The sequence below is a fragment of the Enterobacter cloacae complex sp. ECL414 genome (genome assembly GCF_021869685.1).
Taxonomy (GTDB): domain Bacteria; phylum Pseudomonadota; class Gammaproteobacteria; order Enterobacterales; family Enterobacteriaceae; genus Enterobacter; species Enterobacter kobei.
The window spans coordinates 2404014-2461684 of record NZ_CP091481.1 but is presented as its reverse complement, the minus strand read 5'-3'; the positions used below and the strand labels follow the sequence as shown (position 1 = coordinate 2461684).

Below are 57671 nucleotides of genomic sequence, written 5' to 3'. Positions count from 1 at the left end.
CTGACCACGGAAGACAGCCGCAACGTCATTTTCCTGCATCCGCGTGATGAGCACGGCAATACGCCGCTGTTTACCGCTGAGTGGAATGATGATTTCCACAACGCGGCTCACGTGTTTGCCACCGGTGAGACGCACGCGTACTACCAGGATTTTGCGTTTGAACCAGAGAAAAAATTCGCCCGGGCGCTGGCAGAAGGGTTTGTCTACCAGGGCGAGGTTTCGCTGCAAACCGGCCAGTCCCGCGGGGTGGAGTGTCACACGCAGCCACCGCAGTTCTTCGTTGATTTTATTCAGAACCACGATCAGACCGGGAATCGCGCCCATGGTGAGCGGCTTATCACCCTCGCAGGTGCCAATAAAACCCGTGTGCTGCTTGCTGCACTACTGCTTTCCCCCCATATCCCGCTGCTGTTTATGGGCGAGGAGTTTGGTGAATCACATCCGTTCCTGTTCTTCACCGATTTTCACGGCGATCTGGCCGACGCGGTGCGGGAAGGGCGCGCAAAAGAGTTTACTGGCCATGCCGGGCACGATGACGCTGTCCCGGACCCGAATGACGTGAACACCTTTGTCCGCTCAAAGCTTGACTGGAATAAAATTGCCACCGACGACGGCAAAACGTGGCTCCGCTTCACGCGCCATCTGCTTACGCTGCGTCATCGTTATATCGTTCCGCTTCTGCATGAGGGAAGTCGCGTCGAGGGCAAGGTGATCGGGACGGCACCCGGTATGGTGGCCGTAAGCTGGCGCTTCCCGTCCGGAACGCTTTCGCTGGCGCTCAATATCGGCAATAAATCTGTCAAACCGCCCGCTCTCCCGGGGGAGACGCGCTTCGCCTGGCCGGAGGTAACCGACATTTTGCCGCCGAACAGTATTGTCGTTCGCTTTGCTGATGGAGAAGCATCGTTATGATCCCTTCCGCCACGTACCGTATACAGTTCCGTAATGGCATGACCTTCGATCGCGTTGTCGCGCTGGTACCCTATCTGAAAGACCTCGGCATCAGCCACCTTTATGCCTCCCCGGTGTTTACTGCCACAACGGATTCCACGCACGGCTATGACGTCACCAACCCGAATGAAATAGACCCTGCGATCGGCGGACGCGAAGGTTTCGACCGCATGTCCGCGGGGCTTAAGCAGGCCGGCATGGGGCTGATACTGGATATTGTCCCTAACCATATGTCGACTTCTCTGGAAAACACCTGGTGGCGGGACGTGATTGAGTACGGACAGCAGAGCCGCTATTTCCGCTATTTCGATATCGACGGGTCTCGCCCGCTGACGCTGCCGTTTCTCGGGGACACCTTTGAGGCGGAGCTGGAGAAGGGGGCCATTACTTTAAAACGTGACCCGGTCACAAACAAAGCCGCTCTGATCTATTATGACACCGCATATCCGCTCAACCCGGGCACGTTCAGCGAGGATAAGAGCCTTGCAGAACTGCACGAAGCACAAAGCTGGCGATTGATGTCCTGGCGGGAAGCGCCGAAACAGCTTTCGTGGCGACGTTTCTTTGAGATTACCGGTCTGGTGGGCGTGCGGGTTGAAGATGACGCGGTATTCGACGATACGCATCGCCTCATCCTTGAACTGGTTCACGCGGGTGTGGTGGACGGTCTGCGGATCGACCATATCGACGGTCTGGCCGATCCGCTGGGCTATCTGCAGCGCCTGCGGCAGGCAACCGGACCGGACTGTTATATCACGGTCGAGAAAATTCTCGCTAAAGGAGAACAGCTTCCCGCCGAGTGGCCCGTCTCCGGTACTACCGGGTACGAATTTATCGCTTCGCTGGCGGAAGTGCTGGTCGACGACGATAACCTGTCGCGTCTGGAAAAAATTCACGACGAGACGCTGGGGGTAACGGTCGATCGCCACGCGGAACTGCGCGATGCGAAAGGCCTGATGACCGACCGTAATTTTGAGGGCGAGTTCACCACGCTGCTTAATCTTGCAGACGATCTGGCCCGCCGCAATGACGTTGCGCTGCAGCGCGATGATATTCGCCACGCGTTACGCGAGCTGCTTATCGCCTTTCCGGTGTACCGCACCTACGGCACCCGGGAGGGGTTAACCCCGCCAGATGTCGCGCTGCTTAACCGCGTGGTCGCCAGCGTAGAGACATCCGAAGCCGCCCTGAGCCTGATAGTCCGCATTCTTACCGGCGACTTGCCGGAAGAGTGCCGCGAGTCCGCCGCGCTTTTCAGAACCCGCTTTCAGCAGTTGACCGGGCCGCTGATGGCGAAGTCCGTTGAAGACACGCTGTTCTTTCGTCATAACCTGGAGCTGGCGCTTAATGAAGTGGGCGCCGACCCGACGCCGCGCGCGTTCTCGCTATCCCGCTTTCATCAGGAGATGCGCATTCGTCTGGCCCGTCAGCCCGATGCGCTGCTGGGCACCTCCACGCACGATACCAAGCGCGGGGAAGATGCCCGGGCCCGGCTTTACACCCTGACGGAGGCCCCGGAACAGTGGGGCGAAAATCTGGCCCGCTGGCGCCAGATGAACCAGACCCAGGTGCGGTTTCTCAATGACGGTACCGCGCCAAACGCCGCCGACACCTGGATGATCTATCAGGCGCTGGCAGGCGTCTGGCCCGCCACGCTGTCGCCGGACGACGCCGACGGGCTTGCCTCGCTGGAGGCGCGTTTTATCGCTTTCCTCGAAAAAGCGCTGCGCGAGGCGAAACAGCGCACCGACTGGATCGACAGCAACGAGAGCTATGAGAGCGTGGTGCTGCGCTATGCCCGGCACCTGCTTTCACCGGACAACACACTGTTTCTGCATGATTTCAGCGAGTCCATGCGGCCCTTTATCCGCGCCGGACTGATGAACAGCCTCAGCCAGACGGTGATTAAGCTGACGGCGTCCGGCGTGCCGGATATCTATCAGGGCAGCGAGGCGCTTAACGTTAGCCTTGTCGATCCGGATAACCGCCGCGAGCCGGACTTTCCGACGCTGGTGCAAAACCTCAGCGTGGCGAATGCCGGTATGTTTGAAAACCCGGCGTGCTGGCAGGACGGAAGGGTGAAGCAGTTTGTCACCGCTACGCTCCTGCGTCTGCGGCCACACTATCCCGGGCTGTTTCGCTATGGCGACTGGCTGCCGCTTAAAGTGTCCGGCGAGCGGGAGGAGCATCTGATTGTCTATGCGCGAGTGAAAGACGGCGAGGTGCTGATTGTTGCCGTGCCGCGACTGGTTTTTGGCGTCACCGATAACCGCACGCTGTGGGGCAATACCACGGTGGCGATACCCGAGGCGCTGGCAGGAAAACGCTATCGGGATCTGTTCAGCGGTGAAAGCCGCATGCTGCAAGAGACGCTGGATTTAACGTCAGAAAAGGGATGTGTACTGGTTCTGCTTACCTGCGAATAATCGTGGAGAACGAAAATGGCAAAGGATACAACGTTTGAAATTCGGGCCGGTCATGGCCAGCAGTTGGGTGCAAATTATGATGGGAAGGGGGTCAACTTCGCGCTGTTCTCCGCTCACGCTGAGCGGGTGGAGCTCTGTCTGTTTGACCCCTCCGGGAAAATGGAAATCGCCCGGCTCGAGCTTCCTGAATATACCCACGAAGTCTGGCACGGCTATGTGCCGGATCTGAAGCCCGGTGCGCTTTACGGCTATCGCGTCTACGGCCCCTATGACCCGGAAAACGGTCATCGCTTCAACCCGCATAAACTGCTTATCGACCCCTATGCCCGCGAACTGGTGGGTGATATCGACTGGAACGAGGCCCATTTCGGCTATGCGCTGGGGCATGACGAATTAGACTTGAGCTTTGATACCCGTGACAGCGCCCCGTTCACGCCAAAATGTAAGGTTATCGACCCGAACGCCTGTGACTGGCAGGACACTAACCGACCCACTATCCCCTGGCCGAACACCGTGGTGTATGAAAGCCACGTAAAAGGGTTTACCCAGATGAACCCGGCAATTCCTCCCGAACTGCGCGGCACCTTTGAGGGGATGGGGCATAAAGCCTCCGTGGACTACATCAAAAGTCTCGGCATCACCTCGGTTGAGCTGCTCCCGGTTCACTGGTTCCCGGACGATCAACATCTTCTCGACCGCGGTCTGAAAAACTTCTGGGGCTATAACACGCTGGGCTTTTTTGCGCCGGCGTCGCGCTACTTCGGCCCGGCGGGGATACAGGGCTTTCGCGATATGGTGCGCGCTTATCATGATGCGGGCATCGAAGTGATTCTCGACGTGGTGTATAACCACACGGCGGAAGGCAATGAGCTTGGCCCCACGCTCTCGTTTAAAGGCATTGATAACTACAGTTATTACCGCACGCTGCCTGACCAGCACCGGTATTACATCAACGACACCGGAACGGGGAACACGGTCAATACCTCTCACCCGCGTGTGCTGCAGATGGTGATGGATTCGCTGCGCTACTGGGCGGAGTCGATGCATATTGACGGTTTCCGTTTCGACCTGGGAACGATACTGGGCCGCGAACCGGAAGGGTTTGATCCGCGCGGCGGCTTTTTCGACGCCATGACCCAGGATCCGGTTTTATCCCGACTGAAGCTGATTGGTGAACCCTGGGATATCGGCCCCGGCGGCTATCAGGTGGGCGGTTTTCCGCCAGGCTGGGGTGAATGGAACGACAAATACCGCGACACCGTACGCGAGTACTGGAAGGGGGATAACGTCTCTAACGACTTTGCCGCCCGTCTGCTGGGATCCGGTGACTTGTACGATCTGCGCGGGCGTCGCCCCTGGGCCAGCGTTAATTTCATCACCGCCCATGACGGCTTTACGCTGAATGACCTGGTGTCGTACAACGAGAAGCATAACGCCGACAACGGGGAAGACAATAATGATGGCCATAACGATAACCGTTCATACAACTATGGCGAAGAAGGGCCGACGGAGAACCCGGATATTATTGCTACCCGCGAAAGGCAGAAGCGTAATTTCCTGACCACGCTGCTGTTTTCCCATGGTACGCCAATGCTGCTGGCCGGCGATGAGTTTGGCCGCACGCAGAAGGGCAACAACAACGGCTACTGCCAGGACAGTGAGATCTCGTGGATCGACTGGAAAGGACTCTCCGAGAACGACGCCGCGCTGCGCGAGTTTACCCGACGTTTGATTGCGCTTCGTGCCGCGCAACCGTTATTGCGTCGTGAAAGCTGGCGCGACGGGCTGGAGATCCGCTGGTTTAACGCCGGCGGCGGTCCGCAGCAGGCAGAGCAGTGGGATGAGGGCTCGACGCTCGGGGTGTCCATCAGCAGGCCCGATCTCAAACAGGAAGAGGGGATCTGGCACGATGTGCTCATGCTGTTCAACCCGTTTGAAGGCAGCGTGGCATTCCAGATCCCACAGTTTGGTGAAGGAGGATGGGTGCTGGAGCTGTCTACAGCCGATGACGCCGTGACCGGGAAGGCGATCACCGAAGCGGTAGAATTCGAGCTGGCCGGACGCAGCATTACTCTTTTCCGACGGCCCTGAGTTTACAGTGATGCCGCCGCCCTGGCGGCGGTGTCGTACAGGGAGGAAATCGTGCGTAACAGCTGCGCGGTTTCGCCAATGGATTTTCCGGCAATGCCGCTCTCCGCATGTATCGCGATCAGACACGCCTCCCGCACGTCGCGGTATTTCATACATAACGCTTTCCCTTCCTCCGTGGTGGAGAAAAAGAGCTCTTTACCCGCTTTCTCACTTGTCACGTAGCCTGCTTTAACCAGCTTTTTCAGGGCATAAGTCACCACATGCGTATCTTCCACGTTGAGAACAAAACAGATATCAGCCAGCTTTTTCTTGCGATCGCGGTGGTTCACATGGTGCAGAAGTGAGACATCAAAGGCGCCCATATCGGGCTCGCCGGCAGCCGTCATGCAGCGCACCATCCATTTGTTGAACGCGTTGCTGGTCATGATCAGCGCGTATTCCAGCTCTGACAGTTCCGCGCAGCGCTCGGACACCAGATGGCGGGACGAGACGATCCGGCCATCGTTGATGTCGTCGTGATGGGGTGAAGCATGCTTTTCTGAGGTCATAACGTTCCTTAGTCAGAAATGTAAACTCATCGATAAAATAAGAACATTTTATTGATAAATTGTTTACATGTTTTTGAGGTTCAGATATAGCTTTTTAGCGCAGGTTTTGCAAAGCCTGACGAAAACACAACATCGCTCGCCGCAAATTAAAAAAATAGCCGTCGGCGCGCAACGCTCACTTTCGATAGGGTAAACGTTATGGACGGTTCTACGCTGTTGCCGCTGATCGGGATACCGATCGTGGTTATTGGTTTTGCTTTGCGCTTCAACCCGCTACTGGTGGTCGTGGTCGCGGGGCTGGCGACGGGTCTGCTGGTCGGTATGGATCTCGGCATGCTGCTTGAGACCTTTGGCGAGAAGTTCGTCAATAGCCGATCGCTCGCGACCTTCATTCTGATCCTGCCGGTCATTGGTCTGCTGGAATATTACGGGCTAAAAGAGCGCGCCCAGGCCTGGGTCGCGAAGATCGCCAGCGCTACCTCGGCGCGCATTTTGATGCTCTACTTTGTCGCCCGTGAAGGCACGGCCGCGTTAGGGTTGATGTCGCTGGGCGGGCATGCCCAGACGGTACGCCCGCTGCTGGCGCCGATGGCGGAAGGGGCCGCTCTGAACGAGTATGGTGAACTGCCGCAGCATATCCGCGACAAAATCAAAGCCCATGCCGCCGCGTGTGACAATATCGCGGTCTTCTTTGGGGAAGACATTTTTATCGCCTTTGGTGCAGTGCTGCTGATTGACGCGTTCCTGAAAGAGAACGGCATTCAGGGGATTGAACCGCTGCATATCGGCCTGTGGGCCATTCCGACGGCCATTGCGGCATTGATTATTCATATGACACGCCTGCTGCGCCTGGATGCCAGTATCCGTCGTGACGTGATGGCCTGGCGTGCAGAGCAGGCAACGCAGGGGGCCGCGCAATGATGACGCTTATCACCATTAACCGCGTGTACTACCTGATTGGCTTCGTCGTAATGTTGCTGGTGGTCATGACCCTGCGCGATCGTGCGAATCCGAAGCGTTTCACCACCGCGCTTTTCTGGTTTTTATTTGGTGGGATTTTCCTGTTCGGTGATCTGATGGTTCAGGAGCTCGGCAAATCGCTGGCGTACCGGATCATCGGCGGCAGCGTTATTGTTATCGCGCTGCTGGCGGGCTTTGGTCTCGTCGGAAAGGGGCACTACAAAATGGCCTCTGACGAGGAACGGGTTGCCTCGTCAAACCGGCTCAAAAACTGGCTGTTCCTGCCCGCGCTGATGATCCCCGTGGTGACGGTTATCGGGACGCTGTTCCTGAAGGGCGTGTCGATTGGCGGCGTTTATCTTCTCGACCAGAAACAGCTCACCCTTGCGGCGCTGTGCGTGGCCTGCGTCGCGGCGATCCTCACCGGCTGGTGGCTGACGAAGGGCACGCCGCTGCACGCGATTCGCCAGTCTCGCCGTCTTGTCGATACCATCGGCTGGGCGGTGATCCTGCCGCAGATGCTGGCCATGCTGGGTGGGGTATTCGTGGCGGCCAATACCGGTGACTCCGTGCAAAAGGTAGTGAGCCTGTTTGTGAACCCGGATAACCGCTTCATGCTGGTGGTGATTTACTGCGTGGGGATGGCGCTGTTTACCATGATCATGGGTAACGCCTTTGCCGCTTTCCCGGTATTGAGTGCCGGTATCGCCTTACCGTTCCTGATTAACGTGCATCACGGTAACCCGGCGCCGCTGCTGGCGATTGGCATGTACGCAGGGTATTGCGGCACGCTGATGACGCCGATGGCCGCGAACTTCAATATCGTGCCCGCCGCGCTGCTGGAGCTGAAAGACAAATATCAGGTGATCAAGATCCAGATCCCGACCGCGTTAACCTTGCTGGTGGTGAACGTGTTCTTAATGTATTTCCTCGTTTTTCGCTAAGGAGTGGTTATGGAATTAACGCAACAACAGGCTGACGCGTTTGCCCGAATGCCTTTAACCTATTTGCGCCAGGAATACCCGAACCACATCATGCATCTGCTGAATGATGATGGTGATGTTCTGCCGCCTCGCGAACTGCACCCGATTTTCTACGGCTGTTTTGACTGGCACTCGGCCGTGCACGGCTACTGGTTGCTGCTGCGCTGCGTGCGTCTCTATCCCGAATTGCCGTGCCGGGATGAAATCGTCGCGCTATTCGACGAGCATCTGACCGAAGAGAACGTGGCTAAGGAACTGGCCTATTTTACTGCGCCGTTCCGCGCCTCGTTTGAGCGCCCGTATGGCTACGGCTGGCTGCTGGCGCTGGCCCAGGAACTGAAACAGTCTTCACTGCCGCAGGCCGCAGGCTGGTATCAGACGCTTGAACCGTTAACGCAGGATATTCGCAATCGTCTGGTGGATTACCTCGGCAAGCTCACCTATCCGATCCGCGTCGGGACGCATTACAACACGGCGTTTGCTCTGGCGCTGGCGCTCGACTATGCGCGTACAGTGGGGGACAGCGGGCTTGAGCAGGCTATTCTGGCATCAGCGGAACGGTTTTATCTCGCCGACACGCGCTACCCGGCGCACTACGAGCCCGGCGGTGATGAGTATATTTCCGGTGCGCTGACAGAAGCGTTGCTGATGAGCAAGGTGGCAGAGGACTTCCCGGCCTGGTTCGACGCGTTTCTGCCGGAGGTAGGCGCCGTTGCAGCCCTGATTAACCCGGCGCAAGTGAGTGACCGTACCGACCCGAAAATTGCCCATCTGGACGGGTTAAACCTGAGCCGCGCCTGGTGTATGAAGCATATCGCAAAAGCGCTTCCCGCAAACCATCCGGCGCAGCAGGCGCTGCGTGATTCGGTGGCGAAACACCTGATGGCAAGCGTAGAGCATGTTGTCGGCAGCCACTACAGCGGCGGGCACTGGCTGGCGAGCTTTGCGCTGCTGGCGCTGGAGTAAATAAACGAGACGCCTTTCTTGCCGGGTGGCGCTGCGCTTACCCGGCCTACATTGTTCATTAAAATCAATATATTGCATATTATCTTGTAGGCCCGTGCAAGCGTAGCGCCGCCGGGCGCAGCCTGCTCGCGCTAAACAACACGGCGCCCGTCGAGGCTATGACGGCGATCCACAGCGCAACATGCACGATCCGATCATCAAGGGTTTGGCCGGGTGTTGCCGCCAGCAGCACGCCCACCGTAGCGGCGCCGAGACACTGGCCGAATGTCCTGACGATAGACAACACGCCGGAGGCATAGCTGGCATAGTCTCGCGCCACGTTAGCGAGCATTTCCCGGTTATTGGGGCTCTGGAAGCAGCCAAACCCTATCCCGCAAACCAGGCTGCGCAGGCAGATGTTCCATACGGATGGGCTTTCAGGCAGGGTCGCCAGCAGAACCAACCCACCGACAAATATCATCAGCCCAAGGGTCGAAATCAGCGGCGCGGAAATCGTATCAGCCCAACGCCCCGCGTGCGGCGCAATCAGCACAATACCTATCGGCCACGGGGTAAAGAGCAGCGCAGAAACCACCGGACTGTAGCCATACACGCTCTGAAACAGGAACGGCAGCGCGACAAAGGTGATGCCCTGGCTCACAAACGAGGCCAGCGAGGTTAGCGCAGCGAGGGTAAAGCGTCCGTTTTTGAATATGACGGGCGGCAATAAAGGGTGACTTGCCCGCCGAATCCGCCAGATAAAGGCGAGGGCGCTCATCAGCGCGAGAAGTCCCCAGCCGATGGCTTCGTGATGAATGTGCTGCGTGACGCGCTGAAGACTGTTGGCCGTCATGATCGTGGCTCCCAGAAATGTTGCGGAGAGCACTGCGCCTGGCGCATCAAAGGAGGATTTATCACCCGCTGATTCCTTCGGTAAAGCGCGCCATGCCAGCAACAGGGCGATGCAGCCTGGAATAAGGTTAATGGCGAACAGCCACTGCCAGCTCAGCGCGTTCAGAATCGTTCCGCCCAGCACCGGGGCTATGGCCGTGCTGGAGGCGATAAGTAGGGCGTGCAGCCCCAGAACGCGGCCAAGCAGTCTGCCGGGGAAAACGGATCGCAGGATTGCCGGGGCGATGCTCAGGGTGGCCGCGCCGCCGATGCCCTGCAGAATACGCATTCCGATCAGCACATCCGGGGTCTTCGCCAGCGCGCAGCCGAGAGAGGTAAGCGTAAAGGTGGCAAGCCCGGCCAGAAACACCGGGCGATAGCCCACGCGCGCCGCCAGCGCGGCAAAGATGGCGAGGGTCATGGCCGCTGACAGCTGATAACCGTTGGCGAACCAGACAGCAACATTGGCAGGAACCTGCATTGCGCTTGCCATGGAGGGGAGCGCGATGTTGATCATCGTTCCGTCAAAGACCCCCATCAGCGTGGTGGTCATCACGGCGGCCAGGACCCGGGCGCGCTCATGCCCGGATAAACCTTCATCGCCGGGCAGGTTTGAAAATAGCGTCATCGTCGTTACTCCAGAAAAAGAATAGTAATGACGAAACTATAATCATCAGGTATACAGGGCGGAAGACGCAGCATTTGCACTTAATCGTTGCATATAACGCCTTATCTGAGGATTCCTCGTGACCGATCCTGACTTTAATCTGCTTGTCGCGCTCGATGTCCTGCTGGCCGAAGCCAGCGTGGCGGGCGCGGCGCGACGCTTAAACCTGAGCACCTCCGCCATGAGCCGAACCCTGAGCAGGCTGCGGGAGGTCACCGGCGATCCTATTCTGGTTCGGGCGGGTCGTCAGATGGTGCTGACCCCCTGGGCGGAAGCCACACGGGATCGCGCCCGCAACGCCGTACACGAGGCGAGGGCGGTGCTCCAGCCCTCCAGCGATACGCTGAAGGTCGAGAATCTGGCGCGCCTGTTCACCATCAGAGCCAACGACGGTTTTGTGGTGGCGTTTGGGCCACTGCTTATTGCCGCAGTCGCGAGTGTTGCCCCCGACGTTTGTATCCGTTTCTCCCCGAAACCTGAAAAAACATCGCGCTATCTGCGAGAGGGGCTTGTCGATCTGGAAATCGGCGTGCAGAGCAATATGGGGCCTGAAATACGTCTGCAACGGCTGTTTCAGGACAGGTTTGTTGGCGCAGTGCGCCAGGGGCATCCACTGGCTTCGCGACCGTCAGTTAGCCTGCAGGATTATATCTCCTGGGGGCATGTGGTGGCCTCGCCCGACGGATCGTTGCACGGGTTTGTCGATGACGCGCTGGCGGAACGCGGGATGAAACGTAACGTCGCCAGCGTTGTGCCCGGTTTCCCGACGGCGTTATCCGTGGCGTTGGCCTCCGATCTGATTGCCATGGTCCCGGCGCTGTATTTGCTCAATCAGCCCATGTCAGAACGCGTACACGTCTTTGAACTGCCGTTTAAAACCCGGAGCATTACCGTCTCACAGATGTGGCATCCGCGCATGGAAAAGGATCCCGCGCACCGGTGGCTCAGGGAGAAGGTGCTTGAAGTATGTCGGTCGGTTCGCTGACCGCTTAAACGGTTTTCTTCGGCACGGAAAGTATAAAGCGCGTCGATACCGCATCGGATTCCACACGGATTTTTCCGTGATGGGCGCTGACGATGGATTTCACGATGGCAAGGCCGATGCCTCTGCCTTCGCCTTTACGCTGTCTTGATGGATCCACCCGGTAAAAGCGGTCAAACAGCCTTGGCAGATGTTCTTCCGGGATCGGCGCGCCGGGGTTGGCAACCACCAGTTCAACATTGTTTTCCTGCTCTCTGAGTGAGACGGTCACAGCTTTTCCTTCCGGCGTATAGCGCAGGGCATTGGATAACAGATTGTTAATCGCCCTTCTGAACATCTGCGGATCGCCTTCTGTCAGGCAGGGCATTCCGTTAAATTTCAGCGTGACGTTACGTTCTTCCGCCCAGGCTTCGAAGAAATCGAACACTTTCATGACTTCAGCGCGCAAATCAAAGATCGCCCGGTCCGGGATGAGCTGATTATTATCCGCCTGCGCCAGGAACAGCATGTCGCTGACCATCCGGGTCATTCGGTTGTACTCTTCAAGGCTGGAATACAGCACATCTTCCAGCTCCTTCTGAGAACGGTTCTGGCTCAGCGCAATTTCCGTTTGCGTCACCAGATTGGTAACAGGCGTTCTGATCTCATGCGCGATATCGGCGGAAAAATTGGCCTGGCGGGTAAAGACATCTTCTATTTTTTCAATCATATGGTTGAAAGAGATCACCAGCTGTTCCAGCTCAACGGGCACGCGGGACGGTTCAAGTCGCGCGTCGAGGTTCTCTGAGGTGATATTTTTAATGGCGGTGCTGACGTTACGCAGAGGCAGATGGCCCTGGCGTACCGCAATACGAATGACAACAATAATCAGCAGACTGATTGCCGCGGCAATCGCGAAGAGATTCTTCTTCAGGGCATCCAGGTAGTGCAGATGAAAATTAATGGAGAGGCCAATCAGCATCACGTAGTCCTGCGATTTGCCCTGCAATGTCGCCGTGCCTGACGAGGCAATAATCCGGTACGTGTCCATTTTCATGTCGGGCCCCGCGTGCATGGAAGCAGAAGAGTCCTCCACCGTCCACAGAAAGACATCCTGGGTGCGACGGTGCACGTTAAAATCCGGTGTATTCATCGCAGGGCGTAATGCTGCCCCGTGTGCCGAGCTGAACAGGGTATTTCCCTGCGGATCCACAAGCAGAACGGCAACGTTGCGGTAACTGGCGATCGACTCGTTGAGTTTACTGATTTTCTTCCGCTCGGGTTCGGCAGGTGACTGTAGGATACGGTGCATCGCGGTGCTGATTTGCTGCAGATCGCTGATGTCCTGCTCAGCAAAATGCTTTTCAACGGAATGCACCATAAACCACGTGAAGGCGAAAAACGCCAGGATCGTGGAGAGACTGATAAAAAAGGTCAGCCGAAGAGCCAGCGAAAAAGGGCGCCTGAAAGGCTTAATGCGCATCCGGCGCCTCCAGCATATAGCCCACACCGCGCACCGTCTGGATCAGCTTGTGTTCATAATCGTTATCGATTTTTGCCCGAAGCCGTTTTACCGCCACATCAATGGCGTTCGTATCGCTGTCAAAGTTCATGTCCCACACCTGGGAGGCAATCAGGGAGCGGGGCAGCACTTCTCCCTGATGACGAAGGAAAAACTCCAGCAGGCTGAACTCCTTACTGGTTAACAGGATGCGATTCCCCGCCCGGCTCACTTTTCTCGACACGAGGTCAACCGTCAGGTCAGCCACCTGAAGCTGGCTTTCCGCAATCACCGTATTTCCGCGCCTCAGCAGCGTTCTTACCCGGGCGAGAAGTTCAGCAAAGGCAAAAGGCTTAATCAGATAATCATCCGCACCCAGCTCAAGCCCTTTGACCCGGTGTTCAATGGTGCCGAGCGCCGTGAGGAGCAGTATGGGCATTCCTTTCCCGGCCGAACGCAGCATGCGGACAATATCCCAGCCGTTCACGTCGGGAAGCATAATATCCAGAATCAGCAGATCGTATTCCGCAGTCATGGCGAGATGGTAACCGTTGAGGCCATTGTCAGCGTGGTCGACGATAAACCCCGCTTCAGTCAGCCCTTTGCTGAGGTATTCACCGGTTTTCATTTCGTCTTCGACGATCAGTATTTTCATCTTGCTCCCCTGACTGGCTGCTGACGACATTCTATTGTGCTCGCGGCAGTTAACAATGACTTACGTTAAAAATGACAACATTGTCATTATCCTGTCACCCGTCAAACAGGATGCGTTCAGTAGAGTGACCCTAAAAATACTCTGGACTTCATTTGAACCATTATGTTCCTGTTAAAACGACTTAGCATCAGTACGGTATTTTTCCTGGCAGGCTGCGTCTCGCTGGCGCCTGAGTACCAGCGACCCGCGTCACCGGTACCCCAGCAGTTTTCGTTATCCCGAAATGGCCTGACACCTGCGGTGGCGGGGTATCAGGATACCGGCTGGCGTCACTTTTTTGTCGACCCCCAGGTCGTTGGGCTGATCAGCGAAGCCCTGGAAAACAACCGCGATTTAAAAATGGCCGCCCTGAAGGTTGAAGAAGCCCGGGCGCAGTTCACGGTGACGGATGCGGATCGTTATCCTCAGCTGAATGCCTCCTCGAGTATCACCTATAGCGGCGGTCTGAAAAGTGACAAACCTGCCTCGCAGCAGTACGACGCAGGTCTTGCAGTAAGCTATGAACTCGATTTCTTCGGCAGGCTCAGGAACATGAGCGAGGCTGACAGACAAAACTTTTTTGCCAGCGAAGAAGCCCGTCGTGCGGTGCATATTCTGCTCATCTCTAACGTGTCGCAGAGCTATTTCAACCAGCAGCTGGCCTATAAACAACGCCGTATTGCGCAGGAGACGCTGAAGAATTACCAGCAGTCTTACGCGTTCGTTGAGCAACAGCTGGTGACCGGCAGCACAAACGTCCTGGCGCTGGAGCAGGCCCGGGGGCAGATTGAAAGCACTCAGGCAGAGATAGCCAAAAGAGAGGGTGAGCTGGCGCAGGCCAATAATGCCCTGCAGCTGGTCCTCGGAACGTATCGCGCACTGCCGGGCAACAGCGGCATGAACGCCAGCGATATTGCGCCGGTCAGGCTGCCGCCTCATCTTTCATCAGCGATACTGCTGCAGCGCCCGGATATTATGGAGGCGGAGTATCAGCTTAAAGCGGCCGATGCGAATATCGGTGCGGCACGTGCTGCCTTTTTCCCGTCCATTTCACTGACCAGCGGACTTTCAACGGGCAGCACGGAACTCTCCAGCCTTTTCACAACGGGCAGTGGGATGTGGAATTTTATCCCTAAAATTGATATCCCCCTGTTTAATGCAGGCAGAAATAAAGCCAACCTGAAGCTGGCTGAAATTCGCCAGCAGCAGTCGGTTGTGAATTACGAACAAAAAATTCAGTCCGCCTTTAAACAGGTTGCTGACGCGCTCGCGCTGCGGGAAAGTATTAACCAGCAAATTAATGCCCAGCAGCGGTATCTTGATTCGCTAAATATTACCCTGCAACGTGCCAGAGGGTTATATTCCAGCGGTGCGGTGAGCTATATCGAAGTGCTTGATGCAGAACGTACTCTGTTCTCCACGCAGCAAACTCTTCTCGACCTTATTTATGCCCGTCAGGTGAATGAAATTACGCTCTTCACCGCACTGGGTGGCGGTTGGGTCGAATAAATTCATTTAATTAAACAGGAAAGTAAAAATGCGTAATTCACTTAAAACCGTTGTCCTCGGTGCGATCGCCGTAATGTTTTCTGCCAGCCTTCAGGCCGAGGTTCATCAGCACGCAGGAATGAATGTTGCCAGTGAAGGAACCTCAGAGCAGATTATTAAGGGGACCGGCATTATCAAGGATATTGATCTCACGAGTAAAAAAGTCACTATTGCCCATGATGCTATCCCAGCGGTGGGCTGGCCCGCGATGACGATGCGCTTCACCTTTCTTCAGGCTGATGAGAGTATTTCGGCCCTGAAAGTCGGTAGCCACATTGATTTTTCGTTTGTCCAGCAGGGCAATATCTCTTTACTGAAGAGCATTAAATAGCGAGAAGTAGCATGGCATCTTTAAAAATAAAATACGCTGCCATGATAGTCAGCAGCCTTATTGCAGGAGGGCTGATATCCGTCACGGCATGGCAGCATATTCACGCCTCTGCAAAACCAGAAAATCAGGTTTCTGAAAGAAAGGTACTTTTCTGGTATGACCCGATGAAGCCAGACGTTAAATTCGATAAACTTGGCAAATCACCGTTTATGGATATGGATCTGGTGCCAAAATATGCGGATGAAAATGATGATAAAAGCGGTGCCGGAATACGCATTGACCCCACCCAGGTCCAGAGCCTGGGGTTAAAAACGCAAAAAGTCACTCGCGGAACGCTGAATTATAGCCAGACGATCCCAGCCAATGTCAGTTATAACGACTATCAGTTTGTTATTGTGCAGGCGCGCGCGGAAGGTTTCGTTGAGAAAGTATACCCGTTGACGATCGGCGACCATGTCAGGAAAGGCACGCCGCTGATTGATATCACCATTCCGGACTGGGTAGAGGCGCAGAGTGAGTTTTTGCTGTTATCCGGTACCGGTGGAACGCCTGTGCAAATCAAAGGCGTACTTGAACGTCTTCGGCTGGCCGGGATGCCGGATGAAGATATTCAGAAGCTACGGGCGACCCGAACTATCCAGACCCGATTTACCATCAAGGCTCCCATTGACGGGGTTATCACGGCGTTTGACCTGCGCACCGGCATGAATATTTCAAAAGATAAGGTGGTCGCTCAAATTCAGGGGATGGATCCGGTCTGGATCGGCGCGGCGGTTCCTGAGTCTATTGCTTATCTGCTGAAAGACACGTCGCAGTTTGAGATTTCAGTACCCGCTTACCCTGATAAATCCTTCCCGGTTGAAAAATGGAACCTTCTGCCGAGCGTGGATCCCAGCACCCGTACGCTGCAGGTGCGCCTGCAGGTCTCCAACAAAGACGAGCGTCTGAAACCGGGCATGAATGCGTATCTCAAACTGAATACGCAAAGTCCGGAGATGCTGTTGATCCCGTCCCAGGCCGTTATTGATACCGGAAAGGAACAGCGCGTGATTACCGTCGATGAAGAGGGGCGTTTTGTGCCGAAACCGATCCACGTTCTGCATGAATCTCAGCAGCAGTCCGGTATTGGTTCCGGCCTCAACGAAGGGGAGACGGTGGTGGTTAGCGGTCTGTTCCTGATTGACTCCGAGGCCAATATTACCGGCGCGCTGGAGCGCATGCGTCACGCTGAAACAGCAGACAACACGCATTCAGGTCATTAAGGGGATGATGATGATTGAATGGATTATCCGGCGGTCCGTCGCCAACCGTTTCCTGGTGATGATGGGGGCGCTGTTTCTTAGCATCTGGGGCGCATGGACCATCATCAACACACCGGTCGATGCCTTGCCCGACCTGTCTGACGTTCAGGTGATTATCAAAACCAGCTATCCTGGCCAGGCCCCGCAGATAGTTGAAAATCAGGTGACCTATCCGCTCACTACCACCATGCTGTCGGTACCCGGTGCCAAAACCGTGCGCGGTTTTTCTCAGTTTGGTGATTCGTATGTGTATGTCATTTTTGAAGACGGTACTGATTTGTACTGGGCCCGGTCGCGCGTACTGGAGTACCTGAACCAGGTTCAGGGCAAACTGCCTGCTGGCGTGAGTTCAGAAATTGGCCCGGATGCCACGGGGGTGGGCTGGATATTTGAATATGCGCTGGTCGATCGTTCCGGTAAGCACGATCTCGCAGAATTGCGCTCATTGCAGGACTGGTTCCTGAAATTTGAGTTAAAAACCATCCCCAACGTGGCTGAAGTGGCATCGGTTGGCGGCGTGGTTAAGCAGTATCAGATCCAGGTCAATCCGTTAAAACTGGCCCAGTACGGCATAAGCCTGCCGGAGGTTAAGCAGGCCCTTGCGTCGTCGAACCAGGAAGCAGGGGGATCGTCGGTTGAAATGGCGGAAGCAGAGTATATGGTCCGGGCCAGCGGCTACCTACAGACGATAGACGATTTCAATAATATCGTGCTGAAAACCAGTGAGAACGGTGTCCCGATTTACCTGCGCGATGTTGCTCGCGTACAAACGGGGCCGGAAATGCGCCGCGGTATTGCTGAGCTGAACGGGCAGGGGGAAGTGGCGGGTGGCGTGGTGATCCTGCGCTCGGGCAAAAATGCGCGTGAAGTCATTACGGCGGTGAAGGATAAGCTGGAAACGTTGAAGGCCAGCCTGCCGGAAGGCGTCGAGATTGTGACGACCTACGATCGCAGCCAGTTAATCGACAGAGCTATCGATAACCTGAGCGGCAAGCTGATTGAAGAATTTATCGTGGTGGCCATCGTCTGTGCGCTGTTCCTCTGGCATGTCCGCTCTGCACTGGTGGCGATTGTCTCTCTGCCGCTCGGCCTGTGTATTGCCTTTATTGTGATGCATTTTCAGGGACTGAACGCCAACATCATGTCGCTGGGGGGCATTGCCATTGCCGTCGGTGCGATGGTGGATGCGGCCATTGTGATGATTGAAAACGCGCACAAACGGCTGGAAGAGTGGGATCATCTGCATCCGGAAGAGCAGATCGACAACGCCACCCGCTGGAAGGTGATCACCAATGCCTCTGTGGAAGTGGGGCCTGCACTGTTTATCAGCCTGCTGATCATCACCTTATCGTTTATTCCCATCTTTACCCTTGAGGGACAGGAAGGGCGACTGTTTGGTCCACTGGCCTTCACGAAAACGTACTCCATGGCGGGGGCGGCCATGCTCGCCATCATCGTTATCCCCATCCTGATGGGCTTCTGGATCCGCGGAAAAATCCCCGCAGAGAACAGTAACCCGCTGAACCGACTGCTGATTAACGCCTATCATCCGCTGCTGATCAGGGTTCTCCACTGGCCAAAAGCCACCCTGTTGGTTGCAGCCTTATCTATCTTCACGGTTATCTGGCCGCTGAGCCAGGTTGGCGGTGAGTTTTTACCGAAGATCAACGAAGGCGACCTGCTGTATATGCCCTCGACCTTGCCCGGTGTGTCTCCGGCAGAAGCGGCTGCGCTCCTGCAAACCACGGACAAACTCATCAAAACGGTGCCTGAAGTGGCGTCTGTTTTCGGCAAGACAGGTAAGGCAGAAACGGCAACGGATTCCGCACCGCTTGAAATGGTGGAAACCACGATTCAGCTCAAACCAGAGGATCAGTGGCGGCCCGGCATGACGATTGACAAGATTATTGACGAACTGGATAACACCGTTCGTTTGCCTGGCCTGGCTAACCTGTGGGTTCCGCCTATTCGTAACCGCATTGATATGCTCTCCACCGGGATCAAAAGCCCGATAGGTATCAAAGTGTCCGGTACCGTTCTGTCTGATATCGACGCCACGGCGCAGCGCATCGAGGCGGTCGCCAAAACGGTGCCCGGCGTGGTGTCTGCTCTGGCGGAACGTCTGGAGGGCGGGCGTTACATTGATGTGGATATTAACCGGGAAAAAGCCGCCCGCTACGGAATGACGGTGGGCGATGTGCAGCTGTTTGTCTCTTCGGCCATTGGCGGCGCAACGGTAGGTGAAACGGTGGAAGGCGTCGCCCGCTACCCGATCAATATTCGTTATTCTCAGGACTACCGGAGCAGCCCGAATGCGTTAAAACAGATGCCTATCCTGACGCCGATGAAACAGCAGATCACGCTGGGCGATGTGGCTGATATTAAGGTTGTTTCCGGCCCCACGATGTTGAAAACGGAGAATGCCCGGCCAGCCAGCTGGATTTACATTGATGCACGGGGCAGGGATATGGTATCGGTGGTGAACGACATTAAGACGGCCATCAGTCAGAACGTGAAGCTGATGCCAGGTACCAGCGTGTCTTTCTCCGGACAATTTGAGCTTCTCGAACATGCCAATAAGAAGCTGAAACTGATGGTACCGATGACGGTGATGATCATCTTCATTTTACTGTACCTGGCGTTCCGTCGCGTGGATGAAGCAATGCTGATCCTGATGAGTCTGCCGTTCGCCCTGGTCGGTGGAATATGGTTTCTCTACTGGCAGGGTTTCCATATGTCAGTCGCAACCGGAACCGGATTTATCGCCCTGGCCGGGGTCGCAGCGGAATTTGGGGTCGTTATGCTGATGTATTTACGTCATGCCATTGAAGCGCAACCGGAACTGTCCCATCGGGAAACGTTCACAGAACAAGGGCTTGATGAAGCACTTTATCATGGTGCCGTGCTCCGTGTGCGGCCAAAGGCCATGACCGTCGCGGTGATCATTGCGGGCCTGCTGCCAATACTCTGGGGGACTGGTGCCGGTTCGGAAGTTATGAGCCGGATAGCGGCGCCTATGATCGGCGGGATGATCACAGCGCCGCTGTTATCGCTGTTTATCATTCCAGCGGCTTACAAGTTGATTTGGTTGCGCAGGCATAAAAAGCCATAAAAAAATCCCGCTGTAATGGCGGGATTTTTACGAGATGAATGCTTAACGCGCCTGGCTGATAAGCTTGCGCCAGGCTCTGTTATGCAGAGTAAACAGCAGCATCTTATAAAAGGCGGTGGAAAGAATACAGCTGCCGCTAAGCAGTAACATGACGATACTCACTAGCGCCGCGGTCAGACTGACGCCCGGAGAAGTACTCTCGCTCAGCGCGGCAAGCAGATAAGCTGCTGTTAACAAAAGGCTTATCACCGTCAGCGTAAAATGTAACCGCACAGCGCGCATGCTGCCTTTGCCAATCATAAACATCGTCACACCGTTAAGGCCAGCGAACAGCAGGGCGACCAGCACAACCCACACGAATACGCGCTCGGCTGGCTGGTCGAGTGCGGTGAGTATGCCGTAACCCAGCCACAGCTGCGGAATGGCGAAACTGACAATCACCCCGAGCGTACTGACCGCCGCCGGAATACCCATGGTATGTAGGCCTACAGGCTTACCCATTTCTTCGGCCAGCTGCATCTTGATCTGTTGCAGCTGCGTCGGGGCGGCATTGTTTATGTTGACGGCCACCTCGTTACAGTGTTGCAGTCGACGGGATAAAACATTAAACATTTGAATACTCAGCGATTAGGCACACATGTTGATTTATATGATCGTATGGAAAAGATTCCGCTCAAGAGCATCACGGCATTTTTTAATAAGTATCTCGATAAGCGATAGTAGAAGGGAAGGCAACTATGAAGGTTTTGTTGGCTTCATTACGGGTCTCATACTCAATTTAACATAATATACATTATGCGCACTTGCATTAAGTAAGGCGAAATCTGGCGTTTCATGGCTACGTTGACCTGAATGCTGATACCCTCTGAAAGCGTCTCCGTTGACCATCTCACAGTGCCTTCCGCTTTTGCTCAGAGTTTCAATCCTGCATGTTTAGAAAAAGTTAAACGATGCCTGATATACTTCAGCTTTTGGAAAACGCAGCCCTGAGCAAATGGAAATTGAATTAAATAAAAGCGTTAAAGAACGAATCTTCCATGCTGTCATTTTTGAAGTCATAGCTAACGTTATCATCGCGCTGTCGCTTGCCTGGTTGATGAACGTTTCGATACTCCAGTCTGGCTCGCTGTCCGTGATATCTGCACTGACCGCGACGGCATGGAATTTTGTTTTTAATAAACTCTTTGACTCGCTGCAGAAAAAATACCGCTTTCAACGAACCTTCCTTGTTCGTGCTATCCATGCGGTGGGTTTTGAAACAGGACTGATCATCACCTTAATCCCCGTTGCGATGGTTATGCTGGATTTACCCCTCACTGAGGCATTTTTCGTTGAGATTGGACTGGTGCTGTTTTTCCTGCCATACACAATGCTGTTTAACTGGCTATACGATTACCTGCGTTGGATGTTCGTTGGACGGAGGCGTTCGGCTTCGTAGCAATAGCCCTTCTGCCTAAGTGATTACATGCTTTTTCATGCATGTTTTTGCACGAAAATGCACGAAAACGTTTCATAACGCGGCGGTAATCTCGTAAGATATTGTCTGCAAACGTGCAACTTCATGCAATCACACTGACAGAGGTATCTATGACACAACAGCTCATTTTAATTGCCGGCCCCTATCGAAGCGGCACCGATGGCCTTCAGGCGCGCATTGATGAGAATCTTGCGCGTCTCGAAAACGCCGCATTAGCCGTATACCAGCGTGGTCACGTTCCGGTCATTGGTGAATGGCTGGCTCTGCCGCTGGCGAAGACCGCGGGCTCGACATCGTTGGGAGATGACATTGCAGAATCAATGCTTTACCCCGTAGCTCACCGGCTCATCGCAAAATGCGATGCGATTTATCGGATTGCCGGTGCGTCTAAGGGGGCGGATATGGACATTGATGTGGCCAGGGAACTTGGTCTCACGATTTATACTACGCTGGAGAGCATTCCTCAGGCTTAACGATGACCGTGCCAGTCAGTCATCTGACTGGCTTATGAAGAAGCCAGTACGACCGATACCCCTTTTTCGGATAGCGTATGCACCCAGCCACGATCGGTATCGTCTTCGACGACAAGGGTATTCGCTAAGGATACGTCCCCAATCACAAACGATGACGCCGTATTGATTTTTTCCGGTGAAGCCAGAACAACCGTCTCGGCCGCTCTGCCGGAAAATGCACGTTTGATGCACGCCTCTTCGAAATCGCCCGTGGTCAACCCTGCTTCCGGATGGATCCCGGTCACGCCCATAAAGAACAGATCGGCATGAATGTTTTCGATACCTTCGATGGCCGCCGCGCCGACTGCAACAATCGAGTGTTTATACAAACGGCCGCCAATCAGAATCACTTCAATAGCGGGATGATTAACCAGCCCCAGAGCAATGCTCGGACTGTGCGTCACCACGGTAATACGCAAATCAGGCGGTAAGAAAGTAATCAGTTCAGAGGTGGTCGTTCCACCGTCAATGATCACTACCTGGCCCGAAGAAATCAGCTGCGCGCCCTTCTGCGCTACCTTTCTTTTGGCATCCTTTTTAACGGACTGACGCTCTGCAAAAGGCACAATAGCGGAAGACGACGGCAGCGCACCGCCGTGAACACGCTGTAAACGCCCTTCTGCCGCCAGCTCGCGTAAATCACGCCGGATGGTGTCCTCAGAGACATCAAAGAGAATGCTGAGCGCTTTAGACTGGACCTGGCCTTCGGCGCCGAGCTTCTCAAGTATCAATTGTTTTCGCTGACTGGTGAGCATTCTGGATTCCTGATATTGCATGATAAATCTTGAAACTGCACGTTAATGCTGTTATTGATCGTTACTCTACGTAAGGAGGACAAAACGTGCAATCGAAACGTGCAGATGTGCGCATCATTAACGATGAAATATTGTCAGATAACTGGTACTTACTCAAAAAATATACCTTTGACCATCAACGACGCGATGGCGAATGGCAGCGACAAACGCGTGAAGTCTATGACCGGGGGAATGGCGCGACTATTCTGCTCTACAACCGTGATAAAAAAACGGTGATTCTGACTCGCCAGTTCCGTTTCCCGGTCTTTATCAATGGTCATCAGGGTGATCTGATCGAGGCTGCTGCGGGCCTGCTCGACAATATGGATCCAGAGAGCCGAATAAAGGCAGAAGCGGAAGAAGAGACCGGGTTTAAGGTGTCGAGCGTGCAGAAAATCTTTGAAGCCTATATGAGCCCGGGTTCCGTTACGGAGAAACTCTACTTCTACCTTGCCGAATATCAGCCAAAGGATAAAACCAGCGCAGGCGGCGGTATCAAAGCGGAGGGTGAGGATATCGACGTGCTGGAGCTCCCCTTTGAGGACGCTTTGCGGGGCATTGAAACGGGCATGATTGTTGACGGGAAAACCATCATGCTGCTCTATCATGTTGCACTGAAAGGCATTCTGTAATCTGACCTTGTTGCGGCACCTGTCCCGGTGCAGGTGCCGGCCTGTGCTATCCTTGCTGGTACACGCAAAAAGGAGATCTAAAGATGGCCGACTGGAACCCTTCTCTTTATCTGCAATACGGTGCTGAACGCACGCGTCCTGCCGCTGAGCTACTCGCCAGAATCCCACTGGATGACGTCGCCACCCTCGCCGATTTGGGCTGTGGTCCGGGAAACAGCACGGCGCTGTTGCGCCATCGCTGGCCGAACGCACAGATTACCGGGGTCGATAACTCGCCTGCCATGCTGGAAGAGGCGCGCAGTGCGCTGCCGGGCTGCCGCTTTGTTGAGTCCGATATCCGCCAGTATAAGCCGGACCAGGCGCTGAATTTGATTTATGCCAATGCCTCATTGCAATGGGTTCCAGACCATTACGATCTTCTGCCTCACCTTGTTTCTCTCCTCGCGCTTAATGGCGTCCTGGCGATCCAGATGCCGGACAACTGGCTTGAGCCTACTCACGTAGCCATGCGCGAAGTGGCCCTGGAGCAAGACTATCCTGACCGCGGTAGAGAACCGCTGCCTGGGGTCCATGCCTACTATGACATTTTGTCCGAAGCCGGGTGTGAGGTGGATATCTGGCGGACGACCTATTTCCATAAAATGCGCTCGCATCAGGCCATCATTGACTGGGTCAGCGCCACCGGGTTACGCCCATGGCTCCAGGAACTGAACGAGCACGAACAGAAACGTTTCCTGAAACGCTACCATGAACTACTGGAAGAGCAGTATCCGCTCCAGGAAAACGGGCAGATACTGCTGGCTTTTCCTCGGTTGTTTATGGTTGCTCAGCGTCAACCCTGAGGTGGTAGTCAGGAACGGGCTTCTTTCAGCAGTTGTTGGATCACCTGTTCCTGTTTATCGTAATTTCCCTCCCCAAAGGAGGTGTAGCGCAGCTGCCCTTTAGCATCAAAGTAATAATGCGCTGGCCAGTACTGGTTGCCGAAAGCATTCCAGATTTGGTAATTATTATCCGTCACAACCCGATACGGCAGCTGCCATTTATTCACCGCATTTTTTACCGACGAAATCGGTTTCTCCCACGGATATTCCGGGGTATGAACCCCAATCACGACCAGACCTTGCGACTGATACTTTGTGGCCCAGTCGCGCACATGCGGAAGCGTATGCTGGCAATTAATGCAGTCCCAGGTCCAGAAATCAATCAGGACCACCTTCCCGCGCAGTGATTCAGACGTGACAGGGTCACCGTTTATCCACCCTGTTCCACCGCTCAACGACGGCAGCTGGCTACTCGGCTCGGTCATCACCACCGGCTGGAGCTTCACCGCTTGTGTAGCGGGTTTTGCCAGATTCAGCAGCGTGGTTTCAAGACGGTCCGCCACCCCATTTGCGCCTTTCAGAACAGACGTCATTCCGGTCGCGTTAAAGACGACAGCCGCTAACATCACCACGCCAGCCCCCTGGCGAAGCTTCGCCATCAGCGCCGATTTTGCTCTCAGTGGTGCCATCAGCGTGCGGCCTCCGAGAACGAGTAAACCCAGCATTAACGCGCATCCACTGCCGTAGGCGGCAAGTAACGCCCCTGTCGCGATGGCTGAATGTCCCGCAATATTAAGGCTGAATATCGCCCCCAGAATGGGACCTGCGCAGGGGGACCAGAGCAACCCGACCGCCAGCCCGGCCAGAAAAGCAGATGCCATGCCGCGTGTTTGTCCGCTTCGGGTGTTCAGGACGTTTCCCGCGCTGACTGCTGGCCCGGCAATTCGCTGGGCAAAGGAGGGAAAAATTAACGCCAGCGCGGCCGTAGCCAGAATGATAAGCGCGATCCAGCGTCCAACGACGGTGGCTTCAGCTATCCACTCACTGGCGACGGTGACAACCATCGCAACCAGGGTGAACATCACGATCATCCCCGCGAGCAGTGCCATAATATGTCGTCTTTGCCCCTGAAAACCGGCAAACAGGAGGGGAATAACCGGGAGCGTACATGGACTGAGCAGGCTTATCATCCCGCCCAGAAAAGCAATTATCAAAAACATAGAGACCTCACGATACAAGTCCTGCGACGCTGCAGTGAGGCTATTTCATCGTGCGGATGTGTTCAGGATATGTGTAAAAGCGCGGGTTTTGTCTGGCTCTGTATCTTCCCGGAAGGCAGATACAAAGCCATACAATTAACGTCGTGGGAGCGTAACGGAGACATCCAGCCCGCCCTCGGCGCGGTTCACCAGCTTCAGCTTGCCGTCCAGCTGTGCGGTCAGTTGCGCAGCAATTGCCAGACCCAGTCCGGTTCCACCGGTATCACGGTTGCGCGATGTTTCAACCCGATAAAACGGCTGCAATACGGCCTCCAGTTCGGCATCGGGTATTCCCGGGCCGCCATCAATAATGTGGATCACCACCTCACTGGCGGATGAATCATCAATGACAATATTGGCGCGCTCGCCAAATTTCAGGGCGTTATCCAGCAGGTTGGTCATCACCCGGCGAAGCGCCTGCGGACGCGTGACAATCGGCAAACGGGATTCGCCCGCCTGAAATTGCACGTTTTTACCGATGTCCTGATAATCACAGGCGATGCTGTTTATCCAGGCATTAAGTTCCAGCTTCAGCGATGTCTCTTCCAGTGATTCTGATGACCGGGCATAGGCAATCCCCTCGCGCACCAGACGCGACATATTATCAAGGTCATCCATTAGCTTGTCGCGCAGTTCAGGTTGTTCCGCCATTTCGACCCGCAGCTTCATGCGGGTAATCGGCGTCTGGAGATCGTGCGAAATGGAGGCCAGAATCTGCGCACGTTCCCGGAGATAAGACTGAATACGTGCCTGCATGGCGTTGAAGGCATGGGCAGCCCGTTGTACCTCAAGCGGCCCTTTCTCGGTCATTGGCGTATTGGCCGCCGGATCCAGGGCGTCAACCGCGCGGGTAAACTGTGAAAAAGGCCGCACAACCTGCCGCACGGCAAACCAGGAGCAGGCCGCGAGCAGCAACAGTTGCAGGATGAGAACAGCGGGCAGCCAGCTGGCGACCGGTGGCATGCGCGGGATCAGATCAATGGTCAACGGCGCACCGTCGTGTAACGTAAGATGTGCCTGGATATGTGAAATGGTGCCAGGAACAGCCGTAAAGCTGAGCGGGTATTGTGCTGCCAGTGTCGCTTTTAAGGTCCGGATGGCATCCTGGGAACGCTTATCCGTCGGTGCGTTGCCCGGCTCACCCGGACCGAGGATATAACGATAGTTACCCCGCTCAAGGCGCGGCAGCCACGCCGCCCGTTCAGTGGCCGGCAAGCGGTCTAAAATGGCCACGCTGGTCGCGACATCGTATTCCAGGTTACCGAGCATCACCGTGCGGGCGCTGTGCATTCGTTCTATCATGACCAGCGTCAGGCTCAGGGCGTTGGCCAGCAACAGGCCGGGAAGCACAATGAGCAGCAAACGGGCCAACAGTGAGCGTGGCCAGAACCTCATTCGTTCGCCTCTTTGATCGTGACCGGCATGGTAAACACATAGCCCTCGCTGCGCACGGTTTTAATATAGGCGGGTGTACGCGCATCTTCATTCAGGCGCTGACGTACCCGGCTGACCAGCAGATCGATAGAACGTTCAAACAGTTCGGCGTCGCGCCCCTGCGTCAGGTTGAGCAGCTGATCGCGAGTCAACACGCGCTGAGGATGATCGAGGAAAACGCGCAGCAGGCGATACTCCGCCCCGCTGAGCGCCACAATCACCCCTTCCGGGTCTATTAGGTGGCGGGCAACGGTATCGAGCTCCCATTCACCAAACGTCACCAGTCGCCCTGCTTCTGTTACCTGTAAATTGGGCGGCATTGTACGAAAACGGCGTAAAATCGCTTTGATTCGCGCCAGTAATTCGCGCGCAACAAAAGGCTTCACAACGTAATCATCCGCCCCCATCTCCAGCCCCAGGATCCTGTCCGTCTCCTCATTACGCGCCGTCAGCATCAGGATAGGCAGATCTTTATGTTTGCCGACACGCAGTTGCCGACACAGCGTAAGACCGTCATCGCCGGGCATCATGACGTCCAGCACCACCAGGTCGATATGCTGTTTATCCAGCACGGCGCGCATCTCCTTGCCGTTGGCCGCGCCGGAGGCGCGATAACCGGACTTAACGAGATAGTCGACAATCAGTTCACGAATATCCCTGTCGTCATCGACGACAAGGATATGGTCAATATGCTCCACCGAAATCTCCAGACTGAAGGGTAACGTATTGAAAATAGCACATTTCAGAGTTTATCTGCGTCGACCACAGCGTTAACGAAATCTTGCGGATCTTCCTGAGGTGGATTGTGACCCACAGTCGCCCCAAAGGTGCGGTGTTCATACTTACCGGTAAATTTACCCGCGTAGGCCTGTGGAGCCGGATGCGGTGCCCCGTTGTTTCCGCCTTCGATGGTGATCGTTGGTACGGTGATATTCGACAGCACGGCCAGTTTTTGCTCGTAGCTGTCGTATTTGCGCTCACCTTTTTCCAGCCCTAAGCGCCAGCGGTAATTGCTGAGCGTCACCGCGACGTGATCCGGATTATCGAGCGATTTGGCGCTGGCGTTGAAGGTTGCATCGCTAAATTTCCAGTCCGGTGAGGCCTGCGACCAGATCAAACGGGCGAAGTCATGCGTGTTTTTAGCGTAGCCTTCCGCACCGCGCTCGGTGGCGAAGTAAAACTGATACCACCACTGCTGCTCTGCTTTTGGCGGCAACGGTTGTTTGCCAATCTGCTGGCTGCTGATGAGATACCCACTCACCGAAACGAGCGACTTAACGCGTTCTGGCCACAGCGCCGCAACGATATCCGCGGTGCGGGCACCCCAGTCGTAGCCTGCAAATACGGCCTGTTTAATATTCAGGGCGTCCATCAGATTAACAATATCTTTCGCCATCGCAGACGGCTGGCCGTTGCGCGGGGTTTTAGCTGACAGGAAGCGAGTGGTACCGTAGCCGCGCAGAGAAGGCACAATGACACGGTAACCTTTTGCCGCGAGTGCGGGAGCGACTTCAGCATAGCTGTGAATATCGTAGGGCCAGCCGTGTAATAAAATGACCGGTTGACCGTCTTTCGGGCCGATGTCGACATACCCGACGTTAAGGTCGCCGGCGTTAATTTGCTGCGGGTGGTCAAAGGCTGCCGTGAAGCTGGTGCCGGTGACTTCGGCCTGACAGGACATCACGGTGCCAAGAGAAACGGTCAGAGCAAGGGTCGAGTAAGCGAGTTTGCTGAACATATTTGGTGTCTCCGATTGAGTTCAATTCACGGGGATATAACAACACCTCAATGTATAGCGGATATGTGCGAAAGCGGGTTTATTGCAAGCCTGTGTATGTATCAGGAAAACAGATACAGTGTGATACAAACACAGGCGTTTTAGCCTTAAAGGGAAAGGCGATAGCGAACGTAATCGTCGGCCTCACCGTATTGATCGTAGAGTTTACGCGCCGGGTTATTCTCCCGTGTGACCCAGTACAGTTTTGACCACCCTTCACGCTTACCTTCTGCAATCAGGGCATCTATAAGCGCTTTGCCCGCCCCCGCGCCGCGTTCGGCAGCATCAACAAACAGATCTTCCAGGTAGCAAATGGGCGCTGTTGACCAGGTGCCTTCGTGCAGAATACACATTGCGAAACCGATCACTTTTTCGTCCTTCTCTACCACGCGGCAGAACATCGACGATTGCGCTGAGAGCGCCCTTTCCCAGGTTGATGCGGTAACGGATTCCTCTAGATAGCACTCATAGAAATGGGTATAGCCATCCCACAGCGGTCGCCATTGAGAATAATCATCTTCGCGTAGCGGTCTTACCGTAACTGCCATGTGTTCCTCGCAATACCTGTTAATTGCCATATCGAAACAGCGTAGGGTCGTATCACCTTTTTAATCGCATTTTGCGGGCCAGATGGGCAAGACGCTGCGTACGGCAGTAGAGCGTAAAGAGCACGAACCCTTTTCCATTCATCACCAGTCTGCAAAGTACCAACGCGAAGAAGGCAATGACCAATGGCCAACTACTTCCGTGATGGGCAAGCAAGAGATATACCGCCTGAACGACGGTTATTATCAGCAAAATAAAGAACAGCGCCAGAAATCCCGCTAACCCTGACGTTAATCCCCGAGCCAGAAATACGCTTGTGATGATGAGCGCGCCAATCATGACCAATGACGGTAAGAAAAAGCTCAGTGCATGGTGTAAAGGTGATAAGCCCGGAAACGCATGGAGAAAAGGTAGAAGATTAAATGCAAAAGCCACTAAAAACAGAGGAAGCAGCACCGCGACCGGATAAGGGTTTTGACGTGGAAGCTCATTGAGCGGCCGGGAAAAATAACGTTCAAGCTCGGGAGTGGAATGGTTCAATAGATGAGCCTCGCCTCGGGCGATAGTCTTCTCAATCTCCCTGCCATGATGCAGGAGATCACAGAAAACGCGTCCGTTTAAAAGTGGCAGCAATCTCATCAAAAATATCACCATCAAATAAAAGGAAACGATTTTGGTGGTCAATAACCACAGCGCAGCGCACTGGAATGTGATAGAGATAAAAATACCAGAACCCAAACAAAAACATAACGCTTAAATACGGAGATCCGCGGATGACAATACCTACGCTCACGACTGAACGCTTACTGTTAAAACCGCTGGTTGCCGAAGATGCTGTCCAGATACAGAAGCTATATCCGCGGTGGGAGATCGTGCGTTATATGGTCTCTTCGGTGCCCTGGCCTTACCCGGATAACGGTGCGGAAAATTATGTTAACAACGTGGCGTTGCCCGATATGGCAAAAGGGATTGCCTGGTTCTGGAGCATCCGACGTCGCGAAGTACCGGATGAACTGATGGGTATTATCTGCCTGTACGATATTGAAGATAACAACCGCGGATTCTGGCTTGCACCGGAGTTTCAGGGTAAAGGCTATATGCGGGAGGCGAGCATTGCGGCGACGGATTACTGGTTCAATACGCTGAACAAAGCGGTGTTGCGTGCGCCGAAGGCCGCCGCCAACAGCCGCTCACGTCGTATTTCAGACAGCAGCGGCATGCGGCTTGTCAGAACGGAAAAGAAAGCCTACGTCAGCGGTATGCTGGACTCCGAACTGTGGGAGATCACCCGCGACGAGTGGAACGCCCGTCAGGTCAGCTGATAATGCTTATCTGGCATCAGCCTTTCAGGAATGTTCTCTTCATCGTTCATCTGCAGCAGATCGCGTTCCATATTGTTGCAGATGGCGTCCAGCGGCAGGTCGTTATCTTCCGTACCAAACGGATCTTCCAGCTCTTCTGCCAGGGTATCCAGCGAGATAAAGGTGTAAGAGATCAGCGCGGAGACAAACGGTGTCATGTAATGCAGGTCCACAACCAGCGCGAACGGCAGCATGATGCAGAACAGATATACCGTGCGGTGCAAAATCAGCGTATAGGCAAACGGCACTGGCGTCGTCGCGATACGCTCGCAGCCGGAAAGGACGATGGACATATCGTTCAAGCGGTTGTTCAGACTGTGGAAAAGGATGTCCGAAAGCTGTCCGTTACGCCGCCGCACGGCAAGCCACTCCCCCATGATCAGTAGAATACGGTTGGCCGGCGAGTTGGCAGCCATCACGTGCCGTAAATCATCCGCAGCAAGATAACGAGCGAGTTCGTCAGCGTTCAGTTCCCGGCGCAAGGTCATTCGCAGGCAGTTGGCAAAGGCAATCTGCAGGCGGACAAACTCACCCAGATGTTTATCGTCAGGCAAGGTGTTTTTTACCTCGCGAAACAGCGAGCGTGCCGCTATCATCAACTGCCCCCAGAGCAGTCGAGCCTCGACGTAACGTGAATAACAGGCGTTGTTTCTGAAACCCAGAAAGATAGCGATCGCCACGCCGAGAATGCTGAAGGGCGCGACGGTAAATTTGATGCCCAGCGAGGTGTACCACGGCAGCATCAGGATCACGGCGATAGAAAGCAGGAAGTTGAGCAGCAGTCGGGTATAGATTTTGGGAAGTACCGAACCGTGCCAGACAAAAATCAGTTGTAGCCAGTGCTGTTTAGGACGAACAATCATAGTGAGTTTCAGGCAAGAAAAGAGCGTGGCTATTAAACGTGATCCCCCTCACAGTTGCAAGCATGTTAACGGGACATTGCATTTTCCCATCTGCAAAGCGAAACATGCACGGTGCTGATTCTCTTTTTTAAAAACGGAGTCAATAGTATGTTGTAACTAAAATAGATTCTATTTAAACCCGGCCGCAGCCGGGTGACGTGATTAGCAAAGTGGTTTCACCGCTGCGCGCATTCCCTTCAGCAAAATGTCATCAAGATCCAGCGTCACCTGGTCCACCAGGCCGTTCACCTGCGTCAGGTCCAGCTCCCAGTGCTCTCTCTCGCTCAACACAGCCTGCACCAGTTCACGGGTACTTATCTGATTATCGCGGTGCCGCGCCCATAACTGCTGATAACATTCCAGCCAGTTCGCATCATCCTGTACCGGATAGCCCTCCCCGTTACGCTCCGCGCGATAAAACGCAATCAGGGCCGCTAACGCAAACGTCAGACGGGATGGTAACTGCCCCCTGACCTTCTGCCCGGCCAACAGCTGCGGCAGAATGCGGGTGCGGTATTTAGTCATGCCGTTGAGCGCAATCGAGAGCAACTGGTGTCTGATGTAAGGGTTCCGAAAACGCCCTGTTACCGCGCTGGCGAACGATTCAAGTTCATCACGTGGCAGATCGAGGACCGGAATAATTTCCTGATAAATCGCTTTTTCGACGAAGGCACAGATATCGGCATCATTCATCGCCTCACCGACCGTATCCAGCCCCGCCAGGAACGCGACCGGCACCAGTGCCGTATGCGCACCATTCAGGATGGCGACTTTGCGCTCTTTGTAGGGTTTGATGTCATCCACAATCAGCACATTAAGCGGATACTTATCCAGACGCAGTTCTCGGGCAAGGAATGCAGGCCCCTGAATAACAAACAGGTAGAAGTGTTCTGCCGTATCCAGGAATGCATCGTGATATCCCAGCTCAGCTTCCAGCGCGGCCGCCTCATCGCGCGGGTAACCGGTCACAATACGGTCAACCAGCGTTGAGCAGAAATGGTTTGCTTCATTTAGCCACTGGATGAAAGCGGCAGGCAGCGCCCACTCCTGCGCATAACGCAAGACCAGTTCACGCAAGGCATCTCCGTTGTAGTCTATCAGCTCACACGGAATGATGATCCAGCCCTTATCGGTCGCACCATTGAAGTGGCTGAAGCGCTCAAACAGCAGGCGCGTCAGTTTCGCCGGATAGCTCACGGCAGGCGCATCGTCGAATTTGTCACCCGCGTGATAGCCGATCCCGGCCTCGGTGGTGTTCGAGAAAACAAAACGCATATCGGGGTTGTGGGCCAGTTTCAGGAACGCATCATACTGGCTGTAGACGTCGATCTCCCGGTTAACCGAGCGGATAAGACGGCTCTCACTTACCGTTTCGCCCTGCTCATTCAGGCCGCGAATGATGGTGGTATAGAGGCCATCCTGGGTGCTCAGCGAGGGCGGGAAAGCACTCTGAATGGGGCGAACGATAACCACACCGGCATTGAGATCGGTATGTTCATTTAGCAGGTCAATTTGCCAGTCGACAAACGCACGCAGGAAGTTGCCTTCACCAAACTGGATGATGCGTTCAGGGTATTGAGCACCGGGAAAATCACGACGGTTAAGCGTGTTCACAATGGGTTCCTTTTATGATTAGTCATACAGCCTGATAAGATTGGTACGATAACTTATCAAAACTTTCCGACCAGGAACCCTGTTTCGATCAATTCACGGCGTGGTTGTGACGAAAATTATAAGAATTTGTAGAACACGGACGTCGCCGTCATGGCACCGTCCGGCATCAGGGCGTAGCGCGGGATCTCACCGACCTTTTGCCAGCCGGCACGCTGATAAAACGTCTCAGCGCCGCTGCCGGTGGAGGTATCGAGTACCAGAACCGAAATATTTCTGGCGCGGGCTTCAGCCTCAAGCGCTTCCATCAGCGCCATCGCGGCCCCTTTGCGACGCGCTTTTTCATGTACCAGAAGTTTTGCCACATCGGCACGATGAGGTTGATTCTCTGGCTGGTCAGTAATCAGTTGCACCGTTCCGATAACGCCCAGCTGGGGATCAACGCTGGCAAGCACAACGCGCTCATGGCGCCCTACGCTTTCAGCAATACCGAGCCAGAATGAACGGGCCTTCTCGAGGCTAAACGGCAACATGAAGCTGACGGATGCGCCGCCGGTCACGCAGTTTTCGAGGATCCCGGCCAGCGCATCAAGATGAGTGAGAATGTCGTCACGGGTGAAGTTTTGGATATGCAGTGAGGTATTCATTGTTTGTCCTTACGTTGAATACCCACACTTTGCATTTAACATTTTCTTAACGCAATCGGGTCAGTCATACGCTTTTGTTATATCACCGCCCGCGCTGCCGCTGCTGCTTCATGGCATACATTTTTGCATCGGCATCGTTGAGCCACTTTTGCAGGTCGTTACTGTTGTGATCAAATTCACTCAGCCCCCAGGAGAACTTCAGCGACCATGGGTGTAACTTGCGCGCATTGTAGTTTTCGACCTGCTCGGCGAGATACTGCATGGCAATCCACGCCCCCTGCTCATCCGTGTCGGCAAACAGCACCGCAAACTCATCGCCACCGAAACGAACCAGCAGATCCGCTTCACGGAAAGAGGTACGCATCAGTTGCGCCATGACTTTAAGCGCCTTATCCCCCTCCTCATGCCCGTAACGATCGTTAATCTCCTTGAACCGATCCAGATCCAGCCATCCGAGCGTCAACGGCTCAGCACGGCGTCGGGCAATGGAAAGTGTGAACCGCACAAGCTGATTAAAGCCGCGTCGGTTGAATAACCCGGTCAACTCATCCGTGGTCGCCGCGCTGATGGCGGCAAATTCATCCTCAGCCAGCGCGCCCAGGTCACCCAGTACGGCGAGATCGGCCGCTGAAAACTCGCGAGGAGCGTAATCAATCAGGCAGAGCGAGCCAACGCTTGCGCCGTCTCGTAAGCGCAGCGGGAAGCCCGCGTAAAAACGCACGCCGGGCTCACCGGCCACCAGCGGGTTATCCGCGAACCGGTCATCCTGAAGCATATCCCCTACCACCAGCGGAGCTTCAGTGAGGATCGTATGGCCACAGAAAGAGATGTTACGCGGAACGGAACCGGGTGCCTGTCCATCCGCCGATTTCACGATCAGCGAGTGCTCATCAATAAGATTGACCATCGCCAGTGGCACCTGGAAAAAGCGTTTCGCCAGGCGCGTTAAGCGGTCAAACGCCGGGGAACTGTCGATCTCAAGCAGACCCGATTCGCGCAGCGAGTGAAGTCGGTCTGTTTCATTTTCAGGTGTTGCAGGTGCTTTCATAATGTCTCCTGACGTAAAGCGTTACTCAAAGCGTAGCTTAAACAGAGACATTGTCAGTGTGCGAATATCCTGTTAAGCCGCTATCTAATTCACGTCAATGCCTTATAACGATTAACGCAACTCAGTTTCACTCCCGGCACTGGCGGCAAGTTGCTCATCCGCCAGCCGGGCGCTGGTACGATTTCGACCCGCCTTTTTTGAACGATAAAGATGATCGTCCGCCTCGGCCATCAGCTTGTTGAAGACCTCCGTCAACTGCCATGACTCCGCCTTTCCGCTTCCGAGGCCAATACTGACCGTCAGATAAAGCGTCTGCTGACGCCAGGTGAAAGGATGGCTGGCGACGGTACTCCTGATACGTTCCGCCAGTGCATAGCCGTGTTGTTCATCGCCCGAATTGACGACCACAGCAAACTCCTCTCCCCCCATGCGGGCCACCATCCCGTCTTCGCCAACGACCTGCTGAACCTGGCGGGCAAAGGCTGCCAGCACGCGGTCGCCGCACTCATGACCGTAGTTATCATTGATGCTTTTGAAGTAATCAATATCGAGCAGCATGACGGTCAGAAAACGTGGATGACGGTGCGTTTCTTCGCGTTTTAGCGCCTCGTAAAGCCCGGAACGAGAGTAGACGTGGGTCAGAAAGTCATAATCCGCCCGCAGGGATACCTGACGGATCAGGGAATTAATCGCCGCCATGCTGACGGAGACCATCACCGGGCAGATCGCCATCGTGGCAATACCCAGCCGCGCAGAAAACATCATCGGGGTCGAGAGCGGCGTCGCCACGGCGATATTTATGATGGAGTTGGCGACCAGAATGATTTCAATCGCCCCTGTAATAAACGTCAGCAGGCAGGTCGCAGGCAGCGAGTAGCGTACCGCACACCAGATAAGCGCAGGCAGCGGAAATGCGAGGCTTCCCGCTCCGCCAATCACCACCGAGGCAGCCACCGAAACAACCAGCGCGACGATCGGTAACAGTTTCTCCAGATTTACCCTGAGTTCCCGCACCGGCAAACCGAGGGTAAGTATGCACGGCACAACGAGTACGCCAGTGGAGAATTGTTCGCTAAACCAGTCGGCAAACAGCGGCCAGAAGGTATGACTGTCTATCCCCACGGACCCGAACGCACCGAGCAAGGCACACAGCAGCGCAGCAATCAGGCAGTAGTTAAACAGCCGTAATGCGTTGAGCGGATCGGGGGTTTTCTTCATCAACCGTCTGTCACGCTGAACCAGCACGGCGACAACGACGATAAAGATCATATTAGACAGGTTTATGACCACCGAGGCCATTCCCCAGTTAGTCGTCACCGCGTCGTACATCAGCATCGCGACATAACATACCGCGTAGTAATGCAGGCGATGCAGAAACACATAACGGGCAAAGATCCCTGCCATAACGCCATTCAGCGGCCAGAACAGGGATAAGGCCTCGACCAGCCGCAATTCCGCGCCCACAAAATAAAAGAGAGTGGTGAGAATAAATATCGCCGAGGCATTACGCAGCGGCGTGTCGGGTTGGAACAACCTGAAGGCGGTGAGAGCAGAACGCATTAAATATCATTCCATATGAATGCTTATGGCAAATATTGCGGTCGTCAGCATGATCGGGACTAACTTAACCTGCATCTATAACACAATTACAACAGGATCATAACTCGTCAAATTTGGCTGTTCATCTGTATCACCAGCCAGTGGTGGATCACGCTGACGATATAATGTTGTTGCTGCGCAGTCAGTTGCACGCCCTGGGGAATATTATGCCATTTTGCCAGACAGCCCCGGCAGCAGGTCGCCGTGGCATGCTGGGCGATAAATACCGGGTGACCGCGCATGGGCGTCTGTTTACCGTCGTTGGCAGGTTGCGCCGGTGCAAGGCGTTTTTTAACGAAATCCGCAGCATGCTGGTCAATGGTGTCGGGTCCTTTGTCCCAGCAGTACTGCCGTTCTTTATTGCCTAAACGAAAGCGCGAGCGAAACGTCGATCGCGCCAGGCGGGAAAAAAGCGGATCCAGGTCGGACATCAGTATACGGAACGTCCCAGACGTTGGGTCAGTTTCTCCAGCACCGCCACACCGGCAAGTGAATTTCCCGTTTCATCCAGCTCCGGGCTCCAGACGGCAATCGCCATTTCATGCGGCACAATCGCCACGACCCCGCCGCCAACGCCGGATTTGGCCGGAAGCCCAACCCGCCAGGCAAACTCGCCCGCGTTTTGATACATGCCGCTGGTCGCCATCAGGGCGTTGACCTGCCGCGCCTGCAGTGGGGAAACGACGTCCTGATCGAGATGCGGCGCGTGCCCCTGGTGCGCCAGAAACAGGAACGTCTGGGCCAGCTCAACGCAGCTCATTTTCAACGCACAGTAGTGGAAGTAGTTTTGCAGTACGGTCGCCACGTCGTTATGAAAGTTGCCGAAGGATTTCATCAGCCAGGCGATGGCCGCGTTACGGGCGGAGTGCTCAAACTCCGAGCGGGCCACTACCGAATCATAGGCAAGATCGTCAACGCCCGAGAGCTGACGAACAATCTCCAGCATTCGCTGACGCGGTGCGCTGAGACGGCTTTGCAGCATATCGCAGACCACCAGCGCCCCGGCATTGATAAAAGGGTTACGCGGTTTACCCTGCTCGATTTCAAGCTGAAGCAGCGAGTTGAAAGGCTGGCCGGACGGATCTTTACCGACACGCTGCCAGATCTCGTCTTCCTCGTACTGGCGCATCGCCGCAACCAGGCTCAGCACTTTCGAAATTGACTGAATCGAAAAACGTTCAGTGGCATCCCCTGCCTGGTATCGCTGTCCGTCGATGGTACAGATCGCAATCCCCAGCTTATTCCCGCTGACCGAGGCAAGAGCCGGAATATAGTCGGCAACCTTACCCTTTCCCAATAACGGACGAACCTGCGCCAGAATCTCGTCCAGCATCTCATTATGGATGACCGCAGCCACTCTTTGCTCCTTGCCCTCAGGCTAAAACGGGCTGCGAGTATAACAGAGGCTTATGTATTGCGTCAGGCGCTAAGACGAAAACGCGAAACGGCCTGCAATAAAAGATCGGATTGCTTTTGCAGCCGCTCAGAGGCCTCTGAAGCGTCAGAAACCAGCAGATCCGTCTGGCGGGAAACCTGATTCAGCGCCTGAAGCTGACGCGTCATCTGGTGAATACTCTCCCCCTGGCTGAGCGTAGCGGTTGAGATTTCATTCAGCAAACTGCTTAAGTTACCGACCAGACCGGTGACCTGCTGCAAATTGTCTTCCATCAAATTCACCGCGCGGGATCCGTCTTCAATGCCCTGCAAAGAGCGATTGATAAGTTCCTGGATGGTCTGCGTTGAGTGGCTACTCTTTCTGGCAAGCAGGCCGACTTCCCGGGCGACAACGGCAAACCCGCGTCCATGGTTACCGGCATGGGCGGCTTCAATGGCGGCGTTTAACGCCAGAATATTGGTCTGAAACGCCACGCTGTCGATCATCGCCACGATCCCGCGCATTTCAGAAGATCGCTCGACGATCGCCTGCATGGACGCATTCACGGTCGACATCATCTGGTCACCGCCTACCGCGGCCTGACGCGCTTCGTCCGCGCGCGAGCTGGCGAGTCTGGCGTAGCCGGTATTCCCTTCCACATGCGTTTCCAGCGTCGCGATATGGGTCGTGACCTCTTCCAGCTCTTTTGCCTGACGCGCCGATTGCTGATACAGCTTCTGATTCCCCTGCGCCAGGGAGCCGATATTTTCAACCATTGCGGTCGTGGCATGGCTGACCTGGGTCACCAGCTGCTGCAGACCGTGCTGCATGGTGGCGATACTGTCGCTAAGCTGCCCCGTCTCACGATTAAAACGCCTGACGGCAGGCGGCGTACCGGAAAGATCTCCGGCTGCCAGTTGGTTAATATGCGCAATCAGTCGACGTAACGGCGTGATCACCCACCTGGACATGCCGAACCAGACGGCAACGGCGATGGCGAGCAGTAAAACCGGCGCAAACAGGAACAACGTCTGCAGCCTTGAAAGCTGCGTCATAAGTCCCTGACGCCCCTGCATGGCCTGCTTCTCGCTGGCCTGCTGATAACGGGCGTAGTTATAGTTGAAGTCGCTCTGAAACGCCTGGGCCGGGACAGCAAAAAAGGCATCAATGGTGTGGGTTCTGACAAGCGCTTCCGATTGCTCTTTAATGGCACCGTAGAAAAGCTGATAGCTGTTCACCAGGGCCTCATCTTCCGGCGGATTGAGTGCCCGCCAGGCTTGCCACGCCTGCTGAGAAACCGCCAGCGACGCTTGCGCCTCATCCATCAGACTGTGCCAGCTTCCTTCTGAACCGGTCTCTTTATCCTGCATAAACCAGACGCCGGAGCGGTTAAGCAGATCGCTTGCCGCCAGCAGGGAGACACGCGCCAGATCAAGCTTGCTCTGTTGCTGATACGCCAGCAGATTTTGCTGCTCGTTGCGCTGAGCGTCCTTCAGGGAGGCGTTAAGCAGAAAAGATGAGGAGAGTTGCAGTGCGGAGAAAAGGCCAATAATACAAAAGATACCCGTCAGCAGGCCAAATTGACGTGGGATACAGCGCTGCGCAATACGACGAAAAATTTGCGTTAGGTTCATGATTTTCTTCAGTAACAAGACGTTAGACGCGTGCGAGTCTACGAAACGAAAATGACAGAACCATTGCAGAGAAATGACAGTGGCCCTCAAATTGAGGGCCACTACAAACGAATTACACTCTGTTCTTCCACACCGTCTGCACGTTACAGAATTCATGCAGGCCGAAATGGGAGAGCTCGCGGCCAAAACCACTCTTCTTCACACCGCCAAAGGCCACGCGCGCATCGCTGGCGCTGTAACCATTGATAAACACCCCACCGCACTCCAGCTCGCGAGAGAATTTATCCGCAAGCGCGGCGTCGGCGGTGAAGACCGTAGCAGAGAGGCCAAAGTCGCTGTCGTTTGCCAGCGTCAGGGCGTGCTCAGCATCTTTCGCGACGGTAATAGCCGCTACCGGACCAAACAGCTCCTGGCGGAAGGCCGTCATCGACGGCGTGACGTTCGCCAGCACGGTAGGCGCGTAATAATTCCCCTCGCCGCTGATTTTCTCTCCGCCCAGCAGCAGCGTGGCCCCCTCAGCCAGGGTGGCCTGAACCTGCTGATGCAGTTCATCGCGCAGGTCAAAACGCGCCATCGGGCCAATGTAGTTCTCTTCTTCATCGGGTGTGCCCATCTTCAGGGCGGCTACGCCCGCGACGAAGCGTTGGGTAAAGATATCCGCAATACCCTCTTCAACAATAAAGCGTTTGGCGGCCGCGCACACCTGCCCGGTATTCTGATAGCGACCCGCCACCGCCGCTTTCACGGCGAGATCCAGGTCAGCGTCGTTGAGCACGATGAACGGGTCAGAGCCGCCCAGCTCAAGCACGCATTTTTTCAGCGCAGCACCTGCCTGGGCACCAATTGCGGCCCCGGCACGCACGCTGCCGGTCACGGTCACCGCCGCAATGCGACGGTCGTTAATCGCCTGGCTTACGCCGTCATTGGTGGCATTAACCCAGCCAAAAACGCCTTCCGGGAAACCGGCATCCGCAAAAATCTGTGCGATAAGATCCGCCGAGCCAAGCACGTTTGGCGCGTGCTTAAGCAGATAGCTGTTACCTGCCAGCAGGATCGGCACCGCCCCGCGCAGTACCTGCCAGAGCGGAAAGTTCCACGGCATCACCGCCAGAATCGGCCCCAGCGGGCGGTATTCAATAACCGCGTTGTGGTTTTCCACCTGGGTTGGCTCTGCATTCAGCATGGCCGGGCCGTGTTCCGCATACCAGTCACACAGACCCGCAGATTTTGCCACTTCCGCCCGCGCCTGCAGAACCGGTTTGCCCATCTCCCGGGACATCATCCGGGCCATCTCTTCCGCACGATGACGCAGCGCAGCACCGAGATCGCGCAGCTTCTGCGCCCGCCAGGCGACGCTTTCGCTCCGCCACTGACGAAAACCGGCATCAGCCCGGGCGATAGCCTGTTCAACCTCTTCCTGTGTCGCCCACGGATACGCGGCGATCGTTTCACCCGTAGCCGGGTTAACAGACAGGGCATGTGTAGCAGATGAATAAGTCATGATGTTCTCCACGCATTTCGGTTGATTAATTGTGGCTCACTCTGCTATTTCTTAGAAATGAATAATACTAACCACCTTATTCACGAAACGAGAATGCTATGGATTTAACCCAGCTTGAAATGTTTAACGCCGTCGCGCTGACGGGGAGCATCACCCAGGCGGCGCAGAAGGTGCATCGCGTTCCCTCGAACCTGACAACACGAATCCGCCAGCTGGAGGCCGATCTCGGCGTTGAGCTGTTTATTCGTGAGAACCAGCGTTTGCGGTTATCTCCCGCCGGGCATAACTTCCTGCGCTACAGCAGACAGATTCTGGCGCTGGTGGATGAAGCGCGTATGGTCGTCGCGGGGGATGAACCACAGGGGTTATTTGCTCTTGGCGCGCTGGAAAGCACCGCCGCCGTGCGCATCCCTGAATCGCTGGCGCAGTTTAACCAGCGTTATCCGCGCATCCAGTTTGCCCTCTCTACCGGCCCTTCCGGAACGATGATAGAGGGTGTACTGGAGGGAACGCTGAGCGCCGCCTTTGTTGACGGGCCACTGTCACACCCGGAACTGGAGGGGATGCCGGTCTACAGGGAAGAGATGATGCTGGTCACGTCTGCCGGGCATACGGAGGTCACACGCGCCACGCAGGTGAGCGGCAGTGACGTTTATGCCTTTCGCGCCAACTGCTCATATCGCCGACATCTGGAGAGCTGGTTTCATGCAGACGGTGCGACGCCTGGCCGCATTCACGAGATGGAGTCCTATCACGGCATGCTCGCCTGCGTCATTGCGGGCGCGGGCATCGCGCTGATGCCGCGCTCCATGCTGGAAAGTATGCCAGGACATCATCAGATTGAGGCCTGGCCGCTGGCTGAAAACTGGCGCTGGCTCACCACCTGGCTGGTGTGGCGACGGGGGGCGATGACCCGCCAGCTGGAAGCGTTTATAGCGCTGCTAAACGAACGTCTTCAACCAGCGCCTTCTCCATAAACAGGCTAAGCGGGTCGTCAACATAGGGGGCAAATGCCGGGCGCAGTTCGTACCCGCACTGTTCATACAGACGAACCGCAGCGTGTTGTTTTATCCCTGTCTCCAGCCGTACCGTGTGGCAATGACGGCTCAGGGCCTCATCTTCCAGAGCAGCCAGCAGCCTCTCTCCCAGATGCTGTCCCCGGTGGGTCGGGTCAATATAGACCCGTTTCATCTCACCGGTTCCATCCCCGTTAAGCACGATGGCTCCACAGCCAACGGCCTGAAGCTGCTGGTCGCGAATGATCATCAGGATAAGCGATGCGTCGGGCAGCGCTGAAAGATCGAGCAGATGATTGCTCTCTGCGGGATAAAGTTCGCTCTGATAGCGGTCAAGGGCTGCAATCAGTGTGAGGATGTCCGGATGACGAGCGGATTCAGAGGTAATGGAATACATGGCAGGCTCCTTGCTGTTTTTATTTTAAAATAGCGCAGCTCTGCCATGGCGCTTCATAGTATTAACTTATCGCGCTGCCCGGCTAGCGCAAAAAGATACGGCCTTTCAGATACAACGTGGCCTGACCGGCGATCAACACGCGATCGCCCTTCAGTTCACAGCGCAGATCGCCGCCACGATACGACACCTGACGTGCGTTCAGTGACGTTTTACCCAGCTTTTCGCTCCAGTAGGGGATCAGCATGCTGTGCGTGGATCCGGTAACCGGATCTTCCGGCACCCCTTCGCCCGGGCAGAAAAAGCGGCTGACGAAGTCATAGTCTTCTCCAGGCGCCGTTACGCAGACCATTTTCCCCAGCGGAACCATTGCCGCGATATCCGGCGTGAGTGCCTCCACCTGCTGCTGGCTCTCCAGCACCACGATATAGTCTCGTCCGGCGCGTACCTCTTTCGCCTTTGTAATGCCCAGCGCGCTGAACAACGCTGCCGGGGGATTATCGACGGCCTCCGTCGGCCACGCAGGGAAATTCAGCGTCAGCCAGTCGCCGCTGCGCTTGACCGTCAGCTCGCCCACGAAGCGCGTGGTAAAATGAATTTCGGTATGCGGATAATCCAGATATTCAAAAATCACGTGTGACGCCGCGAGGGTCGCGTGTCCGCACAGGTTAATTTCGTGCAGCGTGGTAAACCAGCGCAGTTCAAACCCGTCGTCGGTTCGCACAAAAAAGGCGGTCTCAGACTGATTATGCTGCTGCGCCATTTTAAGCAGCGTCTCATCGGACAGCCACTCCTCCAGCGGGCAAACCGCCGCCGCATTACCGCCAAACGCCCTGTCGCTGAAGGCATCCACCAGATAAAAATCAATTTCCTGCATTGTCTCTCCCTCTCTTGTTATCAGTTTTTAACGCAGATAGACCGTGCCTTTCAGGTAGCACGACGCCTGACCGCTCATCAGCACCCGTTCCCCTCTCAGCTCACAACGCACGTCACCGCCCCGCGCCGACACCTGACGGGCAAACAGGGTCGTTTTGCCCAGTGTTTCACTCCAGTAGGGGATCAGCATCGTGTGCGCGGACCCGGTGACCGGATCTTCCGGGACGGAAACGCCCGGTGAGAAGAAGCGGCTGACAAAGTCATATTCCCCCTCGCCCGGTGCCGTCACGCTAACTTTGTGCTCACCCGGTGTCATCGCAGACAGGTTCGGCATAAGGGCTTCAACCTGCTGGCGGTTTTCCAGGACGATCACCCACGCGCGCCCTTTACGGGCGTCAACGTAGTGGCGGATACCCAGCGCCGCGATCATCTCTGGCGGTGGCGTCTCTTTATGTGTCGGACACGCCGGGAAATCCAGCGTCATCCACTCTCCCTCCCGGCTGACCGTCAGGCGGCCAGATGCGGTGTCGAAGTGGATCCGCGAGTCGGGATAATCCAGTTCATGAAACAGGACGTACGCGGCGGCCAAAGTGGCATGCCCGCAGAGATTGACTTCGGTGAGCGTTGTAAACCAGCGTAGCTCAATGCCCCCTTTGCTGCAGACGAAAAAGGCCGTTTCCGATTGATTATGCTGTTGCGCCATTTTCAGTAGCATTTCATCGGGTAACCATTCTTTCAGCGGACAAACCGCCGCCGGATTGCCACCAAACGATGTATCGCTGAACGCATCCACCAGATAAAAATCAATCTCCTGCATTGTCTTACCGCCTATTTTTGTTGTGTTGTTCTTTTATATTCAATGAAAACACCCTCCCCGGCTACCGCTTTCACAAGGTAAATATTGAGATCTGCGTCACATAATGGTTGAGTTTTCGCCGTATGACGTTTTAAGATCGTCTCCTCTTCTTTCCAGCAACGAATCTCCGACATCCCTATGACAACGAACACAGTTTCCCGCAGGGTTGCGTGGCTACGCGTGGTCACGCTGGCCATTGCCGCGTTTATTTTCAACACCACAGAGTTTGTTCCGGTTGGGCTGTTGTCTGACATTGCCGACAGTTTCCAGATGAAAACGGCTCAGGTGGGCATTATGTTGACCATCTACGCCTGGGTGGTGGCGCTGATGTCATTGCCGTTTATGCTGCTGACCAGCCAGATGGAGCGGCGCAAACTGCTGATCGGTCTCTTCGTGTTGTTCATCGCCAGCCATGTTCTGTCGTTTATGGCGTGGAATTTTACGGTGCTGGTCATGAGCAGGATTGGCATTGCATTCGCCCATGCGGTGTTCTGGTCGATCACCGCGTCGCTGGCTATACGCCTGGCCCCGGCGGGTAAACGCGCCCAGGCGCTGAGCCTGATTGCCACCGGCACCGCGCTGGCGATGGTGCTGGGTCTGCCGATTGGCCGTATCGTGGGGCAATACTTCGGCTGGCGTACGACCTTCTTCGCCATCGGCATGGGGGCACTGGTTACGCTGGTGTGTCTGATTAAGCTGCTGCCCGCGCTGCCGAGCGAACACTCTGGCTCGCTGAAAAGCCTGCCGCTGTTGATGCGTCGCCCTGCGCTGCTGAGTATCTATCTGCTTACCGTAATCGTGGTGACCGCCCATTACACGGCATACAGCTACATTGAACCGTTTGTTCAGGTGGTGGCAGGCTTTAGCGCCAATTTTGCCACCCTGTTACTGCTCATCCTCGGCGGTGCGGGCATTATCGGCAGCGTGCTGTTTGGCAAGCTGGGTAATCAGCATGCTTCCTTGCTTGTGAGCGGCGCCATTGGCCTGCTGCTCGCCTGCCTGCTGTTGCTGATGCCCGCTGCGGGCAGCGAAAACCATCTGGCGATCCTGAGCCTGTTCTGGGGCGTGGCGATCATGATCATCGGCCTTGGCATGCAGGTAAAAGTGCTGGCGCTGGCACCGGACGCGACGGACGTTGCCATGTCACTGTTCTCGGGGATATTTAATCTGGGCATCGGCGCGGGCGCGCTGGTGGGAAATCAGATTAGCCTTCATGTCTCGATGTCGGCGATTGGGTATCTGGGCGCTATTCCGGCCCTGGTCGCGCTTATCTGGTCAGTGCTCATCTTCCGCAAATGGCCGGTGGCGCTGGAGGAACAAGGTCAGCACGGGTGACGTTTGTTTGTGCCGGGTGGCGCTGCGCTTACCCGGCCTACAAGCCTGTAATAACCCAGGCCGGGTAAGGCGAAACCGCCACCCGGCAATCACCTCAGTGGTAAGTTTTAATAATCTCCAGCACGCCGTTAATAATAAACTGTACGCCCATACAGACCAGTAAGAAGCCCATCAGACGGGAAATAGCTTCGATACCGCCCTTACCTACCCAGCGCATAATCGCACCGGAACTGCGCAGTGACCCCCACACAATGATCCCGATAATCGCAAATATCAGCGGTGGCGCAACCGTCAGGACCCAGTCCGGGAAGGTGGCGCTATCACGGACCGTAGAGGCGGAACTGATGATCATCGCGATGGTACCCGGCCCCGCCGTGCTCGGCATAGCCAGCGGCACAAAGGCAATATTTGCACTCGGTTCGCTTTCCAGCTCTTCGGATTTGCTTTTGGCTTCCGGCGACTCATGCGCTTTCTGCGCCGGGAACAGCATGCGGAAACCGATAAAGGCGACAATGAGTCCCCCGGCGATGCGCAGGCCAGGGATGGAAATCCCGAAGGTGTTCATCACCACCTGTCCCGCATAGTAAGCCACCATCATGATGGCAAACACATAGACGGAAGCCATCATTGACTGATGGTTACGCTCGGCGCTGTTCATATTCCCTGCCAGCCCGAGGAAAAGCGCAACCGTCGTTAACGGGTTTGCCAACGGCAGCAGCACCACCAGCCCAAGACTCACTGCTTTAATTAAATCCAACATAATGCATCGTCGTCCTTATCCATATTCATCCCCGCAAGTATAGGGGGAAAGTGTGACGTTAAGCCATCTGCGCAACGTAACGATTATTTTCCGTAAGTAAGGATAACCCTGAGTTATCTATATGATTTGAAAGCGTTCAAAAAAAGTTCATGAAACGTTTTAGCAATTCGTGGCATCGGCTGATTCATTCAGTTGACTTATACTTGCCTGAGCAATAATATCTGCCGTGACTAAACTACTTGCCAGGGCAACCATTGTGAAAAGCACCAGTGATATCTTTAACGACGTTGTTCCGCTGGGTCGTCTTATTCATATGGTTAACCAGAAAAAAGATCGCCTGCTCAATGACTATCTGTCACCGCTGGATATCACCGCAACACAGTTCAAAGTGCTGTGTTCCATTCGCTGCGAAGTGTGTATCACGCCGGTTGAGCTGAAAAAGGTGCTCTCTGTCGATCTGGGTGCGTTAACCCGCATGCTGGATCGTCTCGTCTGCAAAGGATGGGTAGAACGAAGCCCTAACCCGAATGACAAACGCGGCGTGCTGGTCAAGCTCACCTGCGATGGCGCGGCCATGTGCGAGCAATGTCATCAATTAGTAGGACAAACACTGCATCAGGAACTAACAAAAAACTTAACGGCAGATGAAGTGGCAACCCTTGAGCTTTTGCTGAAGAAAATACTGCCGTAAACAGAAAAGAGGTATGACGATGTCCAGACGCAATACTGACGCTATCACCATTCATAGCATTTTGGACTGGATCGAAGATAACCTGGAATCGCCGCTCTCCCTTGAAAAAGTGTCAGAGCGTTCAGGTTACTCCAAATGGCACCTGCAACGGATGTTCAAAAAAGAGACCGGCCATTCACTAGGTCAATATATTCGCAGTCGCAAGCTGACGGAAATTGCCCAGAAACTGAAAGAAAGCAATGAGCCGATCCTTTATCTGGCAGAGCGTTACGGATTTGAATCACAGCAAACCCTGACGCGTACGTTTAAGAACTATTTTGACGTGCCGCCTCATAAGTACCGAATCACCAGCGTACCCGGAGAATCCCGATACCTGTATCCGTTAAAACATTGTAGTTAATCATCGCCTGTAAAAGACGTAACCGAGGAAATCATGAAAGTTATCGCCTCCGCCGCCCTCGCCTTGCTGGTGCTGTTTTCCAGCCAGACCTTCGCGGAGCAAACCCCAGGTGCAACGCAGCAAAATAATCGTGGCACGATGATTTTGCCGTCAGCACATGACCAGTCACCCTATGATTTCAACCACATGGGGACTGGTAGCGACAAATCCGACGAATTAGGCGTGCCTTATTATAATCAGCACGGCTTCTGATTCGTTTTTGCCCCGCCACTGCGGGGCTTTTTTATGCTCTAGCCTCTGACGCGCGCCGCCCGCCGTACCCGCAAGCCAAACACGTTGATATACAGCCCCGCCATAATCAGCACTGCCCCCAGCAACTGCAGCGCGCTCAGCGTTTCATCCAGCAATAGCGCCGCACTGGCGAGCCCAACCACCGGCACCAGCAGAGACAGGGGCGCCACGCGCCAGGTTTCATAACGCCCCAGCAGCGAACCCCAGATCCCATAGCCCACAATCGTGGCGACAAAGGCCAGATAAATCAGAGAAAGGATCGTGGTCAAATCGATATCGACCAGGCTTCTCAGCATCACATCCGGACCATCCAGAATAAACGACGCCGCCAGAAACGGGATGACCGGAATTAACGCGCTCCAGACCACCAGCGACATCACCTGCGGCCGCGCCGCGTGCTGCATAATCAGTTTGTTGAAGATATTCCCGCACGCCCAGCTCAGCCCCGCCGCCAGCGTAAGCATAAAGCCCAGCAGCGCCACATCCTGACCATTCAGGCTGGCTTCAATCAGCACCAGTACGCCAAACACCGCCAGCGTAATCCCCGCCAGCTGTTTGCCCTGCAAACGTTCGCCAAATACGAACGCACCGAGAATGATGGTAAAGAACGCCTGCGCCTGCAAAACCAGTGAGGCAAGACCGGCAGGCATACCAAACTTGATGGCGCAGAAGAGAAACGCGAACTGGCCAAAGCTGATGGTCAGGCCATAGCCCAGCAGTAATTTGAACGGGATTTTTGGACGCGCAACAAAAAAGATCGCCGGGAACGCCACTAACATGAAACGCAAACCGGCCAGCATAAGCGGGGGCATATTGTGCAATCCCAGCTTAATGACGACAAAATTGAGCCCCCATACTACGACCACCAGCAACGCCAGCAGTCCGTCTTTACGCGTCATACCCTGCCCCTGAATTATTAATAATTTGTTAACACTTCAAGGTACCAGAAAAAAGGACGCTGCGAGAAGATCATTAATTCTGGCAGGCAGCTGAAGCACTTACGGATAAACCAGGTGCTATACAAGCCCCTTATGTCATGGTAATCCTGTTAACACACCTCTAATAAAAGCATAAGCAACTGTCGGGCAGAAATATGAAACCATCTCTCAGGCGCTCAACCGCAGCGCTGCTGGCATCGTCATTGTTGTTAACCATCGGTCGGGGAGCGACGCTGCCGTTCATGACCATTTATCTCACGCGCGTCTACAACATGAGCGTCGAGAATATTGGTTATGCCCTGACGATTGCGCTGACCATCGGCGTGGTGTTCAGCCTGGGATTTGGCATTCTGGCGGATAAGTTTGATAAAAAACGCTACATGCTGATTGCGATCGTGGCGTTTATTGCCGGATTTGTCGCGATCCCGCTAGTGGATAACGTCACGCTGGTGGTGCTGTTCTTTTCCCTGATCAACTGCGCCTACTCCGTATTTTCGACGGTGCTGAAAGCCTGGTTCTCCGACGTGCTCACCTCAAGCCAAAAAGCGCGTGTTTTCTCGCTCAACTATAGCTTCCTGAACATTGGCTGGACGGTCGGCCCGCCCATCGGCACCCTGCTGGTGATGTACAGCTTACAGCTGCCCTTCTGGCTGGCCGCTTTTTGCGCCGCGCTGCCGCTCGCGTTTATCCATTTCTTTGTGCAAAAAAGCGTCGCGCTGGATACCGCCGAGGAAAAAATGCCCTGGCAGCCGTCGGTGTTGCTGAAAGACCGCGCCCTGTTCTGGTTCACCCTCTCCGGCCTGCTCGCGTCGTACGTGGGCGGATCGTTCGCCAGCTGCATTTCGCAGTATGTTCTGGCCGCCCACGCCGACAGCGATTTCGCGCAGAAGGTCGTCGCCGTGGTGCTGCCCGTTAACGCCGCCGTGGTGGTGACGCTGCAATACGCGCTTGGGCGCAAGATTTCCGCCAGCAATATTCGCCCCCTGATGACCGCCGCGACGCTGTTTTTTATCCTGGGGCTGGGGGGCTTTATGCTCTCCGGGGAGAATCTGATTTACTGGGGTATCGCTGCCGCGATCTTTACGCTGGGTGAGATTATTTATGCGCCGGGTGAATACATGCTGATCGACAACATCGCCCCGCCGGGGATGAAGGCAAGCTATTTCTCCGCACAGGCGCTGGGCTGGCTGGGCGCGGCCGCAAACCCGATGATCACCGGGATTATCCTGACCAACCTGCCGCACTGGTCGCTGTTTGTGATTATGATGGTCGCCATCGTGATTGCGTGGCTGATGATTTTGCGTGGGATGAGCGTGAAGGCGTGGTGCGAGTCACCCAAGATAGCGTAGCAATTTGTAGGCCGGGTAAGCCGTAGCCGCCACCCGGCAATAAAGCATCAGTGGTGCAACATTTCTTCTACCACCTGCTCTTTGTACATCTCATTCGGATAATAGGTCGGCCAGTTATCCATCTCTTTCAGCAGCGCCTCGTGGGAGGTGTTGCCCATAAAAATATGGAAGTGCGAGGACGCTTTCGGCCCGATGGTATGGTCGCTGAACTGCACAAACTTCGGCGCCGTGCTGCTGGCATCCTGACACTCAAACAGATAGCGAACGCCTTTTTTGCCTGACGCATAGGTCAGAATTTTGTAGCCGCTGTAATTATAATGGCAACGGCTAACCGCTTTGCCCTTGTGGAACTCCATCACGTTATTTTCAATGCCAATGGCATCCACGTCCGTCGCATAGCCTTTACGATAATAGGCTTTCACCTCGTCGAAGGTTTTGCTTTTATCCTTCTGCGCTTTCTGTTTGAAGACCGGATCCAGCGATCCCTCCAGCAGGAAAGGATAAACGGACTGCCAGGTACCGTCCCAGTCAGACAGCGCTCTGTCCTTCACGTTTTTATCCTCAAACACGCCGTTCGCCGCTTTCTGCTCCGCTTCGGTCATCTGATGACCGTGCGAGTGCGCTAACAGCTGGCCGCTGACCAGCAGCGCCCCCAGAGTCATGATCCATTTACCAGCATGTGCAGCCAAAATAACCCCCTCATTCCGTTTTATAAGAATGAGAATGTTATATTATAACATTTCAAATCGCAACCAACCCGCGAACGCCCTCCTGCGCCATGTTTTCCCCCCGTCCACGCTGGATAATGGTGCCGCGTGACATCAGGAGATAGCTGTCGGCCAGCTCGGCGGCAAAGTCGTAAAACTGCTCGACCAGCAGGATCGCCATATCGCCTCTGTTCGCCAGCGTGCGGATCACCTGGCCAATCTCTTTTATCACCGAAGGCTGAATGCCTTCCGTCGGTTCATCCAGAATCAGCAGCTGCGGGCGGCTTGCCAGCGCACGGCCAATCGCCAGTTGCTGCTGTTGTCCGCCGGAGAGATCGCCTCCGCGGCGGTGCTTCATCTCTTTGAGCACCGGGAAAAGCTGCCAGATCTCCTCCGGTACCTGCTTCGCCTCGCGGGCGGAAAAGCGCGACAGCCCCAGCAGAAGATTTTCTTCCACGGTCAGGCGCGGAAAAATCTCGCGTCCCTGCGGGACATACGCCACGCCAGACTGTACCCGCTGGTGCGGTTTGCTGTGGGTGATCGTCTTACCCTGCCAGATGACCTCCCCGGTTTTCGCCGGGATCAGCCCCATCAGACACTTCAGCAACGTCGTTTTCCCGACGCCGTTGCGCCCCAGCAGGCAGGTGACTTCTCCGGTGGCGGCCTCAAAACTGACGCCGCGCAGGATATGGCTGCCACCGTAATACTGATTCAATTCGTTAACCTGTAACATCTTGTCTCCTTAGCGCCCCAGATAGACCTCAATCACCTGCTCGTTGGCCTGCACCTCGCGAAGCGAGCCTTCGGCCAGCACGCGCCCCTGATGTAATACCGTCACGTGGTCGGCAATGGTTTCGACAAAGCCCATGTCATGCTCCACCACCATCAGGGAGTGCTTACCCGCCAGGGTTTTGAACAACTCGGCGGTGTATTCCGTCTCTGCGTCGGTCATCCCGGCGGCGGGTTCGTCCAGCAGCAACAGATGCGGATCCTGGACCAGCAGCATACCTATCTCCAGAAACTGCTTTTGCCCGTGCGACAGCAGCCCGGCGCGGCGATCGCGTTCGTTGCCAAGACGCAGTAAAACCAGCATCTCATCAATGCGATCGCGTTGTTCACCATTGAGTTTTGCCCGCAGGCTCGCCCAGACGGATTTATCGGTTTTCATGGCGATCTCAAGGTTTTCCCACACCGTCAGCGCCTCAAAGACCGTGGGTTTCTGGAACTTTCGCCCAATCCCCTGACGGGCTATGGCCGCAGGCTCCAGCGCGGTCAGGTCGATCGATTGATCGTAAATAGCCCTCCCGCTTTTTGGTCTCGTTTTGCCGGTGATCACATCCATCAACGTGGTTTTACCGGCTCCGTTGGGGCCAATCACGCAGCGCAACTCGCCCACGCCGATATTCAGCGAGAGATCGGTCAGCGCCTGGAAACCGTCGAAATTGACGTTAATGGCCTCAAGCTGAAGCACCGGATCCGTCTGGTCACGGTAGCGGTCGCCGGGCAACTGGCGGGTAAATAATCCTTCCGTTGGCTGCATTATTTCTCTCCCTTACGAAACAGACCGTAGACACCGCGTGGTAAGAACAGCGTGACGGCGATAAAAATCAGCCCCAGGAACAGCTGCCAGTACTCCGGCATGGCGACGGTGAAAAAGCTCTTCGCCCCGTTCACCAGCGCCGCGCCAATCACCGGCCCCACCAGCGTGCCGCGCCCGCCCAGCGCCACCCAAATGGCGGCTTCTATCGAGTTCGTCGGTGACATTTCACCGGGGTTGATAATGCCCACCTGCGGGACATAGAGCGCCCCCGCCAGGCCACACAGCACCGCGGACAGCGTCCAGACCAGCAGTTTGAACCCGCGCGGGTCGTAACCACAGAACGTCAGACGGTTTTCTGCGTCACGAACGGCGGTCAGGATTCGGCCAAATTTGCTTTTTGCCAGCGCAAATCCCGTCCCCAACGCCAGGAGCAGCAACAGTACGGTCGCCAGAAACAGTGCAATACGCGTGGAGGTTTCCGTCACCGAAAATCCGAGCAGCGTGGTAAAGCCGGTGAAGCCGTTATTGCCGCCAAAACCGGTCTCGTTGCGAAAGAACAGCAACATCCCTGCATAGGTCAGCGCCTGGGTCATAATCGAGAAATAGACCCCTTTGATCTTCGAGCGGAAGGCAAACCAGCCAAACACCAGCGCCAGCAGCCCCGGCACCATGACAATCAGCACCAGCGCCCAGGCGAAGTGTTGGGTGCCCCACCAGAACCACGGCAGCTCACTCCAGGAGAGAAATGACATAAACGCGGGCAGACCGTCACCCGCCGCCTGGCGCATCAGATACATGCCCATCGCATAACCGCCGAGTGCGAAAAAGATACCGTGCCCAAGAGACAGCATACCGGCATAGCCCCACACCAGATCGAGCGCCACCGCAACGATGGCATAGCAGAGGATCTTACCCGTCAGCGTCAGCATCCAGGTCGATAACGCCAGCGGATGCGTTGCAGGCAGTAAGGCGAAAAACGGTAATATCAGCAGACACGCCACCAGCAGGCTGCCTGCGATCTGCGTTGTGCGTGGCGCTTTGCGCGCCAGCGTTAAGGTAAGCGGCTGGCTCATCAGTCAATAACCCTCCCTTTCAGCGCAAATAACCCCTGAGGACGCTTCTGAATAAACAGCACGATCGCCACCAGAATCACGATCTTGCCCAGCACCGCGCCCATCTGTGGTTCAAGGATTTTATTGAAAATGCCCAGACCAAAGGCCGCGGCCACGCTCCCTGCCAGCTGGCCCACGCCACCGAGCACCACCACCAGGAACGAGTCGATGATGTATCCCTGGCCCAGCTCCGGTCCGACGTTACCCAGCTGGGATAATGCCACGCCGCCTAACCCGGCAATGCCGGAGCCCAGCCCGAATGCGAGCATATCGACACGCCCTGTCGGCACCCCACAGCAGGCAGCCATGCTGCGGTTTTGCGTCACCGCGCGCACGTTTAGCCCCAGACGGGTTTTATTCAGAATCAGCCAGGTAAAGAACAGTACCAGCAGCACAAAACCCAGCACCACAATACGGTTCCACGGCAGCGTCAGGTTGGCGAAAACCTGTACCCCGCCGGAAAGCCATGCCGGGTTCGCCACCTCCAGGTTCTGGGCGCCGAACGTCATGCGCACCAGCTGGATAAGCATCAGGCTGATGCCCCACGTTGCCAGCAGCGTTTCCAGCGGACGACCGTACAGATGACGGATCACGGTGCGCTCCAGCACCATTCCGATTGCCGCCGTCAGGCAGAACGCGACCGGTAAGGCGATAACCGGATAGAGCGCCAGCCACTGTGGCGCGAGGCTGGTCATGGCCTGCTGCACCATCCAGGTGGCATACGCGCCCAGCATCAGCATTTCACCGTGCGCCATATTGATGACGCCCAGCAGGCCGTAGGTGATAGCCAGCCCCAGCGCAGCCAGCAGCAGCACCGAACCGAGGGAAAGCCCCATAAACGCCTGACCCAGCAGATCGCCCCACATCAGGCGGTGCGTAATCTGGTTAAGGCTCTCTTCGGCAGCGGCGCGAACGCCGGCGTCCGGCTCGGTCTGCGCCTGGGTATACGGGGTGAGTCGGGACACCACGTCCGGATCGTCGGACTGGCCTAACAGTTCAGCAGCGTGGCGACGCACCTCCGCCTGCGGGCTTGCCAGCTGGAGATTCGCCACCGCCAGCAGCAGCGTCTGACGCGCTACCGCATCCGTTTCACGGTTTACCCGATTTTCCAGAAAAGCGAGCATCGCAGGTTGCGCATCTCGCTGCAGTTGACGGGCCGCCGCCCGCCTTTCCGTGACACTGTCACTGACCAGCTGATGCGTAGCGATAGCCGTGGCAGCAAGTACGCGCAGTCGGTTCGTCAGCCGTACCGCTTTGGTCTGCCCTTCAGTCGCCTTTGCTTCACCGAGGGGAACCATTCCGCCATTACGCTGCGCAAAAGCGTGCTTTTGGCTGTCGGTATACAGGTTTTCCTTTTGCAACGCCTGAAGCAGCGGCAGCCTGGCGGCATCCGGCGCGGCGGCCCACTGCGTCAGTAATTCCGCCTGCTGGGTGCGGCTGGCAGCAACGAAACGATCGGCATCCGATGCCTGCGCCATCCCTGGCAGCAGTCCGGTAAGCCATATAAGAGCGACGATCGTGCGCATGACGTTCATGGCTTGTCTCCCTGAGGTGATGGCTTAGTTGCTGGCGGTTTTCATCGGCTGGTCGGGCTTTTTGTCATTCCCGGCGATGAACGGACTCCACGGTTGTGCGCGGACCGGCTGTTCCGTCTGCCACACCACGTTGAACTGGCCGTTGCCTTCAATTTCACCGATCATGACTGGCTTATGAAGATGATGGTTGGTGGCATCCATGGTGAGCGTAAAGCCGGAAGGCGCTTTAAACGATTGGCCGGCCATTGCGGCACGCACTTTATCTACGTCGGTCGTCCCCGCTTTTTCCACCGCCTGCGCCCACATATGGATCCCTACGTAAGTGGCTTCCATTGGGTCGTTGGTGACGACAGTGTCGGCATTCGGCAGTTTGTGCACTTTCGCATAGGCTTTGTAATCCGCCACGAAGGCCTGGTTAGTGGGGTTGTCCACGGACTCAAAATAGTTCCACGCAGCCAGGTTACCCACCAGCGGTTTGGTGTCGATACCGCGCAGCTCTTCTTCACCGACGGAGAACGCCACTACCGGCACGTCGGTTGCTTTCAGCCCCTGGTTTGCCAGCTCTTTATAGAACGGCACGTTGGAATCGCCATTGATGGTCGAGACCACGGCAGTTTTGCCGCCTGCGGAGAATTTCTTGATGTTGGCGACAATCGTCTGGTAGTCGCTATGACCAAATGGGGTGTAAACCTCTTCGATGTCCTTATCCTCAACGCCTTTCGAATGCAGGAACGCACGCAGGATCTTGTTGGTGGTGCGCGGGTAGACGTAGTCGGTGCCCAAGAGGAAGAAGCGTTTCGCCGCGCCGCCGTCTTCGCTCATCAGGTATTCCACCGCCGGGATGGCCTGCTGGTTCGGTGCGGCACCGGTATAAAAGACGTTGGGTGACATTTCTTCACCCTCATACTGCACCGGATAGAACAGCAGGCCGTTCAGTTCCTCAAAGACAGGCAGCACCGATTTACGCGAAACGGAGGTCCAGCAGCCAAACACCACCGCGACTTTATCCTGGCTCAGCAGCTGACGCGCTTTCTCGGCAAACAGCGGCCAGTTTGAAGCGGGATCCACCACCACCGGCTCCAGTTTTTTCCCCAGTACGCCCCCTTTGGCGTTGATCTCGTCAATGGTCATCAGCGCGACATCTTTCAGCGGGGTTTCGGAGATGGCCATCGTGCCGGACAAAGAATGCATGATCCCCACTTTGATGGTATCGGCCGCCTGCACACCAAAACTCATTCCCATCGCCGCGACGGACGCGGATAACGCAAAGGCTTTTAATAAGGTACGACGCTGCATATTTTCACTCCTGAAAAAGAACGCTGTGCAAAAACGTCCGTTACGGCATGGACGCGGAAAAAAATGTGTCAGCGAAGCAGGAGCAAAAAGGATGCCAGAATGAACATTGCGCTATGGCGGGAGATTGAACGCGGGATGTAAAGAGAACGACTCAGAATGGCACAGCGCTGCACTTTTATAATGCAGCGCTAGGGCGGTGTTTTTACCAGACTTCACTGGCGATCTGTGTCACCAGACGGACTTTGTCCCACTGCTGAGTTTCACTCAGGCTGTTGCCCTCTTCGGTCGAGGCAAAGCCGCACTGCGGGCTGAGGCAGATCTGCTCTTTGGCCACGTATTTTGCCGCCTCTTCCAGACGGGCTTTAACCCCTTCCGGGTTCTCCAGCTCTCCGTTTTTGGTGGTTATCAGACCCAGCACCACCTGCTGCTTGCCCGGGCGAATAAAGCGCAGTGGCGCAAAATCACCGCTGCGGTCGTTATCATATTCCAGGAAGAAGGCATCTACGTTCACCGTACCGAACAGCACTTCCGCCACCGGCTCGTATCCCCCTTCCGAAATCCAGGTTGAACGGAAGTTGCCGCGGCAGACATGCAGCCCGATGGTCAGATCGTCCGGTTTACCTTCCAGCGCCTTGTTCAGCACGCGGGCGTAGATCTGCGCCAGCTCATCGGCATCATCGCCGCGCTCGCGGATCTGACGACGCTGATCGTCCGAACAGAGGTAGGCCCAGACGGTGTCGTCAAGTTGCAGGTAACGGCAGCCTGCATCATAGAAGGCCCGGATAGCGTCGCGCCAGGTGGTCGCCAGATCGTCAAAATAGACGTTCAGGTCCGGGTAAACCGTCGCGTCGATATCTTTGCGGCCGCCGCGGAAATGAAGCACGCTTGGGCTGGGAATGGTCATCTTCGGCTGCGCATTACCGCTGATGCTTTTCAGATAGCGGAAATCGTCCAGCATCGGATGATCGCCAAAGCCCAGCTTGCCGGTGACGCGCACGCCGTGGGCTTTGGTCTGTACACCGTTGAACTGAATACCCTGCTGCGAATCGTAACGCTCAACCCCCTGCAGGCCATCGAAGAAATCGAAGTGCCACCAGGCACGGCGAAATTCACCGTCGGTCACCACATGCAGACCGCACGCACACTGCTGCTCGACGACGTGGCGAATGGCATCGTCCTCCACCGCGCGAAGCTGTGCGGCATCTATCTCACCGCTGGCGAACTTCAGGCGGGCCTGTTTAATGGCATCCGGACGTAAAAAACTGCCTACTACATCGGCGCGGTATGGGGCGTGCTGTCGTTGCATGGAAATCTCCTCTGTCTGACGGTAATAATTGCCGGCAGTGATAATTCATTATTTGAATCTTTAGACTTCTGGATGTCTAAATGTCCAAAAAAGATGTCATACCTCACCGGCTCCGGCAAACGAGAAAATTTCACGGGTGTTGAAAAAAATTCATCTTCACAGGGCGGAAACGGATCCCTGACTGGCAAACGCGTAGCGTTCATCTTCCCAGCCGGTGATACCGCCCAGCATGATTTTGACCGGCAACCCGAGTCGCGCCAGCTTCAGCGCAGCCCTGTCCGCGCCGTTACAGTGCGGCCCCGCGCAGTAAACGACAAACAGCGTGCCGTCCGGCCACCGGGCCATGCGTTCAGCAGTAATCTGGCTCCACGGCATGTGCAGTGCGCCGGGGACATGACGTCGGGCAAATTGTTCCGCACTCCCTACCAC

Annotated in this window: 56 protein-coding genes (2 of these 56 cut by a window edge); 22 read left to right on the top strand and 34 right to left on the bottom strand. The window is 55.5% G+C overall.

Annotated features, from left to right (window positions below; genetic code table 11):
• The 3 genes in view from treZ to glgX are tightly spaced (at most 15 nt apart) and all read left to right on the top strand, a layout consistent with a single transcriptional unit that may run on beyond the window.
• Window positions 1–912, top strand: the 3' portion of a protein-coding gene (gene treZ / locus L3068_RS11935; protein ID WP_023330444.1) for a malto-oligosyltrehalose trehalohydrolase. Its footprint begins 876 nt before the window's first position; only the last 912 of its 1788 coding nucleotides appear in the window; its start codon lies beyond the left edge, outside the window; its stop codon occupies window positions 910–912.
• Window positions 909–3377, top strand: coding sequence for a malto-oligosyltrehalose synthase (treY, locus tag L3068_RS11930; RefSeq protein ID WP_117581723.1), 2469 nt, complete (start codon window positions 909–911; stop codon window positions 3375–3377). The genes treZ and treY overlap by 4 nt, the downstream gene beginning before the upstream one ends.
• Before the next feature lie 15 nt (window positions 3378–3392).
• Window positions 3393–5468, top strand: a complete 2076-nt coding sequence (glgX, locus tag L3068_RS11925; RefSeq protein WP_047344259.1) for a glycogen debranching protein GlgX — start codon at window positions 3393–3395, stop codon at window positions 5466–5468.
• Window positions 5469–5470: 2 nt separating this feature from the next.
• Here the strand turns inward: glgX and L3068_RS11920 are convergent, their stop codons facing one another.
• Entirely contained in the window at window positions 5471–6016 is a 546-nt protein-coding gene (locus L3068_RS11920; RefSeq protein ID WP_045134012.1) for a winged helix DNA-binding protein, read from the bottom strand.
• Window positions 6017–6214: 198 nt separating this feature from the next.
• Between L3068_RS11920 and L3068_RS11915 the strand changes: the two genes are divergently transcribed.
• The 3 genes from L3068_RS11915 to L3068_RS11905 are packed head-to-tail and all read left to right on the top strand — an operon-like array spanning window position 6215 to window position 8925.
• Window positions 6215–6937 carry a DUF969 domain-containing protein gene (locus tag L3068_RS11915; RefSeq protein ID WP_045134013.1) on the top strand — a complete coding sequence of 241 codons (723 nt, stop codon included), beginning with the start codon at window positions 6215–6217 and terminating at the stop codon, window positions 6935–6937.
• A complete protein-coding gene (locus L3068_RS11910) occupies window positions 6934–7920 on the top strand; it encodes a DUF979 domain-containing protein (RefSeq protein WP_023330441.1) in 987 nt (328 codons plus the stop codon). The genes L3068_RS11915 and L3068_RS11910 overlap by 4 nt, the downstream gene beginning before the upstream one ends.
• 9 nt (window positions 7921–7929) lie before the next feature.
• On the top strand, window positions 7930–8925 hold the full coding sequence (locus L3068_RS11905; protein WP_117581721.1) for a DUF2891 domain-containing protein: 996 nt from the start codon (window positions 7930–7932) through the stop codon (window positions 8923–8925).
• 79 nt (window positions 8926–9004) lie between these two features.
• Here L3068_RS11905 and L3068_RS11900 read toward each other — a convergent pair whose 3' ends face one another.
• Window positions 9005–10423 carry an MFS transporter gene (locus L3068_RS11900; protein ID WP_117581719.1) on the bottom strand — a complete coding sequence of 473 codons (1419 nt, stop codon included), beginning with the start codon at window positions 10421–10423 and terminating at the stop codon, window positions 9005–9007.
• 118 nt (window positions 10424–10541) lie between these two features.
• Here L3068_RS11900 and L3068_RS11895 point away from each other — a divergent pair, with 118 nt between their 5' ends.
• The gene (locus L3068_RS11895; RefSeq protein ID WP_063434521.1) at window positions 10542–11447 is read left to right on the top strand and encodes a LysR family transcriptional regulator; all 906 of its coding nucleotides are present in this window, start codon (window positions 10542–10544) and stop codon (window positions 11445–11447) included.
• A 4-nt stretch (window positions 11448–11451) separates the two neighbouring features.
• On the opposite strand, the gene L3068_RS11890 is transcribed toward L3068_RS11895, so the two are convergent.
• Both L3068_RS11890 and L3068_RS11885 read right to left on the bottom strand, forming a co-directional pair.
• Window positions 11452–12906: a Cu(+)/Ag(+) sensor histidine kinase gene (locus L3068_RS11890; RefSeq protein WP_117581717.1), complete on the bottom strand. Its 1455-nt coding sequence runs from the start codon at window positions 12904–12906 to the stop codon at window positions 11452–11454.
• Window positions 12896–13579, bottom strand: a complete 684-nt coding sequence (locus tag L3068_RS11885) for a copper/silver response regulator transcription factor (protein ID WP_014883860.1) — start codon at window positions 13577–13579, stop codon at window positions 12896–12898. Before L3068_RS11885 ends, L3068_RS11890 begins: the two co-directional genes overlap by 11 nt.
• A 162-nt stretch (window positions 13580–13741) precedes the next feature.
• On the opposite strand from L3068_RS11885, the gene L3068_RS11880 reads away from it, so the two are divergent.
• From L3068_RS11880 to silA, 4 genes are read left to right on the top strand one after another with little or no spacing between them, the layout of a single operon-like run.
• A complete protein-coding gene (locus tag L3068_RS11880; protein WP_117581715.1) occupies window positions 13742–15127 on the top strand; it encodes an efflux transporter outer membrane subunit in 1386 nt (461 codons plus the stop codon).
• A 28-nt stretch (window positions 15128–15155) separates the two neighbouring features.
• A complete protein-coding gene (gene cusF, locus L3068_RS11875) occupies window positions 15156–15497 on the top strand; it encodes a cation efflux system protein CusF (RefSeq protein ID WP_117581713.1) in 342 nt (113 codons plus the stop codon).
• Between the two features lie 11 nt (window positions 15498–15508).
• A complete protein-coding gene (locus L3068_RS11870) occupies window positions 15509–16759 on the top strand; it encodes an efflux RND transporter periplasmic adaptor subunit (protein ID WP_117581711.1) in 1251 nt (416 codons plus the stop codon).
• 10 nt (window positions 16760–16769) lie between these two features.
• Window positions 16770–19910: a Cu(+)/Ag(+) efflux RND transporter permease subunit SilA gene (gene silA / locus L3068_RS11865; RefSeq protein ID WP_117581708.1), complete on the top strand. Its 3141-nt coding sequence runs from the start codon at window positions 16770–16772 to the stop codon at window positions 19908–19910.
• A 42-nt stretch (window positions 19911–19952) separates the two neighbouring features.
• Here silA and L3068_RS11860 read toward each other — a convergent pair whose 3' ends face one another.
• Window positions 19953–20522 carry a hypothetical protein gene (locus L3068_RS11860; protein ID WP_117581706.1) on the bottom strand — a complete coding sequence of 190 codons (570 nt, stop codon included), beginning with the start codon at window positions 20520–20522 and terminating at the stop codon, window positions 19953–19955.
• A gap of 382 nt (window positions 20523–20904) precedes the next feature.
• Between L3068_RS11860 and L3068_RS11850 the strand changes: the two genes are divergently transcribed.
• Both L3068_RS11850 and L3068_RS11845 read left to right on the top strand, forming a co-directional pair.
• Complete coding sequence (locus L3068_RS11850) at window positions 20905–21348, top strand: PACE efflux transporter (protein ID WP_045282114.1); 444 nt, start codon at window positions 20905–20907, stop codon at window positions 21346–21348.
• Between the two features lie 149 nt (window positions 21349–21497).
• The gene (locus tag L3068_RS11845; protein ID WP_117581704.1) at window positions 21498–21860 is read left to right on the top strand and encodes a TIR domain-containing protein; all 363 of its coding nucleotides are present in this window, start codon (window positions 21498–21500) and stop codon (window positions 21858–21860) included.
• A gap of 32 nt (window positions 21861–21892) precedes the next feature.
• Here L3068_RS11845 and L3068_RS11840 read toward each other — a convergent pair whose 3' ends face one another.
• Entirely contained in the window at window positions 21893–22654 is a 762-nt protein-coding gene (locus tag L3068_RS11840) for a DeoR/GlpR family DNA-binding transcription regulator (protein ID WP_117581702.1), read from the bottom strand.
• A gap of 86 nt (window positions 22655–22740) precedes the next feature.
• Between L3068_RS11840 and L3068_RS11835 the strand changes: the two genes are divergently transcribed.
• Entirely contained in the window at window positions 22741–23325 is a 585-nt protein-coding gene (locus tag L3068_RS11835; protein WP_014883849.1) for an NUDIX hydrolase, read from the top strand.
• An 83-nt stretch (window positions 23326–23408) separates the two neighbouring features.
• The gene (tam, locus tag L3068_RS11830; RefSeq protein ID WP_014883848.1) at window positions 23409–24167 is read left to right on the top strand and encodes a trans-aconitate 2-methyltransferase; all 759 of its coding nucleotides are present in this window, start codon (window positions 23409–23411) and stop codon (window positions 24165–24167) included.
• 8 nt (window positions 24168–24175) lie between these two features.
• Here the strand turns inward: tam and L3068_RS11825 are convergent, their stop codons facing one another.
• The 6 genes from L3068_RS11825 to L3068_RS11800 form a co-directional block, all read right to left on the bottom strand.
• A complete protein-coding gene (locus L3068_RS11825; protein ID WP_117581700.1) occupies window positions 24176–25366 on the bottom strand; it encodes a cytochrome c biogenesis protein/redoxin in 1191 nt (396 codons plus the stop codon).
• Between the two features lie 135 nt (window positions 25367–25501).
• Window positions 25502–26800, bottom strand: coding sequence for an ATP-binding protein (locus L3068_RS11820; protein ID WP_117581699.1), 1299 nt, complete (start codon window positions 26798–26800; stop codon window positions 25502–25504).
• Complete coding sequence (locus L3068_RS11815) at window positions 26797–27537, bottom strand: response regulator (RefSeq protein WP_014883845.1); 741 nt, start codon at window positions 27535–27537, stop codon at window positions 26797–26799. Before L3068_RS11815 ends, L3068_RS11820 begins: the two co-directional genes overlap by 4 nt.
• A 44-nt stretch (window positions 27538–27581) precedes the next feature.
• The gene (locus tag L3068_RS11810; RefSeq protein ID WP_117581697.1) at window positions 27582–28577 is read right to left on the bottom strand and encodes an alpha/beta fold hydrolase; all 996 of its coding nucleotides are present in this window, start codon (window positions 28575–28577) and stop codon (window positions 27582–27584) included.
• 146 nt (window positions 28578–28723) lie between these two features.
• The gene (locus L3068_RS11805) at window positions 28724–29164 is read right to left on the bottom strand and encodes a GNAT family N-acetyltransferase (protein WP_014883843.1); all 441 of its coding nucleotides are present in this window, start codon (window positions 29162–29164) and stop codon (window positions 28724–28726) included.
• A 52-nt stretch (window positions 29165–29216) separates the two neighbouring features.
• Complete coding sequence (locus L3068_RS11800) at window positions 29217–29801, bottom strand: hypothetical protein (protein WP_117581695.1); 585 nt, start codon at window positions 29799–29801, stop codon at window positions 29217–29219.
• Between the two features lie 134 nt (window positions 29802–29935).
• On the opposite strand from L3068_RS11800, the gene L3068_RS11795 reads away from it, so the two are divergent.
• Window positions 29936–30484, top strand: a complete 549-nt coding sequence (locus L3068_RS11795) for a GNAT family N-acetyltransferase (RefSeq protein WP_014883841.1) — start codon at window positions 29936–29938, stop codon at window positions 30482–30484.
• On the opposite strand, the gene L3068_RS11790 is transcribed toward L3068_RS11795, so the two are convergent.
• The 9 genes from L3068_RS11790 to sad form a co-directional block, all read right to left on the bottom strand.
• Window positions 30472–31386, bottom strand: a complete 915-nt coding sequence (locus L3068_RS11790; protein WP_023337298.1) for a bestrophin family protein — start codon at window positions 31384–31386, stop codon at window positions 30472–30474. The two genes, L3068_RS11795 and L3068_RS11790, sit on opposite strands and share 13 nt — an antisense overlap.
• Window positions 31387–31587: 201 nt before the next feature.
• Entirely contained in the window at window positions 31588–33039 is a 1452-nt protein-coding gene (locus tag L3068_RS11785; RefSeq protein WP_117581683.1) for a tagaturonate reductase, read from the bottom strand.
• A 116-nt stretch (window positions 33040–33155) separates the two neighbouring features.
• On the bottom strand, window positions 33156–33683 hold the full coding sequence (locus L3068_RS11780; protein WP_023338319.1) for a GNAT family N-acetyltransferase: 528 nt from the start codon (window positions 33681–33683) through the stop codon (window positions 33156–33158).
• 82 nt (window positions 33684–33765) lie between these two features.
• On the bottom strand, window positions 33766–34731 hold the full coding sequence (locus L3068_RS11775) for a sensor domain-containing diguanylate cyclase (RefSeq protein WP_058690768.1): 966 nt from the start codon (window positions 34729–34731) through the stop codon (window positions 33766–33768).
• A gap of 111 nt (window positions 34732–34842) precedes the next feature.
• Window positions 34843–36291: a sensor domain-containing diguanylate cyclase gene (locus L3068_RS11770; protein WP_117581681.1), complete on the bottom strand. Its 1449-nt coding sequence runs from the start codon at window positions 36289–36291 to the stop codon at window positions 34843–34845.
• 107 nt (window positions 36292–36398) lie between these two features.
• Window positions 36399–36761 carry a DUF4186 domain-containing protein gene (locus L3068_RS11765; protein ID WP_023337293.1) on the bottom strand — a complete coding sequence of 121 codons (363 nt, stop codon included), beginning with the start codon at window positions 36759–36761 and terminating at the stop codon, window positions 36399–36401.
• Window positions 36761–37687: a glutaminase B gene (gene glsB, locus L3068_RS11760; protein WP_014883834.1), complete on the bottom strand. Its 927-nt coding sequence runs from the start codon at window positions 37685–37687 to the stop codon at window positions 36761–36763. The genes L3068_RS11765 and glsB overlap by 1 nt, the downstream gene beginning before the upstream one ends.
• Before the next feature lie 62 nt (window positions 37688–37749).
• Complete coding sequence (locus L3068_RS11755; protein ID WP_117581679.1) at window positions 37750–39339, bottom strand: methyl-accepting chemotaxis protein; 1590 nt, start codon at window positions 39337–39339, stop codon at window positions 37750–37752.
• Window positions 39340–39451: 112 nt separating this feature from the next.
• On the bottom strand, window positions 39452–40840 hold the full coding sequence (gene sad / locus L3068_RS11750) for a succinate-semialdehyde dehydrogenase (protein WP_045268147.1): 1389 nt from the start codon (window positions 40838–40840) through the stop codon (window positions 39452–39454).
• Between the two features lie 98 nt (window positions 40841–40938).
• On the opposite strand from sad, the gene ptrR reads away from it, so the two are divergent.
• Entirely contained in the window at window positions 40939–41817 is an 879-nt protein-coding gene (gene ptrR, locus L3068_RS11745) for a putrescine utilization regulator PtrR (RefSeq protein ID WP_117581677.1), read from the top strand.
• Here ptrR and L3068_RS11740 read toward each other — a convergent pair.
• From L3068_RS11740 to L3068_RS11730, 3 genes are all read right to left on the bottom strand, one after another.
• Window positions 41771–42253: a GNAT family N-acetyltransferase gene (locus L3068_RS11740; RefSeq protein ID WP_023330415.1), complete on the bottom strand. Its 483-nt coding sequence runs from the start codon at window positions 42251–42253 to the stop codon at window positions 41771–41773. The two genes, ptrR and L3068_RS11740, sit on opposite strands and share 47 nt — an antisense overlap.
• A gap of 82 nt (window positions 42254–42335) precedes the next feature.
• Window positions 42336–43127 (bottom strand): PhzF family phenazine biosynthesis protein, encoded by a 792-nt coding sequence (locus L3068_RS11735; RefSeq protein WP_117581675.1) that lies wholly within the window; start codon window positions 43125–43127, stop codon window positions 42336–42338.
• A 27-nt stretch (window positions 43128–43154) separates the two neighbouring features.
• Window positions 43155–43943, bottom strand: a complete 789-nt coding sequence (locus tag L3068_RS11730; protein ID WP_045282102.1) for a PhzF family phenazine biosynthesis protein — start codon at window positions 43941–43943, stop codon at window positions 43155–43157.
• Window positions 43944–44120: 177 nt separating this feature from the next.
• On the opposite strand from L3068_RS11730, the gene L3068_RS11725 reads away from it, so the two are divergent.
• Complete coding sequence (locus L3068_RS11725) at window positions 44121–45317, top strand: sugar transporter (RefSeq protein WP_087529323.1); 1197 nt, start codon at window positions 44121–44123, stop codon at window positions 45315–45317.
• Between the two features lie 94 nt (window positions 45318–45411).
• Here L3068_RS11725 and L3068_RS11720 read toward each other — a convergent pair whose 3' ends face one another.
• A complete protein-coding gene (locus tag L3068_RS11720; RefSeq protein WP_014883826.1) occupies window positions 45412–46077 on the bottom strand; it encodes a MarC family NAAT transporter in 666 nt (221 codons plus the stop codon).
• Window positions 46078–46333: 256 nt separating this feature from the next.
• Between L3068_RS11720 and marR the strand changes: the two genes are divergently transcribed.
• Genes marR through marB form a run of 3 tightly spaced genes read left to right on the top strand, consistent with a single transcriptional unit; the run spans window position 46334 to window position 47420 of the window.
• Entirely contained in the window at window positions 46334–46768 is a 435-nt protein-coding gene (gene marR, locus L3068_RS11715) for a multiple antibiotic resistance transcriptional regulator MarR (RefSeq protein ID WP_014883825.1), read from the top strand.
• A gap of 19 nt (window positions 46769–46787) precedes the next feature.
• Window positions 46788–47168, top strand: a complete 381-nt coding sequence (gene marA, locus L3068_RS11710) for an MDR efflux pump AcrAB transcriptional activator MarA (RefSeq protein WP_008502237.1) — start codon at window positions 46788–46790, stop codon at window positions 47166–47168.
• A gap of 33 nt (window positions 47169–47201) precedes the next feature.
• Window positions 47202–47420: a multiple antibiotic resistance protein MarB gene (marB, locus tag L3068_RS11705; protein WP_014883824.1), complete on the top strand. Its 219-nt coding sequence runs from the start codon at window positions 47202–47204 to the stop codon at window positions 47418–47420.
• A gap of 38 nt (window positions 47421–47458) precedes the next feature.
• Here the strand turns inward: marB and eamA are convergent, their stop codons facing one another.
• Window positions 47459–48358 carry an O-acetylserine/cysteine exporter gene (gene eamA, locus L3068_RS11700; RefSeq protein ID WP_014883823.1) on the bottom strand — a complete coding sequence of 300 codons (900 nt, stop codon included), beginning with the start codon at window positions 48356–48358 and terminating at the stop codon, window positions 47459–47461.
• A 194-nt stretch (window positions 48359–48552) separates the two neighbouring features.
• Between eamA and ydeE the strand changes: the two genes are divergently transcribed.
• Window positions 48553–49746, top strand: a complete 1194-nt coding sequence (gene ydeE / locus L3068_RS11695; protein WP_087529322.1) for an efflux MFS transporter YdeE — start codon at window positions 48553–48555, stop codon at window positions 49744–49746.
• 47 nt (window positions 49747–49793) lie between these two features.
• On the opposite strand, the gene zinT is transcribed toward ydeE, so the two are convergent.
• The 8 genes from zinT to L3068_RS11655 form a co-directional block, all read right to left on the bottom strand.
• Window positions 49794–50435 (bottom strand): metal-binding protein ZinT, encoded by a 642-nt coding sequence (gene zinT, locus L3068_RS11690; protein WP_117581673.1) that lies wholly within the window; start codon window positions 50433–50435, stop codon window positions 49794–49796.
• A gap of 52 nt (window positions 50436–50487) precedes the next feature.
• Window positions 50488–51186 carry an urea ABC transporter ATP-binding subunit UrtE gene (gene urtE, locus L3068_RS11685; protein WP_014883820.1) on the bottom strand — a complete coding sequence of 233 codons (699 nt, stop codon included), beginning with the start codon at window positions 51184–51186 and terminating at the stop codon, window positions 50488–50490.
• A gap of 9 nt (window positions 51187–51195) precedes the next feature.
• Window positions 51196–51993, bottom strand: coding sequence for an urea ABC transporter ATP-binding protein UrtD (gene urtD / locus L3068_RS11680; protein WP_023330407.1), 798 nt, complete (start codon window positions 51991–51993; stop codon window positions 51196–51198).
• Window positions 51993–53066 carry an urea ABC transporter permease subunit UrtC gene (urtC, locus tag L3068_RS11675; RefSeq protein ID WP_023330406.1) on the bottom strand — a complete coding sequence of 358 codons (1074 nt, stop codon included), beginning with the start codon at window positions 53064–53066 and terminating at the stop codon, window positions 51993–51995. The genes urtD and urtC overlap by 1 nt, the downstream gene beginning before the upstream one ends.
• Window positions 53066–54640, bottom strand: a complete 1575-nt coding sequence (gene urtB, locus L3068_RS11670; protein WP_047344234.1) for an urea ABC transporter permease subunit UrtB — start codon at window positions 54638–54640, stop codon at window positions 53066–53068. The genes urtC and urtB overlap by 1 nt, the downstream gene beginning before the upstream one ends.
• Window positions 54641–54664: 24 nt before the next feature.
• Window positions 54665–55936: an urea ABC transporter substrate-binding protein gene (gene urtA, locus L3068_RS11665; RefSeq protein ID WP_045282099.1), complete on the bottom strand. Its 1272-nt coding sequence runs from the start codon at window positions 55934–55936 to the stop codon at window positions 54665–54667.
• A 202-nt stretch (window positions 55937–56138) separates the two neighbouring features.
• Entirely contained in the window at window positions 56139–57242 is a 1104-nt protein-coding gene (locus tag L3068_RS11660; RefSeq protein WP_023330403.1) for a cobalamin-independent methionine synthase II family protein, read from the bottom strand.
• A gap of 156 nt (window positions 57243–57398) precedes the next feature.
• A protein-coding gene (locus L3068_RS11655; protein ID WP_014883814.1) for a rhodanese-like domain-containing protein crosses the window boundary here: on the bottom strand, window positions 57399–57671 show its 3' portion. It continues 141 nt past the right edge of the window; 273 of the gene's 414 nt are visible here — the last part of the coding sequence; its start codon lies beyond the right edge, outside the window; it ends in the stop codon at window positions 57399–57401.

Bases quoted from the DNA above. Each gene is read 5' to 3' on its own strand.
- treY (WP_117581723.1), top strand. From the start codon at position 909: ATGATCCCTTCCGCCACGTACCGTATACAGTTCCGTAATGGCATGACC.
- glgX (WP_047344259.1), top strand. From the start codon at position 3,393: ATGGCAAAGGATACAACGTTTGAAATTCGGGCCGGTCATGGCCAGCAG.
- L3068_RS11920 (WP_045134012.1), bottom strand. From the start codon at position 6,016: ATGACCTCAGAAAAGCATGCTTCACCCCATCACGACGACATCAACGAT.
- L3068_RS11915 (WP_045134013.1), top strand. From the start codon at position 6,215: ATGGACGGTTCTACGCTGTTGCCGCTGATCGGGATACCGATCGTGGTT.
- L3068_RS11910 (WP_023330441.1), top strand. From the start codon at position 6,934: ATGATGACGCTTATCACCATTAACCGCGTGTACTACCTGATTGGCTTC.
- L3068_RS11905 (WP_117581721.1), top strand. From the start codon at position 7,930: ATGGAATTAACGCAACAACAGGCTGACGCGTTTGCCCGAATGCCTTTA.
- L3068_RS11900 (WP_117581719.1), bottom strand. From the start codon at position 10,423: ATGACGCTATTTTCAAACCTGCCCGGCGATGAAGGTTTATCCGGGCAT.
- L3068_RS11890 (WP_117581717.1), bottom strand. From the start codon at position 12,906: ATGCGCATTAAGCCTTTCAGGCGCCCTTTTTCGCTGGCTCTTCGGCTG.
- L3068_RS11885 (WP_014883860.1), bottom strand. From the start codon at position 13,579: ATGAAAATACTGATCGTCGAAGACGAAATGAAAACCGGTGAATACCTC.
- L3068_RS11880 (WP_117581715.1), top strand. From the start codon at position 13,742: ATGTTCCTGTTAAAACGACTTAGCATCAGTACGGTATTTTTCCTGGCA.
- cusF (WP_117581713.1), top strand. From the start codon at position 15,156: ATGCGTAATTCACTTAAAACCGTTGTCCTCGGTGCGATCGCCGTAATG.
- L3068_RS11870 (WP_117581711.1), top strand. From the start codon at position 15,509: ATGGCATCTTTAAAAATAAAATACGCTGCCATGATAGTCAGCAGCCTT.
- silA (WP_117581708.1), top strand. From the start codon at position 16,770: ATGATTGAATGGATTATCCGGCGGTCCGTCGCCAACCGTTTCCTGGTG.
- L3068_RS11860 (WP_117581706.1), bottom strand. From the start codon at position 20,522: ATGTTTAATGTTTTATCCCGTCGACTGCAACACTGTAACGAGGTGGCC.
- L3068_RS11850 (WP_045282114.1), top strand. From the start codon at position 20,905: ATGGAAATTGAATTAAATAAAAGCGTTAAAGAACGAATCTTCCATGCT.
- L3068_RS11845 (WP_117581704.1), top strand. From the start codon at position 21,498: ATGACACAACAGCTCATTTTAATTGCCGGCCCCTATCGAAGCGGCACC.
- L3068_RS11840 (WP_117581702.1), bottom strand. From the start codon at position 22,654: ATGCTCACCAGTCAGCGAAAACAATTGATACTTGAGAAGCTCGGCGCC.
- tam (WP_014883848.1), top strand. From the start codon at position 23,409: ATGGCCGACTGGAACCCTTCTCTTTATCTGCAATACGGTGCTGAACGC.
- L3068_RS11825 (WP_117581700.1), bottom strand. From the start codon at position 25,366: ATGTTTTTGATAATTGCTTTTCTGGGCGGGATGATAAGCCTGCTCAGT.
- L3068_RS11820 (WP_117581699.1), bottom strand. From the start codon at position 26,800: ATGAGGTTCTGGCCACGCTCACTGTTGGCCCGTTTGCTGCTCATTGTG.
- L3068_RS11810 (WP_117581697.1), bottom strand. From the start codon at position 28,577: ATGTTCAGCAAACTCGCTTACTCGACCCTTGCTCTGACCGTTTCTCTT.
- L3068_RS11805 (WP_014883843.1), bottom strand. From the start codon at position 29,164: ATGGCAGTTACGGTAAGACCGCTACGCGAAGATGATTATTCTCAATGG.
- L3068_RS11800 (WP_117581695.1), bottom strand. From the start codon at position 29,801: ATGAGATTGCTGCCACTTTTAAACGGACGCGTTTTCTGTGATCTCCTG.
- L3068_RS11795 (WP_014883841.1), top strand. From the start codon at position 29,936: ATGACAATACCTACGCTCACGACTGAACGCTTACTGTTAAAACCGCTG.
- L3068_RS11790 (WP_023337298.1), bottom strand. From the start codon at position 31,386: ATGATTGTTCGTCCTAAACAGCACTGGCTACAACTGATTTTTGTCTGG.
- L3068_RS11780 (WP_023338319.1), bottom strand. From the start codon at position 33,683: ATGAATACCTCACTGCATATCCAAAACTTCACCCGTGACGACATTCTC.
- L3068_RS11775 (WP_058690768.1), bottom strand. From the start codon at position 34,731: ATGAAAGCACCTGCAACACCTGAAAATGAAACAGACCGACTTCACTCG.
- L3068_RS11770 (WP_117581681.1), bottom strand. From the start codon at position 36,291: ATGCGTTCTGCTCTCACCGCCTTCAGGTTGTTCCAACCCGACACGCCG.
- L3068_RS11765 (WP_023337293.1), bottom strand. From the start codon at position 36,761: ATGTCCGACCTGGATCCGCTTTTTTCCCGCCTGGCGCGATCGACGTTT.
- L3068_RS11755 (WP_117581679.1), bottom strand. From the start codon at position 39,339: ATGAACCTAACGCAAATTTTTCGTCGTATTGCGCAGCGCTGTATCCCA.
- sad (WP_045268147.1), bottom strand. From the start codon at position 40,840: ATGACTTATTCATCTGCTACACATGCCCTGTCTGTTAACCCGGCTACG.
- ptrR (WP_117581677.1), top strand. From the start codon at position 40,939: ATGGATTTAACCCAGCTTGAAATGTTTAACGCCGTCGCGCTGACGGGG.
- L3068_RS11740 (WP_023330415.1), bottom strand. From the start codon at position 42,253: ATGTATTCCATTACCTCTGAATCCGCTCGTCATCCGGACATCCTCACA.
- L3068_RS11735 (WP_117581675.1), bottom strand. From the start codon at position 43,127: ATGCAGGAAATTGATTTTTATCTGGTGGATGCCTTCAGCGACAGGGCG.
- L3068_RS11730 (WP_045282102.1), bottom strand. From the start codon at position 43,943: ATGCAGGAGATTGATTTTTATCTGGTGGATGCGTTCAGCGATACATCG.
- L3068_RS11725 (WP_087529323.1), top strand. From the start codon at position 44,121: ATGACAACGAACACAGTTTCCCGCAGGGTTGCGTGGCTACGCGTGGTC.
- L3068_RS11720 (WP_014883826.1), bottom strand. From the start codon at position 46,077: ATGTTGGATTTAATTAAAGCAGTGAGTCTTGGGCTGGTGGTGCTGCTG.
- marA (WP_008502237.1), top strand. From the start codon at position 46,788: ATGTCCAGACGCAATACTGACGCTATCACCATTCATAGCATTTTGGAC.
- marB (WP_014883824.1), top strand. From the start codon at position 47,202: ATGAAAGTTATCGCCTCCGCCGCCCTCGCCTTGCTGGTGCTGTTTTCC.
- eamA (WP_014883823.1), bottom strand. From the start codon at position 48,358: ATGACGCGTAAAGACGGACTGCTGGCGTTGCTGGTGGTCGTAGTATGG.
- ydeE (WP_087529322.1), top strand. From the start codon at position 48,553: ATGAAACCATCTCTCAGGCGCTCAACCGCAGCGCTGCTGGCATCGTCA.
- urtE (WP_014883820.1), bottom strand. From the start codon at position 51,186: ATGTTACAGGTTAACGAATTGAATCAGTATTACGGTGGCAGCCATATC.
- urtD (WP_023330407.1), bottom strand. From the start codon at position 51,993: ATGCAGCCAACGGAAGGATTATTTACCCGCCAGTTGCCCGGCGACCGC.
- urtC (WP_023330406.1), bottom strand. From the start codon at position 53,066: ATGAGCCAGCCGCTTACCTTAACGCTGGCGCGCAAAGCGCCACGCACA.
- urtB (WP_047344234.1), bottom strand. From the start codon at position 54,640: ATGAACGTCATGCGCACGATCGTCGCTCTTATATGGCTTACCGGACTG.
- urtA (WP_045282099.1), bottom strand. From the start codon at position 55,936: ATGCAGCGTCGTACCTTATTAAAAGCCTTTGCGTTATCCGCGTCCGTC.
- L3068_RS11660 (WP_023330403.1), bottom strand. From the start codon at position 57,242: ATGCAACGACAGCACGCCCCATACCGCGCCGATGTAGTAGGCAGTTTT.